53 protein-coding genes, 10 tRNA genes, 3 rRNA genes, 2 pseudogenes and 1 other annotated feature (1 of these 69 only partly in view) are annotated in these 57,291 nt (G+C 51.9%); of the genes and pseudogenes, 67 read left to right on the top strand and 1 reads right to left on the bottom strand.

From position 1 onward, the window contains the following. The 49 genes and pseudogenes from B9L21_RS15730 to rsmI form a co-directional block, all read left to right on the top strand. A 23S ribosomal RNA gene (locus B9L21_RS15730) occupies positions 1 to 2,240 on the top strand; it begins 815 nt to the left of the window's first position. Positions 2,241 to 2,374: 134 nt separating this feature from the next. Continuing rightward, positions 2,375 to 4,078: pseudogene (gene mfd / locus B9L21_RS15725) on the top strand (transcription-repair coupling factor); the annotation flags it as partial. A gap of 227 nt (positions 4,079 to 4,305) precedes the next feature. Next, on the top strand, positions 4,306 to 4,842 hold the full coding sequence (gene spoVT / locus B9L21_RS15720; protein WP_063167043.1) for a stage V sporulation protein T: 537 nt from the start codon (positions 4,306 to 4,308) through the stop codon (positions 4,840 to 4,842). Positions 4,843 to 5,092: 250 nt separating this feature from the next. Further along, entirely contained in the window at positions 5,093 to 6,649 is a 1,557-nt protein-coding gene (locus tag B9L21_RS15715; RefSeq protein WP_063167042.1) for a polysaccharide biosynthesis protein, read from the top strand. A gap of 6 nt (positions 6,650 to 6,655) precedes the next feature. Further along, entirely contained in the window at positions 6,656 to 8,116 is a 1,461-nt protein-coding gene (mazG, locus tag B9L21_RS15710; protein WP_063167041.1) for a nucleoside triphosphate pyrophosphohydrolase, read from the top strand. A gap of 11 nt (positions 8,117 to 8,127) precedes the next feature. Beyond that, positions 8,128 to 8,403, top strand: coding sequence for an RNA-binding S4 domain-containing protein (locus B9L21_RS15705; protein WP_063167040.1), 276 nt, complete (start codon positions 8,128 to 8,130; stop codon positions 8,401 to 8,403). Between the two features lie 120 nt (positions 8,404 to 8,523). Further along, positions 8,524 to 8,829 (top strand): sporulation protein YabP, encoded by a 306-nt coding sequence (gene yabP, locus B9L21_RS15700; protein WP_063167039.1) that lies wholly within the window; start codon positions 8,524 to 8,526, stop codon positions 8,827 to 8,829. Further along, positions 8,826 to 9,458, top strand: a complete 633-nt coding sequence (yabQ, locus tag B9L21_RS15695) for a spore cortex biosynthesis protein YabQ (protein ID WP_063167038.1) — start codon at positions 8,826 to 8,828, stop codon at positions 9,456 to 9,458. Before yabP ends, yabQ begins: the two co-directional genes overlap by 4 nt. 15 nt (positions 9,459 to 9,473) lie before the next feature. After that, positions 9,474 to 9,845 (top strand): FtsB family cell division protein, encoded by a 372-nt coding sequence (locus B9L21_RS15690; protein WP_063167037.1) that lies wholly within the window; start codon positions 9,474 to 9,476, stop codon positions 9,843 to 9,845. Positions 9,846 to 9,966: 121 nt separating this feature from the next. Then, positions 9,967 to 10,365 carry a S1 domain-containing RNA-binding protein gene (locus tag B9L21_RS15685; protein WP_008881703.1) on the top strand — a complete coding sequence of 133 codons (399 nt, stop codon included), beginning with the start codon at positions 9,967 to 9,969 and terminating at the stop codon, positions 10,363 to 10,365. A gap of 178 nt (positions 10,366 to 10,543) precedes the next feature. Next, positions 10,544 to 10,617 (top strand) — tRNA-Met (locus B9L21_RS15680). Positions 10,618 to 10,631: 14 nt separating this feature from the next. Then, a tRNA-Glu gene (locus tag B9L21_RS15675) sits at positions 10,632 to 10,703 on the top strand. A 196-nt stretch (positions 10,704 to 10,899) separates the two neighbouring features. Then, complete coding sequence (spoIIE, locus tag B9L21_RS15670) at positions 10,900 to 13,377, top strand: stage II sporulation protein E (protein WP_063167036.1); 2,478 nt, start codon at positions 10,900 to 10,902, stop codon at positions 13,375 to 13,377. Positions 13,378 to 13,443: 66 nt separating this feature from the next. After that, on the top strand, positions 13,444 to 14,184 hold the full coding sequence (locus B9L21_RS15665) for a vWA domain-containing protein (RefSeq protein ID WP_063167035.1): 741 nt from the start codon (positions 13,444 to 13,446) through the stop codon (positions 14,182 to 14,184). After that, complete coding sequence (locus tag B9L21_RS15660) at positions 14,147 to 15,124, top strand: protein kinase domain-containing protein (protein ID WP_063167034.1); 978 nt, start codon at positions 14,147 to 14,149, stop codon at positions 15,122 to 15,124. The genes B9L21_RS15665 and B9L21_RS15660 overlap by 38 nt, the downstream gene beginning before the upstream one ends. A 56-nt stretch (positions 15,125 to 15,180) precedes the next feature. Beyond that, positions 15,181 to 16,575, top strand: coding sequence for a tRNA lysidine(34) synthetase TilS (tilS, locus tag B9L21_RS15655; protein WP_063167033.1), 1,395 nt, complete (start codon positions 15,181 to 15,183; stop codon positions 16,573 to 16,575). A gap of 11 nt (positions 16,576 to 16,586) precedes the next feature. Continuing rightward, complete coding sequence (gene hpt / locus B9L21_RS15650) at positions 16,587 to 17,132, top strand: hypoxanthine phosphoribosyltransferase (protein ID WP_063167032.1); 546 nt, start codon at positions 16,587 to 16,589, stop codon at positions 17,130 to 17,132. 94 nt (positions 17,133 to 17,226) lie between these two features. Continuing rightward, on the top strand, positions 17,227 to 19,125 hold the full coding sequence (ftsH, locus tag B9L21_RS15645; RefSeq protein ID WP_063167031.1) for an ATP-dependent zinc metalloprotease FtsH: 1,899 nt from the start codon (positions 17,227 to 17,229) through the stop codon (positions 19,123 to 19,125). 230 nt (positions 19,126 to 19,355) lie between these two features. Next, positions 19,356 to 20,132 carry a type III pantothenate kinase gene (locus B9L21_RS15640; protein ID WP_063167030.1) on the top strand — a complete coding sequence of 259 codons (777 nt, stop codon included), beginning with the start codon at positions 19,356 to 19,358 and terminating at the stop codon, positions 20,130 to 20,132. Between the two features lie 14 nt (positions 20,133 to 20,146). Beyond that, positions 20,147 to 21,031, top strand: a complete 885-nt coding sequence (hslO, locus tag B9L21_RS15635) for an Hsp33 family molecular chaperone HslO (protein ID WP_063167434.1) — start codon at positions 20,147 to 20,149, stop codon at positions 21,029 to 21,031. An 86-nt stretch (positions 21,032 to 21,117) separates the two neighbouring features. After that, positions 21,118 to 22,044, top strand: a complete 927-nt coding sequence (gene cysK / locus B9L21_RS15630) for a cysteine synthase A (protein WP_063167029.1) — start codon at positions 21,118 to 21,120, stop codon at positions 22,042 to 22,044. Positions 22,045 to 22,160: 116 nt separating this feature from the next. Further along, positions 22,161 to 23,582, top strand: a complete 1,422-nt coding sequence (pabB, locus tag B9L21_RS15625) for an aminodeoxychorismate synthase, component I (protein ID WP_063167028.1) — start codon at positions 22,161 to 22,163, stop codon at positions 23,580 to 23,582. A gap of 5 nt (positions 23,583 to 23,587) precedes the next feature. Continuing rightward, positions 23,588 to 24,163 (top strand): aminodeoxychorismate/anthranilate synthase component II, encoded by a 576-nt coding sequence (gene pabA / locus B9L21_RS15620; RefSeq protein WP_063167433.1) that lies wholly within the window; start codon positions 23,588 to 23,590, stop codon positions 24,161 to 24,163. A 7-nt stretch (positions 24,164 to 24,170) separates the two neighbouring features. Next, positions 24,171 to 25,046, top strand: a complete 876-nt coding sequence (gene pabC, locus B9L21_RS15615) for an aminodeoxychorismate lyase (protein WP_063167027.1) — start codon at positions 24,171 to 24,173, stop codon at positions 25,044 to 25,046. Continuing rightward, a complete protein-coding gene (gene folP / locus B9L21_RS15610) occupies positions 25,043 to 25,897 on the top strand; it encodes a dihydropteroate synthase (RefSeq protein WP_063167026.1) in 855 nt (284 codons plus the stop codon). The genes pabC and folP overlap by 4 nt, the downstream gene beginning before the upstream one ends. Continuing rightward, a complete protein-coding gene (gene folB / locus B9L21_RS15605) occupies positions 25,860 to 26,249 on the top strand; it encodes a dihydroneopterin aldolase (protein WP_063167025.1) in 390 nt (129 codons plus the stop codon). Before folP ends, folB begins: the two co-directional genes overlap by 38 nt. Beyond that, positions 26,250 to 26,777, top strand: a complete 528-nt coding sequence (gene folK / locus B9L21_RS15600) for a 2-amino-4-hydroxy-6-hydroxymethyldihydropteridine diphosphokinase (RefSeq protein WP_063167024.1) — start codon at positions 26,250 to 26,252, stop codon at positions 26,775 to 26,777. It begins immediately after the preceding gene. Further along, positions 26,729 to 26,950, top strand: a complete 222-nt coding sequence (locus B9L21_RS15595) for a helix-turn-helix domain-containing protein (protein ID WP_063167023.1) — start codon at positions 26,729 to 26,731, stop codon at positions 26,948 to 26,950. The genes folK and B9L21_RS15595 overlap by 49 nt, the downstream gene beginning before the upstream one ends. A gap of 15 nt (positions 26,951 to 26,965) precedes the next feature. Then, positions 26,966 to 27,967, top strand: coding sequence for a tRNA dihydrouridine synthase DusB (dusB, locus tag B9L21_RS15590; RefSeq protein WP_063167022.1), 1,002 nt, complete (start codon positions 26,966 to 26,968; stop codon positions 27,965 to 27,967). Between the two features lie 89 nt (positions 27,968 to 28,056). Then, positions 28,057 to 29,541, top strand: coding sequence for a lysine--tRNA ligase (lysS, locus tag B9L21_RS15585; RefSeq protein ID WP_063167021.1), 1,485 nt, complete (start codon positions 28,057 to 28,059; stop codon positions 29,539 to 29,541). 435 nt (positions 29,542 to 29,976) lie between these two features. Next, positions 29,977 to 30,627: a hypothetical protein gene (locus B9L21_RS15580; protein ID WP_063167020.1), complete on the top strand. Its 651-nt coding sequence runs from the start codon at positions 29,977 to 29,979 to the stop codon at positions 30,625 to 30,627. A 429-nt stretch (positions 30,628 to 31,056) separates the two neighbouring features. Then, positions 31,057 to 31,173 (top strand): 5S ribosomal RNA (gene rrf, locus B9L21_RS15575). An 8-nt stretch (positions 31,174 to 31,181) separates the two neighbouring features. Beyond that, positions 31,182 to 31,257: transfer RNA gene (locus B9L21_RS15570), tRNA-Val, on the top strand. Between the two features lie 297 nt (positions 31,258 to 31,554). After that, positions 31,555 to 31,630: transfer RNA gene (locus B9L21_RS15565), tRNA-Lys, on the top strand. Between the two features lie 10 nt (positions 31,631 to 31,640). Next, positions 31,641 to 31,725: transfer RNA gene (locus B9L21_RS15560), tRNA-Leu, on the top strand. Between the two features lie 11 nt (positions 31,726 to 31,736). Then, positions 31,737 to 31,811, top strand: a tRNA-Gly gene (locus B9L21_RS15555). A 15-nt stretch (positions 31,812 to 31,826) separates the two neighbouring features. After that, positions 31,827 to 31,912, top strand: a tRNA-Leu gene (locus tag B9L21_RS15550). Positions 31,913 to 31,915: 3 nt separating this feature from the next. After that, a tRNA-Arg gene (locus B9L21_RS15545) sits at positions 31,916 to 31,989 on the top strand. Positions 31,990 to 31,993: 4 nt separating this feature from the next. Continuing rightward, positions 31,994 to 32,067, top strand: a tRNA-Pro gene (locus tag B9L21_RS15540). Between the two features lie 12 nt (positions 32,068 to 32,079). Then, a tRNA-Ala gene (locus B9L21_RS15535) sits at positions 32,080 to 32,152 on the top strand. Between the two features lie 253 nt (positions 32,153 to 32,405). After that, positions 32,406 to 32,774 (top strand) — a sequence feature (most likely nonfunctional fraction of RNA operon). A 121-nt stretch (positions 32,775 to 32,895) separates the two neighbouring features. Further along, positions 32,896 to 33,012 (top strand): 5S ribosomal RNA (gene rrf / locus B9L21_RS15530). A gap of 166 nt (positions 33,013 to 33,178) precedes the next feature. Then, the gene (locus B9L21_RS15525; protein WP_063167067.1) at positions 33,179 to 33,385 is read left to right on the top strand and encodes a sigma factor G inhibitor Gin; all 207 of its coding nucleotides are present in this window, start codon (positions 33,179 to 33,181) and stop codon (positions 33,383 to 33,385) included. Positions 33,386 to 33,535: 150 nt separating this feature from the next. Next, positions 33,536 to 34,975, top strand: coding sequence for an aminotransferase class I/II-fold pyridoxal phosphate-dependent enzyme (locus B9L21_RS15520; RefSeq protein WP_063167066.1), 1,440 nt, complete (start codon positions 33,536 to 33,538; stop codon positions 34,973 to 34,975). A gap of 20 nt (positions 34,976 to 34,995) precedes the next feature. Then, the gene (gene tmk, locus B9L21_RS15515; protein ID WP_063167436.1) at positions 34,996 to 35,676 is read left to right on the top strand and encodes a dTMP kinase; all 681 of its coding nucleotides are present in this window, start codon (positions 34,996 to 34,998) and stop codon (positions 35,674 to 35,676) included. A gap of 31 nt (positions 35,677 to 35,707) precedes the next feature. Next, on the top strand, positions 35,708 to 36,700 hold the full coding sequence (gene holB / locus B9L21_RS15510; RefSeq protein ID WP_063167065.1) for a DNA polymerase III subunit delta': 993 nt from the start codon (positions 35,708 to 35,710) through the stop codon (positions 36,698 to 36,700). Between the two features lie 14 nt (positions 36,701 to 36,714). Next, a complete protein-coding gene (locus B9L21_RS15505; protein WP_063167064.1) occupies positions 36,715 to 37,542 on the top strand; it encodes a stage 0 sporulation family protein in 828 nt (275 codons plus the stop codon). Between the two features lie 16 nt (positions 37,543 to 37,558). After that, the gene (yabA, locus tag B9L21_RS15500) at positions 37,559 to 37,921 is read left to right on the top strand and encodes a DNA replication initiation control protein YabA (protein WP_081210896.1); all 363 of its coding nucleotides are present in this window, start codon (positions 37,559 to 37,561) and stop codon (positions 37,919 to 37,921) included. Positions 37,922 to 37,981: 60 nt separating this feature from the next. Next, on the top strand, positions 37,982 to 38,731 hold the full coding sequence (locus B9L21_RS15495) for a tRNA1(Val) (adenine(37)-N6)-methyltransferase (protein ID WP_063167063.1): 750 nt from the start codon (positions 37,982 to 37,984) through the stop codon (positions 38,729 to 38,731). 16 nt (positions 38,732 to 38,747) lie between these two features. Then, positions 38,748 to 39,653 (top strand): 16S rRNA (cytidine(1402)-2'-O)-methyltransferase, encoded by a 906-nt coding sequence (gene rsmI / locus B9L21_RS15490; protein ID WP_063167062.1) that lies wholly within the window; start codon positions 38,748 to 38,750, stop codon positions 39,651 to 39,653. A 21-nt stretch (positions 39,654 to 39,674) separates the two neighbouring features. Here rsmI and B9L21_RS15485 read toward each other — a convergent pair whose 3' ends face one another. Then, a complete protein-coding gene (locus B9L21_RS15485; RefSeq protein ID WP_063167061.1) occupies positions 39,675 to 39,968 on the bottom strand; it encodes an AbrB/MazE/SpoVT family DNA-binding domain-containing protein in 294 nt (97 codons plus the stop codon). A 392-nt stretch (positions 39,969 to 40,360) separates the two neighbouring features. Between B9L21_RS15485 and metG the strand changes: the two genes are divergently transcribed. The 18 genes and pseudogenes from metG to B9L21_RS15390 form a co-directional block, all read left to right on the top strand. Next, entirely contained in the window at positions 40,361 to 42,313 is a 1,953-nt protein-coding gene (gene metG / locus B9L21_RS15480; RefSeq protein ID WP_063167060.1) for a methionine--tRNA ligase, read from the top strand. A 143-nt stretch (positions 42,314 to 42,456) separates the two neighbouring features. Then, positions 42,457 to 43,227 (top strand): TatD family hydrolase, encoded by a 771-nt coding sequence (locus tag B9L21_RS15475; RefSeq protein WP_063167059.1) that lies wholly within the window; start codon positions 42,457 to 42,459, stop codon positions 43,225 to 43,227. Between the two features lie 201 nt (positions 43,228 to 43,428). Further along, positions 43,429 to 44,634, top strand: coding sequence for a G5 and 3D domain-containing protein (locus tag B9L21_RS15470; protein ID WP_063167058.1), 1,206 nt, complete (start codon positions 43,429 to 43,431; stop codon positions 44,632 to 44,634). A 261-nt stretch (positions 44,635 to 44,895) separates the two neighbouring features. After that, positions 44,896 to 45,459 carry a ribonuclease M5 gene (gene rnmV / locus B9L21_RS15465; protein WP_063167057.1) on the top strand — a complete coding sequence of 188 codons (564 nt, stop codon included), beginning with the start codon at positions 44,896 to 44,898 and terminating at the stop codon, positions 45,457 to 45,459. Beyond that, on the top strand, positions 45,452 to 46,333 hold the full coding sequence (gene rsmA, locus B9L21_RS15460; RefSeq protein WP_063167056.1) for a 16S rRNA (adenine(1518)-N(6)/adenine(1519)-N(6))-dimethyltransferase RsmA: 882 nt from the start codon (positions 45,452 to 45,454) through the stop codon (positions 46,331 to 46,333). Before rnmV ends, rsmA begins: the two co-directional genes overlap by 8 nt. A 91-nt stretch (positions 46,334 to 46,424) precedes the next feature. Then, positions 46,425 to 47,324, top strand: a complete 900-nt coding sequence (gene yabG, locus B9L21_RS15455) for a sporulation peptidase YabG (RefSeq protein WP_063167055.1) — start codon at positions 46,425 to 46,427, stop codon at positions 47,322 to 47,324. A 182-nt stretch (positions 47,325 to 47,506) separates the two neighbouring features. Continuing rightward, positions 47,507 to 47,764, top strand: coding sequence for a biofilm formation stimulator Veg (veg, locus tag B9L21_RS15450; RefSeq protein WP_063167054.1), 258 nt, complete (start codon positions 47,507 to 47,509; stop codon positions 47,762 to 47,764). Positions 47,765 to 48,109: 345 nt separating this feature from the next. Then, a complete protein-coding gene (locus tag B9L21_RS15440; RefSeq protein WP_011886605.1) occupies positions 48,110 to 48,289 on the top strand; it encodes a small, acid-soluble spore protein, alpha/beta type in 180 nt (59 codons plus the stop codon). Positions 48,290 to 48,525: 236 nt separating this feature from the next. After that, positions 48,526 to 49,398: a 4-(cytidine 5'-diphospho)-2-C-methyl-D-erythritol kinase gene (ispE, locus tag B9L21_RS15435; RefSeq protein ID WP_063167052.1), complete on the top strand. Its 873-nt coding sequence runs from the start codon at positions 48,526 to 48,528 to the stop codon at positions 49,396 to 49,398. Positions 49,399 to 49,453: 55 nt separating this feature from the next. Next, positions 49,454 to 50,275: a pur operon repressor gene (purR, locus tag B9L21_RS15430; protein WP_063167051.1), complete on the top strand. Its 822-nt coding sequence runs from the start codon at positions 49,454 to 49,456 to the stop codon at positions 50,273 to 50,275. Positions 50,276 to 50,329: 54 nt separating this feature from the next. Then, positions 50,330 to 50,704 (top strand): RidA family protein, encoded by a 375-nt coding sequence (locus B9L21_RS15425; protein WP_063167050.1) that lies wholly within the window; start codon positions 50,330 to 50,332, stop codon positions 50,702 to 50,704. A gap of 121 nt (positions 50,705 to 50,825) precedes the next feature. Further along, entirely contained in the window at positions 50,826 to 51,116 is a 291-nt protein-coding gene (spoVG, locus tag B9L21_RS15420; protein WP_003247437.1) for a septation regulator SpoVG, read from the top strand. Positions 51,117 to 51,248: 132 nt separating this feature from the next. Next, the gene (glmU, locus tag B9L21_RS15415) at positions 51,249 to 52,628 is read left to right on the top strand and encodes a bifunctional UDP-N-acetylglucosamine diphosphorylase/glucosamine-1-phosphate N-acetyltransferase GlmU (protein ID WP_063167049.1); all 1,380 of its coding nucleotides are present in this window, start codon (positions 51,249 to 51,251) and stop codon (positions 52,626 to 52,628) included. 12 nt (positions 52,629 to 52,640) lie between these two features. Further along, positions 52,641 to 53,588 (top strand): ribose-phosphate diphosphokinase, encoded by a 948-nt coding sequence (locus B9L21_RS15410; RefSeq protein ID WP_063167048.1) that lies wholly within the window; start codon positions 52,641 to 52,643, stop codon positions 53,586 to 53,588. Positions 53,589 to 53,663: 75 nt separating this feature from the next. After that, positions 53,664 to 54,296: a 50S ribosomal protein L25/general stress protein Ctc gene (locus B9L21_RS15405; protein ID WP_063167047.1), complete on the top strand. Its 633-nt coding sequence runs from the start codon at positions 53,664 to 53,666 to the stop codon at positions 54,294 to 54,296. Between the two features lie 61 nt (positions 54,297 to 54,357). Next, a complete protein-coding gene (gene pth / locus B9L21_RS15400; protein ID WP_063167046.1) occupies positions 54,358 to 54,918 on the top strand; it encodes an aminoacyl-tRNA hydrolase in 561 nt (186 codons plus the stop codon). A gap of 102 nt (positions 54,919 to 55,020) precedes the next feature. Further along, a complete protein-coding gene (locus tag B9L21_RS15395; protein ID WP_063167045.1) occupies positions 55,021 to 55,251 on the top strand; it encodes an anti-sigma-F factor Fin family protein in 231 nt (76 codons plus the stop codon). Positions 55,252 to 55,326: 75 nt separating this feature from the next. Further along, positions 55,327 to 57,165, top strand: a pseudogene (locus tag B9L21_RS15390) (CarD family transcriptional regulator); the annotation flags it as partial. Positions 57,166 to 57,291: the final 126 nt, after the last annotated feature.

Here is a 57,291-nt window from a genome sequence, read left to right as displayed (position 1 = left end):
AACAGGGCGCATGAGTACGTCGTCGTCGACCCGAAACCAGGTGATCTACCCATGTCCAGGGTGAAGGCCGGGTAACACCGGCTGGAGGCCCGAACCCACGCACGTTGAAAAGTGCGGGGATGAGGTGTGGGTAGGGGTGAAATGCCAATCGAACTTGGAGATAGCTGGTTCTCCCCGAAATAGCTTTAGGGCTAGCCTCAAGGTAAGAGTGTTGGAGGTAGAGCACTGATTGGGCTAGGGGCCCTCATCGGGTTACCGAACCCAGTCAAACTCCGAATGCCAATGACTTATCCTTGGGAGTCAGACTGCGAGTGATAAGATCCGTGGTCAAGAGGGAAACAGCCCAGATCGCCAGCTAAGGCCCCTAAGTGCACGTTCAGTGGAAAAGGATGTGGAGTTGCGAAGACAACCAGGATGTTGGCTTAGAAGCAGCCACCATTTAAAGAGTGCGTAATAGCTCACTGGTCGAGTGACTCTGCGCCGAAAATGTACCGGGGCTAAACGTGCCGCCGAAGCTGCGGGATGACCGTTGGTCATCGGTAGGGGAGCGTTCTAAGGGCAGAGAAGCCAGACCGGAAGGACTGGTGGAGCGCTTAGAAGTGAGAATGCCGGTATGAGTAGCGAAAACAGAGGTGAGAATCCTCTGCGCCGAAAGCCTAAGGGTTCCTGAGGAAGGTTCGTCCGCTCAGGGTTAGTCGGGACCTAAGCCGAGGCCGAAAGGCGTAGGTGATGGACAACAGGTTGAGATTCCTGTACCACCTCCTTCCCGTTTGAGCGATGGGGGGACGCAGGAGGATAGGGTGAGCAGGCGGCTGGAAGAGCCTGTCCAAGCAGTGAGGCTGGCCAGTAGGCAAATCCGCTGGCCGTAAGGCTAAGCTGTGATGGCGACGGATTCGATCCGGAAGTCCCTGATTCCACACTGCCAAGAAAAGCCTCTAGCGAGGGAAGAGGTGCCCGTACCGCAAACCGACACAGGTAGGCGAGGAGAGAATCCTAAGGCGCGCGGGAGAACTCTCGTTAAGGAACTCGGCAAAATGACCCCGTAACTTCGGGAGAAGGGGTGCTCTTTCGGGTGAAGAGCCTGGAAGAGCCGCAGTGAAAAGGCCCAAGCGACTGTTTATCAAAAACACAGGTCTCTGCGAAGCCGAAAGGCGAAGTATAGGGGCTGACACCTGCCCGGTGCTGGAAGGTTAAGGGGAGCGCTTAGCGCAAGCGAAGGTGCGAACCGAAGCCCCAGTAAACGGCGGCCGTAACTATAACGGTCCTAAGGTAGCGAAATTCCTTGTCGGGTAAGTTCCGACCCGCACGAAAGGTGTAACGACTTGGGCACTGTCTCAACGAGAGACCCGGTGAAATTATACTACCTGTGAAGATGCAGGTTACCCGCGACAGGACGGAAAGACCCCGTGGAGCTTTACTGCAGCCTGATATGGAATTTTGGTATCGCTTGTACAGGATAGGTGGGAGCCTGGGAAGCCGGAGCGCCAGCTTCGGTGGAGGCGTCGGTGGGATACCACCCTGGCGGTATTGAAATTCTAACCCGCACCCCTTAGCGGGGTGGGAGACAGTGTCAGGTGGGCAGTTTGACTGGGGCGGTCGCCTCCCAAAAGGTAACGGAGGCGCCCAAAGGTTCCCTCAGAATGGTTGGAAATCATTCGGAGAGTGCAAAGGCACAAGGGAGCTTGACTGCGAGACGGACAGGTCGAGCAGGGACGAAAGTCGGGCTTAGTGATCCGGTGGTTCCGCATGGAAGGGCCATCGCTCAACGGATAAAAGCTACCCCGGGGATAACAGGCTGATCTCCCCCAAGAGTCCACATCGACGGGGAGGTTTGGCACCTCGATGTCGGCTCATCGCATCCTGGGGCTGTAGTCGGTCCCAAGGGTTGGGCTGTTCGCCCATTAAAGCGGTACGCGAGCTGGGTTCAGAACGTCGTGAGACAGTTCGGTCCCTATCCGTCGCGGGCGCAGGAAATTTGAGAGGAGCTGTCCTTAGTACGAGAGGACCGGGATGGACGCACCGCTGGTGTACCAGTTGTCCCGCCAGGGGCACCGCTGGGTAGCTATGTGCGGACGGGATAAGCGCTGAAAGCATCTAAGCGTGAAGCCCCCCTCAAGATGAGATTTCCCATCGCGTTAGGCGAGTAAGATCCCTCGAAGATGACGAGGTCGATAGGTCCGAGGTGGAAGCGTGGCGACACGTGGAGCTGACGGATACTAATCGATCGAGGGCTTAACCTAGAAAAGCTTATGTCTTCTGTTGGCAGGCGAAACGATCGATCGAGTTCTTTCCGCTACCTAGGGCATTTTCTATGACCGAAATGCCCTATTTGTGCTGGGCTTTTTTATACACTAGCACTGGGGTGAATAGTTACGAAATGCAGCGCGAATTTGAGGCGGCGTTTCCATATCAAGAGACGGAAGACCAGCTCCGTTCAATTGAGGAAATTAAGCGCGATATGGAAAGCGAGAAACCGATGGACCGCCTCCTTTGTGGCGACGTTGGCTATGGGAAAACAGAAGTGGCGCTGCGGGCGGCGTTTAAAGCGATTATGGACGGCAAACAAGTCGCCTTCCTCGTGCCGACGACGATTTTGGCCCAGCAACATTACGAAACTGTCCGCGAACGGTTTCAAGGGTTTCCGATTAACGTCGGGCTGTTAAATCGGTTTCGGACGAAAAAACAGCAGGCGGAGACAATTAAAGGGTTAAAAGACGGCACGATCGACATGGTGATCGGCACGCACCGGCTGTTGTCCAAAGACGTGAAGTTTAAAGATTTAGGCTTGCTCATTATCGACGAGGAACAGCGGTTTGGTGTGGCGCATAAAGAAAAAATTAAGCAGCTGAAGGCGAATATCGACGTGCTCACACTCACGGCGACGCCGATCCCACGCACGCTCCATATGTCGATGATCGGGGTGCGCGATTTGTCGATCATCGAGACACCGCCGGAAAACCGCTTCCCGGTCCAGACGTACGTTATGGAATACACGCCTGAACTTGTGAAAGAAGCCATTGAGCGGGAGCTCGCCCGCGATGGGCAAGTCTTTTTCCTTTATAACCATATTGAAGATATCGACTTGAAAGCGGAAGAAATCGCCCAGCTTGTCCCAGAAGCGCGCGTGACGTTTGCGCACGGGCGGATGTCGGAAGCTGAGCTCGAATCGACGATTTTAGCCTTTCTGGAAGGGCAATATGACGTGCTTGTTACAACGACGATTATTGAGACGGGCGTCGATATTCCGAACGTCAATACGCTCATCGTATACGACGCCGACCGGATGGGGCTTTCGCAGCTGTACCAGCTGCGCGGGCGCGTCGGCCGTTCAAACCGTGTCGCTTATGCGTACTTCACGTACCGGAAAGACAAGGTGCTGAACGAGACAGCGGAAAAACGGCTGCAAGCTATTAAAGAGTTCACCGAGCTTGGCTCCGGGTTTAAAATTGCCATGCGCGATTTGTCGATCCGCGGCGCCGGCAATATTCTCGGCGCTGAACAGCACGGCTTTATCGATTCGGTCGGATTTGATTTATACTCGCAAATGCTGAAAGAGGCGATTGAAAAACGGCGCGGCCTCAAACGGGAAGAGGAGCGCCCGGATGTTGTCATCGATGTGGAAGTCGATGCCTATATTCCAGATGCGTACATTTCCGATGGATTGCAAAAGATCGAGATGTACAAGCGGTTTAAGGCGGTTGAGACGCTCGAGGATGTCGAGGCGCTGCGCGAGGAGATGGCCGACCGCTTCGGTGATTATCCGGATGAGGTGGCTTATTTGTTCCAAATTGCGGAAATTAAAGCGTTGGCGAAGCAGCTCGGTGTCGAATCGATTAAGCAGCACAAGCAGCAAATCGATCTTTTATTTACCGAACAGGCGTCGAAAACGGTGGAAATCCAGCGCCTATCCGGCATCGGCCGCCAGCATGGCCGCCTGTTCGGATTTGGCATGGATGGGGCGAAGCTGAAAATCGTCCTTTATATTAAGCAAATGAAACCGCACGAATGGCTGATGATCTTGTATGAAACATTAAAGCAGCTGTCCGGGGTGGAAAACGAAAAATCGATTATCGCGTAACCGGGATGAAAAATCGCGTTTTGTTTCCGTTTTGCATGTTTATGTTTCCGCTAATGCGGCGATAATGAATGATGGGCAATTTTATCTAAAATGGCCAAAATCACTTTCATCGCGTATAGAACGTGGATTGTGAAGGATACTAATGACAACAATGGTGAATTCCCCATCACAAAAGGGTTCATCGGAGTATCCTTCAAATCCTAGATGAAAGTGAGGGTATACAAAACATGAAAGCAACCGGTATTGTTCGTCGGATTGATGACTTAGGAAGGGTTGTCATTCCGAAGGAAATTCGGAGAACGTTACGCATTCGCGAGGGAGATCCGCTCGAAATATTTGTTGACCGCGATGGAGAGGTCATTTTGAAAAAATACTCGCCGATCAGCGAGCTAGGCGACTTTGCCAAAGAGTACGCCGAGGCGCTGTTTGACAGCCTCGGGCAGCCGGTGCTCATTTGTGACCGCGACGTGTTTATCGCTGTCGCCGGCGTTTCGAAAAAAGAGTATATGAACAAAAGCGTCAGCCCGTTAGTGGAAAAGGCGATGGAAGATCGCACTTCCGTCCTCCATACGGAGGAGGGAGAGGTAGAGTTAGTAGACGGGATGACGGAGACGTTGAAGTCATATACGATCGGTCCGATTGTCGCCAACGGCGATCCGATCGGAGCGGTCATCATTTTATCGCGCGAGAAGACGCTCGGCGAAGTGGAACATAAAGCGGTCGAAACCGCGGCCAGCTTTTTAGCCCGGCAAATGGAACAATAGGCGAAACAAGAAGGCAGCTTCGCAAGCTGCCTTTTTTCCGTCCGTTTAGCCAGAGGGGAAAAATCTATGACCAGCGGACTGGCAGGCCATCATCTTTCCTTTGTCGCGCAGCCCGATGTTGCGCTATAATATCGAGCGTAGCCATGGCGATGGAACCGTCGGGCGGCGTCAACCGTCTCCGCTGCTGGCGAATGTCCCCAGGCCTGGCCATCCGTCGGCGAACGCCATAAAAGGCGGGAGGAAAAACGATATGGGGAACGTATGGAAAGGCGCGGCTGTATTGACCGTTGCTGCTTTGCTGACGAAGCTGTTAAGCGCATTGTACCGCGTCCCGTATCAAAATATGGTCGGGGATGTCGGTTTTTATATTTACCAACAGGTGTATCCGATTTACGGCATTGTCGTGGCCCTGTCGCTAGCTGGCTATCCGGTCGCCATCTCGAAGCTCATCGCCGAGCGGTTGGCGGAAGGGGATGAAGCGGGGGCGGCCGCGGTCAGGCGCGTCGCGCTCCTGTTGTTAAGCGCGCTCGGTGTGATGCTGTTTGCCGTTTTGTACGCGGGGGCCGAAGCGGTGGCGTCATGGATGGGTGACAGACGGCTTGAATCACTGTTGCGGTTGCTTTCCTTTTCATTTTTATTTTTTCCGTTGATCGCTGTGCTGCGCGGTGATTTCCAAGGCCAGCATGACATGGTGCCGACCGCGGTGTCCCAAGTTGGTGAGCAGCTCGTGCGGGTGACAGCGATTTTAGGGCTGTCATATTGGGCGCTGCGGCGCGGCGCTGATGTGTATTCGTGCGGCATGGCAGCGATCGCTGGAACGCTGGTCGGCATGGCAGCGGCACTCCTTATTTTGCTCTTTTACGCGGCGAAGCGCGGACGAAAAAAAACAACCGGCCGCACGCCGCCGGCTTCGGTTCTGTATATGGGCCGACGCTTGTTGACGGCTGGAACGATCGTTTGTTTGACCAATATGGCATTGACATTGATTCCGCTTGTTGACTCGTTTTTGTTTGTCCCGCTTCTTCGTGAAACCGGGGCAAAGCTGGATGAGGTGAAATGGCTGAAAGGCGTGTATGACCGCGGACAGCCGCTCATCCAGCTGGGTACGGTTGTCGGCACATCGCTCTCATTGGCGCTTGTCCCATTTATCTCCAGTACCCGACGCGGCCAAGGAGCCGCTTTCACGCCAGGCCTGTTGCCGCTTCGGCTCGCTGCTGTCATCGGGGTCGGTGCTTCCTTAGGGCTCATTTGCCTGATCCGGCCGATCAATACGATGTTGTTTGAAAATGACCGCGGATCACTCGTTCTTGCTGTCTTATCCGCTTCCATCTTTTTTACAACGATGGCGCTGACTGCGTCCGCCATGCTGCAAGGAATGGGGAAAGAGTGGGCGGCCGCTGCCGGTGTGGCGGTGGCGGTAGCGGGAAAAATGGCGCTTATGCATTGGTTGGTGCCGCCGTTTGGCGTCCTTGGTGCGGCTTTCGCGACAACCGGGGCCTACGCGTTCATGGCTTGCTTTTTATACGTACGCCTGCGGCGCGAGTGCCAGTTGGCTCACGCCCAAAAGTATGTCTATCCAATTGTTAAGGCCGGCATTGCGATGGTTGTCGTGCTGCAGTTATATAGGTGGCTCATGGATGCTTCCGCCGGCGGACGCTTATGGGCAGCCGCCGAGGCGCTTGGCGGCGTCGCCGTCGGTGCGATCGTCTACATCGTTTTCATTGTCAAAGGGAACGTTTTCTCCGAGCAGGAACTGTCTGCTCTCCCGTTGGCCAATAAAATTCGTTTACTATTAGGAAGCAGGTGATCGGCGATGAATACGATTTATATTTTCGGCCTTGGCGCCGGGGATTTCGAACAGCTGCCGGTCGGCGTGTATCGAAAGCTAAAGCGGGCGCATCCGCTCTTTTTGCGGACGAAAGAACACCCGGCTGTGAAGGGGCTTGAGGAGGAAGGAATCGCGTTTACGTCGTTTGATGATGCTTATGAAAAACACGAGCAGTTTGCCGATGTGTATGCAGAAATTGTAGCTATCCTTGTTGAACAGGTGAAGCGCGGCGACGTGTTTTATGCCGTACCTGGCCATCCGCTCGTCGCCGAACGGACGGTGCAGCTCCTTTTCGAAGAGGAGCGGCGCGGCGTTTGCCGAGTCGTGATCGAAGGCGGCCAAAGTTTTTTCGATGCACTGTTTGCTGCGGTACGCATCGATCCGATCGAAGGATTTCAGCTGTTGGATGCGACCGCCTTTCAAGGAGAGGAGTGGTCGCCTTCGTTGCACACCGTTTTTTGCCAAGTGTATGATTCGTTTATCGCCTCGAACGTAAAGCTTTCCCTCATGGAACAGCTTCCTGACGACTACCCGGTCTATATCGTCACCGCGGCAGGAACGAAAGCTGAACAAGTAAAGCAAGTGCCGCTCTACGAACTGGATCGTCAGACGGTGCTCGACAATTTGACGAGCGTCTATGTGCCGCCAGTCAAGGATGAGCCGCTGCTTTACCATCGGTTTGAGACGCTGCGCCGGGTCATCGCGACACTGAGAGGGCCGAACGGCTGTCCGTGGGATCGAAAACAGACGCATGCATCGCTGAAGCGGTATTTGCTTGAAGAGACGTATGAACTGCTTGAAGCGATCGATGAGAACGACGATGACCATATGGTCGAAGAGCTGGGCGATGTGTTGTTGCAGGTGATGCTGCACGCCCAAATCGGCGCCGACCGCGGACTGTTTTCGATCGATGATGTCATCCGCACGTTGACGGCGAAAATGATTCGTCGCCATCCGCACGTGTTTGGCGATGTAACAGCTGAGACAGCCGAACAAGTGGTCGTGAACTGGGAAAAAATGAAGGAAGAGGAAAAAGGGGACAGACAGCCGGAATCCATCCTTGCGGACATCCCGAAGAGCCTGCCAGGGACGATGCGGGCGTACGAGCTGCAGAAAAAGGCGGCCAAAGTCGGATTTGACTGGGACGATGTGACGCCCATATGGCAAAAAGTTGAGGAAGAAATGGCCGAATTTCGAGCGGAAACGTCCGGCGGCCGCCGTGCGGAGCTCGTCGGTGAGTTTGGCGACGTATTGTTTGCGCTCATCAACCTCGCCCGGTATTATGACATTCAACCGGAAGAAGCGCTGCAAATGGCAAACGACAAATTTGCCCGCCGCTTTGCCTACATTGAGGAACAAGTGCGAAAAAGCGGCCGGCCGATCACCTCGTTTTCGCTCGCCGAACTTGACCGCTTTTGGGAAGAAGCAAAAGAAAACGGACGGTAAGGGGGAGAATTATGCGTCTTGACAAGTTTTTAAAAGTATCCCGGCTCATTAAACGCCGCACGTTGGCGAAAGAAGTGGCTGACCAAGGCCGGGTATGGATCAACGGCCATGTCGCCAAAGCGAGTTCGGACGTGAAAATCGGTGATGAACTGACGATTCAGTTCGGGCAAAAACGGGTAACGGTAAAAGTGACGGATTTAAAAGAAACAACAAAAAAAGAAGAGGCCGCCGGGCTGTACGAGCTGATCCGCGAAGAGCGGACCGCGCCCGAGCAAGACGGCATCTAATTTGCCTGCAGGCTTGTTCTAAACGATCCCCCGCTGACATACATATGGTACAAACAGCGGATAAGAAAAAGCAGTTGGCTTTGCCGCCTTTCATTCTAAATCGAAATGCGGGGGATGAACATGAATCGCCACGATGAATTTAGCGGGAGTACGAACAAAGGTCCGGTCCAGGAACACGACGTGATCATGCGCGGCCGGCGTCTCCTTGACATTACCGGGGTAAAACAAGTCGAGAGTTTTGACAATGAGGAGTTTTTGCTTGAGACGGTCATGGGTTTTTTAGCGATCCGCGGGCAAAACTTGCAGATGAAAAACTTAGATGTGGATAAAGGTGTTGTTTCGATCAAGGGACGCATTTTCGATCTCGTTTATTTAGATGACCACCAGGAGAAAGCTAAAGGATTCTTTAGCAAGTTGTTCAAATGAGCATCACGACGCAGCTTCTCACTATGCTGACGATGATCGGCATGGGGGGCTGGCTTGGCATGGCGCTTGATACGTACAACCGATTTTTAAAACGGGAAGAACGGGCGCACTGGCTCGTCTTTGTGAACGATGTGTTATTTTGGGCAGTGCAGGCGCTCCTTGTGTTTTATGTCTTGTTGCTCGTCAATGATGGCGAGCTTCGCTTTTATCTTTTTTTGGCGCTTTTATGCGGATATGCCGCTTACCAAAGTCTGCTCCGTTCGTTGTACGTCCGGGTGCTTGAGTGGCTCATTTGGCTGGCGGTGCGGCTCGGACAGGCGCTCGCCCAGCTGTTCCGCTATACGGTGATCCGCCCCCTCGTCCTCCTTGGACAAATGGCGTTAGCGCTTCTTTTGTTTGCCTGGAGGCTTGTCGTATGGGCGGCTCGGTTTTTGTTGCTCGTCGTCTGGAAAACCGTCCTTCTCTTGTTCGCCCCGCTGCGCTGGATAGGTATAGCCGTTTGGCGGCGGGTGCCGCCGCATCGTCGAGTCCGGGTGGAAAAATTTTTTCGCCGCTTAAAAGGATTTGCTGGACAAATCAAGAATACAAAAGAGAAAATAGGCATGTGGCTTGCGAAATGGCGGAAATAAAAGAGGTGCAAATGCATGAACGTGCCCCGGAAACCGAACGTGACGAAAATTCAGTCTACCTACGTATCAGAGCAGGAAGAAAAAAAGCGGAAGGCATCGAAGAGGCGGCGGGTTGTGGCCGTCCGTTTAGCCTTTTGGGCTTCGCTGTTTACGGTGTTCGCTTCAGTCCTCCTCTACGCGTTGCACCTGCAGGCGAAGACGATCGACGGAAAAACAGCGGAAAAACAAAGGCTAAAAGAGGAGCTTGCGAAGCTCGAACGGCAAGAAAAGCAGCTCAAAGAGGAAATGAAAAAACTGCACGACGATGATTACATCGCTGAGCTGGCACGAAAAAAATATTATTTATCGAGAGACGGGGAAATTATTTTTGTCCTTCCAGAAAAGTGATATTTTACCTGACGGATGCCCGTTCAATACGGGCATCCGTCATATTGACACTTATTTTTTTCATTCGCTATAATGAAAGCAACACCATCTTTAAAGCGTTTTAAGGAGGAGCACTTTTTTTATGTCGATTGAAGTAGGCAGCAAGTTACAAGGCAAAGTCACAGGCATTACGAAATTCGGGGCGTTTGTAGAGCTGCCGGAGGGTGTGACAGGGCTCGTTCACATTAGCGAAGTAGCCGATAACTATGTCAAGGACATCAACGATCATTTGAAAGTCGGCGACATGGTGTATGTGAAAGTGATCAACGTCGGTCAAGATGGAAAAATCGGCCTGTCCATTCGCAAAGCAAAAGACACGCCTTCTTCGCAGCGGCCGCGCCACCGAGCGCACGACCGCTCTGCGGCTGACAGTTTAGAACAAAAAATCAGCCGCTTCCTCAAAGAGAGTGAGGACCGGTTGGCGTCGTTGCGCCGCCATACGGAATCCAAGCGGGGAGGTCGTGGAGCGAGACGCGGGTAACTTGCTGCTGAACACATGTCGGAAAGATGATGAATACGGGGACAATGAGCATCCATCGTCATGGATGCTTCTTTGTTTCGACGGCAAAAAAGGAAGGATACATTTTCCTTCTATCTTTTTTCATTGTGCATATTGACAATCATCATTTCCTCTATTATGATAATAACTGTTGTCACACGGCGGTGTAGCTCAGCTGGCTAGAGCGTACGGTTCATACCCGTGAGGTCGGGGGTTCGATCCCCTCCACCGCCATGAAAATCAACTATGGCCCGTTGGTCAAGTGGTTAAGACACCGCCCTTTCACGGCGGTAACACGGGTTCGAATCCCGTACGGGTCATCGCGAACGAGCATTCGCTATCAAGCGACATGCTCGTTTTTCTTTTTGTCTGCTTCTGTCGGAACGGGCATCCTGTCGGCGCATCATCGGGGAAAACGTCGAACGATTTTTCATTTTACTCCGTTGTTTTGACAAATTTCTGATAATTCGAGCGATATAATAGGGGGTAATAGAAAAGCAAAGGAGAGGATCGGGAATGGAAAGAGTAGAAAGAGGGACGGTGCGCCGCATTTCGGAAGTGCCGATTAATGAAACGCAAGCGACTTTGTCGCGCTGGGTGCGCCATGTGAAGCTGCGCCTTGGTCACCTGTTCGTTCATCAAGGGTTTTTGCTTCTCCTTGTCGGCTTTTTGCTGGGACGGGCGTTAATTTTAGCGAAATTGACCCCGTTTGCGCTGCCGTTTTTCGTCTCTGTCTATATGTTGCGCCGTGACAAGGCAGCCTTCGCTTTCATTTCGCTGCTGGCCGGCGCATTGACGCTGTCGTTTGATGCTGTGCTGTTTGTCGGCGTTTCCATTTTTGGCTTCCTCTTTATTTACGGATGGGTGCGGAAAGTGATTAGCGAATCATTAAAACTTGTACCGTTCGTCGTTTTTGCCGTATCGCTGGCAACAAAATGGGCCATCTCCTATTACTGGATTGGGGAGCGGACGGCGTACGGGGCGGCCATGGCGGTTGTGGAAGCCGGGCTTTCGCTCGTGCTGACATTGATTTTTATGCAAAGCATTCCGCTATTGACGGTACGGAAACATAAACATGCGCTGCGGGCGGAAGAAATGATTTCACTAATTATTTTGCTGGCTTCGATGCTGACCGGGATGATCGGCTGGTCGGCGTACGGCTTATCGCTCGAACATGTCATGTCGCGCTACCTCGTTTTATTGTTTGCTTTTGTAGCGGGGGCGGCGACCGGTTCAACCGTCGGGGTCGTCACCGGGCTCGTCTTGAGCTTGGCGAACGTCGGCAACTTGTCTGAAATGAGTTTGCTTGCTTTTGCTGGACTGCTCGGCGGCCTGCTGAAAGAAGGGCGAAAGCCAGGAGTCGCCTTTGGGCTCATTGTCGCGACGCTGCTGATGGGCTTGTACGGGAACGGAAAAACGGAGCTCGTGCCAACGCTGCTTGAATCAAGCATCGCTATTGTGCTGTTTTTGTTCACGAGCCGTTCGCTGACAGAGAAAATTGCCAAACATATTCCCGGCACGGCGGAATATATCAACGAGCAGCAGCAATACGTCCGCAAAATCCGCGATGTGACGGCACAGCGCGTTTCACAGTTTTCGAACGTCTTTCAGGCGCTGGCAGAAAGCTTTTCGCCTGAGCCGCTGTCGGATGCCGACGAATACCATGAACGGGAGGTCGATTATTTTCTCGGCGATATTACGGAAAAGACGTGTCAAACGTGCTTTAAGAAAGCGCAATGCTGGGCGGCCAACTTCAGTACAACATATGCGTATATGAAGCAAATGATGCATGAGGCGGATGAAAAAACGCTGTCACAAAACCATCAGCTGTTGCGTGAATGGGAACGGTATTGCGTCAAAGCGGGCAAAGTGGTTGACGCGATTGAAAAAGAGATGGTGACGTATCAGGCGAACCGCAAGCTGAAACGGCAAGTTTACGAAAGCCGGAAACTCGTGGCTGAGCAGTTGTTAGGCGTTTCGCAAGTCATGGACGATTTTGCGAAAGAGATTCAGAAGGAGCGGGAAAACCATTATTTGCAAGAAGAACAAATTTATCATGCCCTGCAAGAGTTTGGCATCGAAATCGGGCACGTGGATATTTATAGTTTAGAAAAAGGAAATATCGATATTGAAATGAGTATTCCTTACTGCGAAGGGCGCGGTGAGTGCGAAAAACTGATTGCGCCGATGCTGTCGGACATTTTAGGAGAGACGATTGTCGTCAAGCGCGAGGAATGTGCTGCCTATCCGAATGGCTATTGCCGCGTTGCCTTCGGTTCGACGAAAGCGTTTGTCGTCGAGACAGGCGTGGCATTCGCCGCCAAAGGGGGCGAGCTCATCTCCGGCGACAGCTATGCAACGATTGAGCTTGGCACCGGCAAATACGCCGTTGCCATTAGCGACGGCATGGGCAACGGGGAACGGGCGCATTACGAAAGCCGCGAAACGCTGCATTTGCTGCAAAAAATCTTGCAGACAGGAATGGATGAATCGATCGCCATTAAATCGATCAATTCCATTTTGGCGCTGCGGACGACAGAAGATATGTATGCGACCCTTGATTTGGCGATCATCGATTTGCAAAACGCGGCGACGAAGTTTTTGAAAATCGGGTCGACGCCAAGCTTCATTAAGCGCGGCAACAAGGTGATGAAAGTAGAGGCGAGCAATTTGCCGATGGGCATTATTAAAGAAGTCGAATTCGATGTGGTCAGCGAACAGCTGAAATCGGGCGACTTGCTCATCATGATGAGCGACGGTGTATTTGAAGGGCCGATGAATGTAGAGAACCATGACGCTTGGATGAAACGGAAAATCCAAGAGTTGAAAACGACCGACCCGCAAGAAGTCGCTGATGTGATTATGGAGGAAGTGATCCGGCAGTGCGGCGGCGAGATTGAAGACGATATGACCGTCGTTGTCGCCAAAGTGCGGCACAACACGCCAAAATGGGCGACGATTCCGGCATATATGTATATGAAAAAGGCGCAGTAGCGCGCGTATAAAAACGTTCCCCTGCGGCGATGATGGTAATACATTTCGCTGAGGAGGGGAACGAACATGCGAAAGGGAACGTTGCGGCAGATTTTGCTCATTACCGACGGCTGCTCCAATCATGGGGAGGATCCGGCCGCCATGGCGGCATTGGCGCGGGAACAGGGCATTACCGTGAACGTGATCGGCGTGTTAGACCAAGACACGATCGATGAAAATGGTCAGCGGGAAATTGAAGCGATTGCGGCCGCCGGCGGCGGGATGAGCCAGGTTGTATATGCCAAGCAGCTGTCGCAAACGGTGCAGATGGTGACGCGCCAGGCGATGACACAGACGCTGCAAGGGCTCGTTAACCGTGAATTAAAACAAATATTTGGTTCGGACGTTTCGCTGGAAGATTTGCCGCCGGACAAGCGCGGCCAAGTGATGGAAGTCGTCGATGAACTTGGGGAAACGGCTGCGCTCGACGTGCTTATTTTAATCGACACGAGCGGGAGCATGAAAACGAAATTACCGACGGTCAAAGAGGCGCTCATCGATTTATCGCTCAGTTTAAATGCGCGCATGGGTGAAAACCGTTTTTCCGTCTTCATCTTTCCGGGAAAACGGGAACATGCCGAAAAAATGATCGATTGGACACCGAAGATGGAGGAGCTGTCCACCATCTTTCCGAAATTGGCGTCAGGCGGGCTGACGCCGACAGGGCCGGCGCTGCGCGAAGCGATCGCCCATTTCGGCCGCAAACGGTCGCTAAGGAGCTGGATTGGCGATGGCGATGAGCCATACATCGAAGAATCGTCTTTGTAATCTTCCGCCCGGCACGGTCGTCACCGGCAAATGGCACGGCCGTTCGTATCGGCTGCTGCGGCGGCTCGGCAGCGGGGCGAACGGCGTCGTCTACTTGGCGGAAAGCAACGGCCATCGCGTCGCTGTGAAACTGAGCGACGATTATGCGTCGTTGGCCTCGGAAATGAATATTTTACGCCGTTTTTCCAAGGTCCAGGGGGTTACCCTCGGGCCTTCTTTGCTGGAAGCTGATGACTGGCGAAGCCCGCTCGTGCGGGAAACGGTCCCATTTTATGTGATGGAGTATATTGAAGGGGAAAACTTCACCGCCTTTGTCCGCCGCCGCGGAAAAGAATGGGCGCCGGTGCTGCTTGTGCAGCTGTTGTCTGTGCTTGAGCGGCTGCACGAGGAGGGGTGGGTGTTTGGCGACTTAAAACCAGACAATTTAATCGTTACCGGATCGCCGCCATCCGTCCGGCTGTTGGACGTAGGAGGGACGACGCTGCAAGGAAGGGCGGTCAAAGAGTTTACCGAGCTGTACGACCGCGGTTATTGGGGGCTTGGGTCGCGCAAAGCTGAGCCGTCGTACGATTTGTTTTCAGCGGCGATGGTGATGATTGCAGCCTGTTATCCGGGGCATCTCGAGAAAACAGGCGACGGGCGATCACAGCTTTTCAAAATCATCGAAGCGGACCGCTTTTTAGTCCAATATAAGCACGTTTTGCAAAAAGCGCTCGACGGCCGGTATGCAAACGCTGCCGCCATGCGCCATGACTTATTGGCTGCCTTTTCCCGCCGGTCAGCCGTGAAAAACGAAACAAAGACAGCAGCGCTGAACCGCCGGTCGGGGCGGCGGGCGAAAAAGCGCCGCAAAGTGGGTGCGATTGCTGAAACGGTATTGATCGCCGCCCTGTTGCTTAGCGCGTACGGTTTTTATATATACTGGCAACTAACGATGTAATTTATGGTACAATAGCTGTCGGGGGAAGCTAAAAGGGAGCGAAGAGGTTTTCTTGAATGATGGATAAAGTGTGCGCCTTTATTGATAGGCATAAGCTGCTTACGGAAGGGGCGACGGTCATTGTCGGTGTTTCCGGAGGACCAGATTCGCTTGCGCTTTTGCACTTCTTCTGTTCGCTTCGGGAGGAGTGGAAGCTTCAGCTCGTGGCGGCCCATGTTGACCATATGTTCCGCGGGCGGGAATCGGAAGAAGAGATGGAATTTGTGAAACGTTTTTGCGCCGAGCACCGTATTTTATGTGAAGCGGTGCAAATCGACGTTCCGGCCTTTCAGCGGCGCACGGGCCTCGGCGCCCAAGAGGCGGCGCGGAATTGCCGATATGGCTTTTTCGCTGAATTGGTGAAAAAATATCAAGCGCAATATGTCGCTTTAGGCCATCATGGCGATGATCAAGTCGAGACGATTTTAATGCGGCTTGTGCGCGGCAGCACAAGCAAAGGGTATGCGGGCATTCCCGTCAAGCGGCCGTTTCATGGCAGCTATCTCATCCGCCCGTTTTTGGCCGTCAGCCGGGCGGAAATTGAAGACTACTGTGAAAAAGAAGGGCTGACCCCGCGCCGGGACCCAAGCAATGAGAAAGACGATTATACGCGCAACCGGTTCCGCCATCATATTGTGCCGCTGTTAAAACAGGAGAATCCGCGCTTGCATGAACGATTTCAGCAATATAGCGAAATCATGGCGGAAGATGAACAATTTTTGGAGGAATTAGCAACGGACGCGCTGAATAAAGTAATGGAAAAACAAAATAGCGATGCTGTGTTGCACATTGCTCCGTTCTTAGCGTTGCCGCGGCCGCTGCAGCGCCGGGCGTTGCAGCGGCTGCTTCTCCGCCTTTACGGGGACATTCCGCCGATGTTGACTTCCGTGCATATCGACCATATACTGATGCTTTGTGAGCGCGGCCGTCCTTCCGGAATGCTCGATTTACCAAAAGGGTTGAAAGTGATTCGTTCGTACGACCATTGTTTGTTTACGTTTGGCCTGCAACGCTGCGCTCAAGGCTACTGGCTGGAGCTGCCGGTTCCGGCGCTATTGCCTCTCCCAAACGGTTACGCAATCGTGAGTGAATTTAGGGAACACTATCCGAGAAAGCAGCTAGGAAATGATGTGTTTGTGGTTGACCCTGCTGCGGTTTCTCTTCCGCTTCACGTACGGACACGCCGCACCGGTGACCGGATGGTGCTCAAGGGGACGGGAGGGACGAAAAAAATTAAAGAGGTTTTCATTGAGGCGAAAATTCCACGGATGGAAAGGGATTGTTGGCCGATTGTGGAAGATGCTGACGGCCGCATCCTTTGGGTGCCCGGATTGAAAAAATCGGCGTTTGAAGCCGGGGAGCGCGGGCAAGCCCGCTATATTTTACTGCGCTATCAGGCGATGAACAGCTAGGAGGCAAAAAGATGGGGATGAAAGACGATATCCAGAAAGTGCTAATCACCGAGGAAGAAATTCAGGAAAAAGTAAAAGAGCTAGGCGGCATATTAACAAAGGAGTATGACGGCCGTTTTCCGCTCGCCGTTGGCGTTCTCAAAGGGGCGATGCCATTTATGGCCGATTTGTTGAAACATATTGATACATATTTGGAAATGGATTTTATGGATGTTTCGAGCTACGGGAATGCGACCGTTTCATCTGGGGAAGTAAAAATTGTGAAAGACTTAAATACATCTGTCGAAGGTCGCGACATTTTGATCATTGAAGATATTATTGACAGCGGGTTGACGCTCAGCTATCTAGTCGATTTATTCCGTTACCGGAAGGCGAATTCGATCAAAATCGTCACCCTCCTTGACAAGCCGTCTGGACGTAAGGCTGATATCCAAGCGGACTACACCGGATTTATTGTCCCGGATGAGTTCGTCGTCGGCTACGGTCTCGATTATGCGGAAAAATATCGCAACCTCCCGTTTATCGGTGTCTTAAAACCAGAAGTGTACCAAAAATAAGCCGGTCATTGTGTGGCGGCCGAATTGTTTGTATTTAGGCAAATTTCTATGATAGTATTGAGTATAGTGTGTTTCATATGGGAGGAGGCAAGAAATGAACCGGATTTTCCGTAACACCATCTTTTATTTGCTGATTTTCCTCGTCGTGATCGGCGTCGTCAGCTTTTTTAACGGAACGAATCAGAGGACCGAGCCGATGACGTACGATGCGTTTATCACTCATCTGGAAAACGGGGACGTCGAGTCGTTTTCCATTAAGCCGGAGCGCGGCGTATATGAAATCCGAGGCCAGTTGAAAACATATAATGAAGGGCAATATTTTTCCACCTACGTGATGAACAGCGACAAAGTGCTTGATCGCATCGATGCAGCGGCGGCACGGACGCGGGTGGAAGTAATGCCAGCGGATGAAACGAGCGGCTGGGTGACGTTTTTCACGTCCATTATTCCGTTTGTCATTATTTTTATTTTGTTTTTCTTCTTGCTGAATCAAGCGCAAGGCGGCGGCAGCCGAGTGATGAATTTCGGCAAAAGCCGGGCGCGGCTATATACGGATGACAAGCGGAAAGTCCGTTTTCGTGACGTGGCTGGGGCGGACGAGGAAAAAGAAGAGCTCGTGGAAATTGTCGAGTTTTTAAAAGACCCGCGCAAATTCGCGGAACTCGGCGCCCGCATTCCAAAAGGGGTGCTGCTTGTCGGGCCGCCGGGTACAGGGAAAACGCTGTTGGCGCGCGCGGTCGCCGGGGAAGCAGGCGTGCCGTTTTTCTCGATCAGCGGGTCGGATTTTGTGGAAATGTTCGTTGGGGTCGGTGCGTCGCGCGTGCGCGACTTGTTTGAAACGGCGAAAAAAAATGCCCCGTGCATCATTTTTATCGATGAAATTGACGCTGTCGGGCGCCAACGCGGCGCCGGTCTCGGCGGCGGCCACGATGAGCGCGAGCAGACGCTCAACCAGCTGCTTGTCGAAATGGACGGCTTTAACGGGAATGAAGGGATCATTATTATTGCAGCGACGAACCGTCCGGATATTTTAGACCCAGCGTTGTTGCGCCCGGGCCGTTTCGACCGGCAAATCACTGTCGACCGGCCGGATGTAAAAGGGCGCGAGGCAGTATTGCGCGTGCATGCCCGCAACAAACCGCTTGATGAATCCGTTGACTTAAAGGCGATCGCCATGCGGACACCGGGATTTTCCGGCGCCGATTTGGAGAACTTGCTGAACGAAGCGGCGCTTGTAGCAGCGCGCCGCAACAAAAAGAAAATCGATATGAGCGATATCGACGAAGCGACGGATCGGGTGATTGCCGGGCCGGCGAAAAAAAGCCGCGTCATCTCGGAAAAAGAGCGGCGCATTGTTGCCTTTCATGAGGCGGGACATACGGTCATCGGCATGGTGCTTGCCGACGCCGAAATGGTGCATAAAGTGACGATCGTCCCGCGCGGCCAGGCCGGCGGCTATGCGGTGATGCTGCCGAAAGAGGACCGTTACTTTATGACTAAAGCGGAACTGATGGATAAAATCACGGGGCTGCTCGGCGGGCGCGTCGCCGAGGAAATTGTGTTCAATGAAGTGAGCACAGGGGCTCATAACGACTTTCAGCGGGCGACGAACATTGCGCGCCGGATGGTGACGGAATTCGGGATGAGCGAAAAACTTGGTCCGCTTCAATTTGGCCAGCCGGGCGGGCAAGTGTTTTTAGGCCGCGACTTGCATAACGAGCAAAACTATAGCGATAAAATCGCCTATGAAATTGACTTGGAGATTCAACGCATCATTAAAGAGTGTTACGATAAGGCGAAACAGATTTTAACGCAGCATCGGGACAAATTGGATTTAATCGCCACGACGCTGTTAGAAGTCGAGACGCTTGATGCCGAACAAATCAAGCATTTGTTCGAGCACGGCACGCTGCCGCCGGATCGCAAAGGGCGCAGCGAAATCGGCAGAGGCGACAGCGATGTAAAAGTGAACATCCAAAAGAAAGAGGAGTAATTAAGGGCTGAACGAAAAGGTCGCCTTTCTCCAAGAAAGATACAAGATATGGCTTTGCAAAAGTGTTCAGTGCGTATAGATCGTGATCAAAAAGGGTGTCCTGTTATCTTCGGGATGCCCTCTTTTTTTGCCATGGCCTGGGGACGGGCCGCCGGTTTTTCCCCCGCAACAAAATAAGGTATGATATGATAAAGAAAGGAATTTATTGAGGAAAAGTGGGGAATGAGGCCATGATTTTTGTGTTGGACGTGGGCAATACAAATACTGTATTAGGGGTTTATGATGGCGATGAGTTAAAGTACCATTGGCGCATTGAGACAAGCCGGGCGAAAACGGAAGACGAGTACGGCATGACGATCAAAGCGCTTTTGAATCATGTCGGCCTGCAGTTTTCCGACATCCATGGCATGATCATCTCTTCCGTAGTGCCGCCGATCATGTTTGCCCTTGAACGCATGTGTTTAAAATATTTCCATATTAAACCGCTTATTGTCGGGCCAGGCATTAAAACCGGGCTTGACATTAAATATGAAAATCCGCGTGAAGTCGGCGCCGACCGAATTGTCAATGCGGTTGCCGGCATTCACTTATACGGCAGCCCGCTCATCATTGTCGACTTCGGGACAGCGACGACGTATTGTTATATTAATGAACATAAACAATATATGGGGGGAGCCATTGCCCCGGGAATTATGATTTCGACAGAGGCGTTGTTTGCGCGGGCGGCGAAATTGCCGCGCATTGAAATTGCCCGCCCGGACGATATTGTTGGCAAAAATACGGTCAGCGCCATGCAAGCGGGCATTTTATACGGCTATGTCGGACAGGTGGAAGGCATCGTTTCGCGAATGAAGGCGAAAAGCAAAGTTCCGCCGAAAGTGATCGCGACCGGTGGCCTAGCGCCGCTCATTGCCGGCGAGTCGGACGTTATTGATGTCGTTGATCCGTTTTTAACGTTGACCGGCCTGAAGCTGTTGTACGAGAAGAATACGGAGAAAAAAGGATGAAAGGCTTGATGAACATGGGAGATTACTTAGTGAAAGCGCTCGCTTATGATGGACAAGTGAGGGCGTATGCAACAAGAACGACAGAGACGGTCGCGGAAGCGCAGCGGCGACACGAGACGTGGCCGACTGCATCGGCTGCGCTTGGCCGGGCGCTGACGGCGGGCGTCATGATGGGGGCGATGCTAAAAGGCGAGGAAACGTTGACGATTAAAATTGATGGCGGCGGGCCAATCGGTGTCATTTTAGTCGACAGCAACGCTAAAGGGGAAGTGCGTGGGTATGTGACCAACCCGCATGTCCATTTTGAGCTGAACGAGCATGGGAAGCTCGATGTCGCGCGGGCGGTCGGCAAAAACGGGATGCTCACCGTCGTGAAAGACCTCGGGCTGCGCGACTTTTTCACCGGACAAGTGCCGCTGATCTCCGGAGAGCTTGGCGATGACTTTACGTATTATTTTGTCTCGTCTGAACAAATTCCATCATCCGTCGGCGTCGGCGTGCTCGTTAATCGGGACTATACGATCCGGGCCGCCGGAGGATTCATCATTCAGCTCATGCCAGGGACGGAAGAAACAACGATCACCCGCATTGAAGAGCGGTTAAAACAAATTCCTCCTGTGTCGCGCATGATTGAAAACGGACTGAGTCCGGAACAAATTGTAGAACAAATTTTAGGAGATGGAGGCGTCCGCGTCCTTGAGACGATGCCGGTTGCATTCGTCTGCCGCTGTTCGCGCGAGCGGATCGCCGATGCCCTCGTCAGCCTAGGGCCGGCGGAAATTCAGGACATTATCGATCAAGAAGGGCAGGCGGAAGCTTCGTGCCATTTTTGCAACGAGACGTACCATTTCGCGAAAGAAGAGCTGGAACAGCTCAAGCAACTCGCCGAAAAAGGATGAAAACATTAAAATGATTGACAATTACGCCAATAACTGATACATTGGAAACAAATTCGATAAAATTAATCGGGATTAGGGGTGGAACCATGGCACGCACAGTCAACTCTATAACGGAACTGATCGGCGATACACCGGCCGTGAAGCTGAACCGCATCGTCGATGAAGACAGCGCCGATGTCTACGTGAAGCTCGAGTTTATGAACCCGGGAAGCAGTGTCAAAGACCGGATCGCGCTGGCCATGATTGAAGCAGCGGAAAAGGAAGGAAAACTGAAACCGGGCGATACGATCGTTGAGCCGACGAGCGGCAACACGGGAATCGGTCTGGCAATGGTCGCAGCAGCGAAGGGATATAAAGCGGTATTGGTCATGCCGGATACGATGAGTTTGGAGCGCCGCAACTTACTGCGGGCGTACGGCGCAGAGCTGGTGCTCACGCCGGGCGCGCAAGGAATGCGCGGGGCAATCGAGAAAGCGGAAGAACTCGTCCGTGAGCACGGCTACTTTATGCCGCAGCAGTTCAAAAACGAAGCGAACCCGGAAATCCACCGCCTGACGACCGGGAAAGAAATCGTCGAGCAAATGGGCGGCCAGCTCGATGCGTTTGTTGCCGGCATCGGTACAGGTGGAACGATTACGGGAGCTGGCCAAGTGTTGCGCGAAACATACCCGAACATTAAAATTTACGCCGTTGAGCCGGCCGACTCGCCAGTCTTGTCCGGCGGCAAACCGGGTCCGCATAAAATCCAAGGAATCGGAGCCGGATTTGTTCCAGATATTTTAGATACAAGCATTTACGACGGCGTCATTACGGTAACAACGGAAGAAGCGTTTGCGGCGGCCCGCCGTGCGGCTCGCGAGGAAGGCATTCTTGGCGGCATTTCGTCCGGTGCTGCCATTCACGCGGCATTGAAAGTGGCGAAAGAGCTCGGCAAAGGGAAAAAAGTGCTGGCCATCATCCCGAGCAACGGAGAACGTTACTTGAGCACGCCGCTTTACCAATTCGAAGACTAAGCAACGTTTTTCGGCAGGGGCAACCCTGTCGAACTTTTTTATGTAGCGATAGTGATATGAGCGGCCACTCATTGTACAATAAGAATAACCATGAACATCATAAGGAGCTGACCAAGATGGAACAACGGCGAAGGCAGCTGAGGCGGACAATCGGTTATCGTGGACGGGATTGGTTTCGCCAGTATGAACAGCTGGCGTACGGCCGACCGCATCACGTGCTGCTGGAGAGCGGCCAAGGGGGGAGATATAGCATTATCGGCCTCAACCCGAGCGGGATCATCCGTGCGACTAAGCAGCGGCTATCCATCACTGATTGCGGAAAAGAAACCATGTTGGACGGGCCGCCACTTGAGTTGCTGCAACAATGGTTTTCACGTTTTTCCGTGCCGGATGAGGGCGAGCCGTTGCCCTGCCAGGGCGGATTGATCGGCTATATCAGTTATGACGCCGTCCGTTACATGGAACGGCTTCCGGAGCTTGCCCGCGACGATTTGCAGCTGCCGTCTATGTATTTTTGGCTGTTTGATGATGTGGTGATTTACGACCATCAAAAACAGCAGCTTCACTTGATCGTCCATGCCGGAGACGGCGAGGAAAGCGATGCCATCCGCCGGCTTGATGCGTATGAGCGGATGTGGCTTGAGGAGCAGAATGAATCGCCAAGCTGGCCGCCCGCAGCTTCGGCAGCCGTTCCGTCCGTTTCGATGACGAGGCGGCAGTTTATTGAGGCGGTCCGGCGCGTACAGCAGTACATTGCCCAAGGCGATGTGTTCCAAGTCAACTTGTCGGTGCGCCAATCTCAGCCGCTCTTCACTCACCCGTTTGCCATCTATAAGCAGTTGCGTGCCATTAACCCGTCACCGTATATGGCATATTTGCAAGCTCCGGAATGCCAAGTTGTGAGCGGTTCGCCGGAGCTGCTTGTCCGCAAGCAAGGAGACCGTTTGGAAACGCGGCCGATCGCTGGCACACGGTCGCGCGGTCGGACGGAGGCGGAGGATGAGCAAATTGCCCGCAAGCTGCTCGCCAGTGAAAAGGAGCGGGCCGAACATGCCATGCTCGTCGATCTTGAACGAAACGATCTCGGGCGCGTCTGTGCATATGGGACAGTCCGTGTCGACGAGTGGATGACGGTCGAACGATATTCGCACGTGATGCATATCGTGTCACACATTTCCGGCACACTCGCCCCAGAACACGATGCGTTTGCCGTGATTCGCGCCATGTTTCCGGGCGGGACGATTACTGGTGCCCCGAAAGTGCGGACGATGGAAATTATCGAAGAACTGGAGCCAGTTCGGCGCGGCTTGTACACCGGCTCCATCGGCTGGATCGATTTTCAAGGCAACATGGAGCTGAACATCGCCATCCGGACGATGGTCGTCAAAGACGGGCTGGCGCATGTACAAGCAGGGGCAGGCATTGTCATCGATTCCAACCCGGAGCATGAATACAAGGAATGTTTGAAAAAGGCGGCGGCCCTTTGGAGGGCAAAAGAGCTGAGCGAAGCGGAGATATTATTTTCGAGCATGAGGTGAGAATGATGATCGTGATGATTGATAATTATGATTCCTTTACGTACAATTTAGTGCAATATTTAGGTGTTCTAGGTGAGGAATTGTTTGTCAAACGCAATGATGAAATCACCGTCGCCGAGATTGAGCGGCTCCGTCCCGATTTTCTGATGATTTCTCCAGGCCCTTGCACGCCGAATGAAGCGGGCGTCAGCCTAGAAGCCATCGCCCACTTTGCTGGAAAAATACCAATTTTCGGCGTCTGTCTTGGCCATCAGGCGATCGCCCAAGCGTTTGGCGGCCGCGTTATCCGCGCTCCAAGGCTCATGCATGGAAAAACGTCGTCCGTTTACCATGACGGGGAAACGATTTTCCGCGGCGTGCCGAACCCGTTTACGGCGACCCGCTACCATTCTCTCATCGTGGAGAAAGAAACACTCCCTCATTGCTTTGTTGTTTCCGCTTGGACGGACGAAGGCGAAGTGATGGCCATTCGTCATAAAACATTGCCAATTGAAGGAGTGCAGTTCCACCCGGAATCGATTATGACCAGCCACGGCATGCAGCTGTTGAAAAACTTTATTGACACGTACAAAAAGGCGTGACGGGCATATGTACGTATATGTCAACGGCAACATTGTCCCGCGTGAGGAAGCGCTTCTCTCGGCGTTTGATCATGGCTTTTTGTATGGGCTCGGTTTGTTTGAAACGTTTCGCACGTACGGTGGCCATCCGTTTTTGCTTGACGACCATTTAGAACGGCTGAACCGCGGTCTATCTGAACTCCGCATCGACAGGCAGTTCAGCCGCGCTGAGGCAGTGAAGATCATCGAGCGGTTGCTCGAGGCAAATGGATTGCGCGACGCTTATGTGCGTTTTGATGTGTCCGCCGGTGTGGGTGATCTCGGCTTGTCGGCCGAACGGTATTTGTGCCCGACCGTCATCGTCTACATGAAGCCGCTGCCGCCGCCCGCTCCTCGGGAAGGGAAAGAAGGGGTCGTGTTAGCCGCGAGGCGGAATAGCCCTGAGGGCCATGAACGGTTAAAATCGCACCATTATTTAAACAATATGATTGGGAAGTGGGAGCTTGGCCATCGTCCCCATGCAGAAGGCATCTTTTTAAACCATGAAGGGGCGGTGGCGGAAGGCATCGTCTCCAATATTTTTTGGGTAAAAGGCGGCGTCGTTTACACTCCAGCGCCCTCTGTCGGCATATTAAACGGTGTCACGAGGCAATTCGTGATCGCTTTGCTCCACGAGTTGAACATCCCGGTTGAAGAGGGGATTTATCCGCTTTCCGATTTGTACGAAGCCGACGAGGTGTTGATCACCAACTCGCTGCAGGAAATTGTGCCGCTTCACCGCGTCGGCCATCGCGTTTACCTTGGGAAAAACGGTTCGGTAACCTGTACGCTGCAACGCCATTACCGCCGCTTTACCGACACATTATGGACGAGGAATGAATTGGCAGAAAGGATGAACCGATGATGATCACAATGACGCGTTCACATGTGCTCAAATGCCGCGGGCACGAGTTCGATTTAGACAAAAAAACATTGATCATGGGCATTGTCAACGTCACGCCTGATTCATTTTCCGACGGCGGCCGATTTTGCGAGGTAGAGAAAGCGGTCGAGCATGCGAAACGGCTTGTGGCGGAGGGAGCGGACATCATTGACATCGGCGGCGAGTCAACCCGTCCAGGAGCGGATCCCGTGCCGCTTGACGAAGAGTTGCGGCGCGTCATCCCAGCGGTAAGAGCGATTGCCAATGAGGTGAATGTGCCGATCTCTGTTGACACATATAAAGCTGAGGTGGCGCGGCAGGCCATCGAAGCTGGGGCGCACATCATCAACGACGTTTGGGGGGCTAAAGCTGATCCGGATATGGCTCATGTTGCTGCCTCGTACGGGGTGCCGATCATTTTAATGCACAATCGCCACGACATGGCATACCGCGATTTGATTCCCGATATGATCGCCGATCTGGAGGAAAGCATTCGCATTGCCAAACAGGCGGGGGTGAAAGAGGAAAACATCATTTTAGACCCAGGCGTCGGGTTTGCGAAAACGTTCGAACACAATCTGGAAGTGATGCGGCGTCTCGATGAGTTTGCCGCCCTCGGCTACCCGCTTTTGCTCGGAACGTCGCGCAAACGGTTTATCGGTCATGTGCTTGACGTGCCCGTTGAAGAGCGGGTTGAAGGTACGGGAGCCACCGTTTGCCTTGGCATCGTGAAGGGAGCGCATATCGTCCGCGTTCATGACGTATTGCCGATCGCCCGCATGGCGAAAATGATGGATGCGATGCTCGGGAAGGGGGAGAGCAGCCATCGATAAAATCTATGTGCGAGAGATGGAGTTTTATGGCTATCATGGAGTGCTTCCCGAAGAACACGTCCTCGGTCAGCGGTTTGTGGTTGACGTGACGCTGGAGCTTGATTTGCGGCCAGCCGGACGGAGCGACTGTCTTGAGCATACGGTCAATTACGCGGATGTGTACGAGCGCTGCCGGGCGATTGTTGAGGAGCGGACATTTGCTTTAATTGAGGCGGTGGCTGAGGCGATCGCGGACGAGCTGCTCACCGCTTTCCTTGTCGTTCAGCGCTGTGCCGTGAGGGTGACGAAGCCGAATCCACCGATCCGCGGACATTACGGGCACGTGGCCGTTGAAATCGTTAGGGGGCGTTAAATGGAAAACATTGCGTATATTGCCCTAGGTTCTAACTTAGGGGATCGTGTCTATTATTTACGTTCGGCCATTGAAGCACTCCATTATTATGAGGGAATTTCTGTAAAATCAAGCTCATCCATCTATGAAACGGATCCGGTCGGCTACGTCCACCAGGATAAGTTTTTAAACATGGTAGTCGAGGTGGCGACGACGTTGTCGCCGTTTGCTTTGTTTGACGTAACACAACAAATCGAACGAGAATTTGGAAGGAAAAGGGAAATTCGCTGGGGGCCGCGCACGTTAGACCTTGACATTTTGCTGTATAATCATGAAAATATTGAAACAGAGCAACTTGTCATTCCGCATCCGCGCATGGCGGAGCGGGCGTTTGTTCTTATCCCGTTGCTCGAAATCAATTCCCATTTAGCAATACCGAACATTTCCGAGCCGTTGACAGACATCATTGATCGACTACCCGACAAAGAAGGAGTTCGCGTATGGAAGCAGAAAGATGGGGAAGACGTATTCGCGCTTTTCGAAAGCTGAAAGGATATACACAAGAAAAGCTGGCTAAGGAACTCGGCATTTCTGTCTCAATCCTTGGTGAAATTGAACGGGGAAACCGGATGCCGTCCGATTCGCTCGTCGGGCAAATCGCTGAACGGTTAAATATATCGGTTGAGGAACTGACACCGCCGAAAATGGAATCGAACAAGTAGAAAGGAGGCGTTTCTATGTTTCGCATTGGCGATGTTGAGATTAAAAATCGCGTCGTGCTTGCCCCGATGGCAGGCGTATGCAATTCGGCGTTCCGCTTGACTGTCAAAGAGTTCGGCGCTGGACTCGTGTGCGCAGAGATGGTGAGCGACAAAGGAATCGTATACAACAATGAAAAGACGTTAAATATGTTATATATCGATGAGCGGGAAAAGCCGCTCAGCCTGCAAATTTTTGGGGGCGAAAAAGAAACGCTTGTCAAAGCGGCGAAATTTGTCGATAAAAATACGAATGCCGATATTATCGACATTAACATGGGTTGCCCAGTCCCGAAAATTACAAATTGTGACGCCGGGGCAAAATGGCTTCTTGACCCGAATAAAATTTATGACGTCGTCGCCGCCATTGTCGAGGCCGTCGAAAAACCAGTCACGGTCAAAATGCGCATCGGTTGGGACGAGCACCATATTTACGCCGTCGAAAACGCCCAAGCGGTCGAGCGCGCTGGCGGCAAAGCCGTCGCTGTCCACGGGCGGACAAGGGTGCAAATGTATGAAGGAAAAGCAGATTGGAACATCATCAAACAAGTGAAAGAAGCGGTCAACATCCCGGTCATCGGCAACGGCGATGTCAAAACGCCGCAAGACGCCAAGCGGATGCTCGAAGAAACCGGGGTGGACGGTGTGATGATCGGACGGGCGGCGCTCGGCAACCCGTGGATGATTTACCGCACCGTTCGTTATTTAGAAACGGGAGAACTCATCCCCGAACCGACGCCGAGAGAAAAAATTGATGTCTGCCTGCTGCATTTGGATCGTTTAATTGCTCTCAAGGGCGAGTATATCGCTGTCAAAGAAATGCGCAAGCACGCCGCTTGGTATTTAAAAGGCATTCGCGGTGCAGCGAAAATCCGCAATGCCATCAACGAGTGCGAGACGCGGGACGAACTAGCCGCCTTGCTGCTTCAAGTCGCAGAGGAAGCGGAACATCAGGCAGCAGCGAACGCCCAAGCCGTATAACAACGGAATGACGTTCATGCAGCGGATGACTGCCAGCACGTGCTGGCAGTATTTTTCGTAAAAAAATCGCTAAATGGAGTGAATGAAGGATGAGCCATGAAGAATTGAACGACCAACTGCGTGTTCGCAGGGAAAAGCTAAAAAAAATCGAAGAGCTGGGTGTCGATCCGTTTGGCAAACGGTTCGAGCGCACGCATAAAGCGGAAGAACTGTTCGAACTGTACGGCGATTTGTCCAAAGAAGAACTCGAAGAGCAGCAAATTGAAGTTGCCGTTGCTGGCCGCATCATGACGAAACGCGGCAAAGGCAAAGCGGGATTCGCCCACATCCAAGACGTTACAGGGCAAATTCAAATTTACGTTCGCCAAGACGATGTCGGCGAACAGCAATACGAGCTGTTTAAAATCTCTGACCTTGGCGATATCGTCGGCGTGCGCGGCACGATGTTCAAAACAAAAGTCGGCGAGCTTTCCATTAAAGTGTCGTCGTATGAATTTTTAACAAAAGCATTGCGCCCGCTGCCCGAGAAGTACCACGGCTTAAAGGACGTCGAACAGCGTTACCGCCAGCGCTATCTCGACCTAATTATGAACCCGCAAAGCAAGCAGACGTTCATCACCCGCAGTCTCATTATTCAATCGATGCGGCGTTATCTCGACAGCCATGGCTACTTAGAAGTCGAAACACCGATGATGCACGCCGTAGCAGGCGGTGCGGCTGCACGTCCGTTCATTACGCACCATAATGCGCTTGATATGACACTCTATATGCGAATCGCCATCGAACTCCATTTGAAACGACTCATCGTCGGCGGTTTGGAGAAAGTGTATGAAATCGGGCGCGTCTTCCGGAATGAGGGCATTTCCACCCGCCATAACCCGGAGTTTACGATGCTTGAACTGTACGAAGCATACGCCGACTTCCGCGATATCATGAAACTGACGGAAAACTTGATCGCCCACATCGCCACAGAGGTGCTTGGCACGACGAAAATTCAATACGGCGACCATATCGTCGACCTAACGCCTGAATGGCGGCGGCTTCATATGGTCGATGCGATCAAAGAGTACGTCGGCGTCGACTTCTGGCGGCAAATGGACGATGAGGAAGCGCGGGCGCTGGCGAAAGAACACGGGGTTGAAGTCGCCCCGCACATGACGTTCGGTCATATTGTCAACGAGTTTTTTGAACAAAAAGTCGAAGCGCAACTCATCCAGCCAACGTTCATTTACGGCCATCCGGTCGAAATTTCGCCATTGGCCAAGAAAAACCCGGACGACCCGCGCTTTACCGACCGATTTGAGCTGTTTATCGTCGGGCGTGAACATGCGAACGCGTTTACAGAACTAAACGACCCGATTGACCAGCGCCAACGTTTCGAAGCGCAGCTGAAAGAGCGTGAACAAGGGAACGATGAAGCGCACGAAATGGACGAAGATTTCCTCGAAGCGCTCGAGTACGGCATGCCGCCAACAGGCGGACTCGGCATCGGCGTCGACCGTCTCGTCATGCTCTTGACCAATTCGCCATCCATTCGCGACGTGCTGCTCTTCCCGCAAATGCGCCATAAATAACAATGATCGTCCCCTGCTACGAACAACGGCAGGGGACGATTTGTTAGGGGAGATCGATTAAAGTAAAGAAGTCGGTTGCTTACCAGTCCCCTAGAAGGCTGGTGATTAAGGGAGCAGGTTGCTTCACCACCTTGTTTCTCAACTTGAAAAGCCTTGTGGTATCAGATTCTCGTTTCACGTCATCCAACGTCAGCTAGGGGAGATCGCTGTTTTTCACCGGCCTTCTAGAAGGCTGGTGATTTAAGGGAGCAAGCCGCTTATCAAGCCCGTTTCTCAAATAGATAAGCCTTGTCGCGTCAGGAGCGCCTTTCAAACGTTCCCCCATTGCTCAAGAGAAACGACCGTTTTTCACCAGCCATCTAGAAAGAAGATCAATACTATGGGGCGGTTGACCTGCATACATTAATAGAGGATTCGAAAGGGAAAAACATAAATGTGAAAGGAGCGGTTTTATTGCTTTCTTATCCGATTCTCTATTACAATCCTCCTGTGGCTGAGGCCGCACAGGTCAGCGCCCCGAAAATCAGCCCAAAGGCGGTCATCGGCGTCGATTCGATGATTATCGGCGACATAACGATTGCTGACGATGTGTTCATCGGCTTTAAAAATTTGTTGCGTGCAGATTCGGGGTATCCGTATTATGTAGGTCCTTATACGAATATCCAAGATTATGTACTCATGCACGTACATCCCGGACGCGAACATGTGAACGTGAACGGCCGAAAATGGGGCGTTTACCTTGAAGGGGAAAACAGCGTCCTGCATCACGCAGCCGTACATGGCCCCCTATTTGTCGGGCGGAATACGTTTATAGGGCAACACGCCAATATTTATGATTCCATAATTGGAAGAAACTGCGTGATCATGCATGGGGCAACCGTAACCAACGGCGTGAAAATCCCTGACAACCGGTTCATCGCTCCAGGAGAAACAGTATGGCAACAGGAACAGGCAGATCGATTGCCGCCTGTCCCAGACCAATGGAAAGACTTAAACCGAAGGATCGTCGATCATTACTACCGCCTTGGTAAATCATATTTGCACCATACACCGCTAGCACTTTCCTATGGCGCACATCGACACTGATTTTTATTTAACCTCTGTCCGAAATTCATCTCCCACTTCTAAACGGAGTGAAAATGGGAGACGAATTTCGGTTCAATCTCAAAAAGGAAGGCCTGGAACAGTTAGGTATGGCCTAACTGGATGTCGAACCGTGGGGCACACGGGGATCGCTCGGTCAACTTCCTGTCGTTAGACGGGATTACCCGAGAAGCTCCCACCTCTAAGTGTTAGCGTAGGTGGTGGAAGTATATCACATATTGACTTTTAGCTATAGAATATATAAAATAAACGACGTTGCTTTTAGTAATAAAACAAAAAACGAAATAAGTTGACAAACCTCATTTAACATGCTATATTATGATAGCATACGGAAACGTCAACAATGATATTCAAAGAGTGTTGACAAACAAACAAATTTAATTATAATATAACTTGTCTGTTAGATAATTGCCTAGTGATGATAGCGGAGAGGAAACACCCGTTCCCATCCCGAACACGGAAGTTAAGCTCTCCAGCGCCGATGGTAGTTGGGGCCAGCGCCCCTGCAAGAGTAGGTCGTCGCTAGGCAATACTGTGGAGGATTAGCTCAGCTGGGAGAGCACTTGCCTTACAAGCAAGGGGTCGGCGGTTCGATCCCGTCATCCTCCACCACTTTGATCTACTCTTCTATTATGAGCCATTAGCTCAGTAACGAGCGCTGCATCTTTGAGTTCGCTGCGAGTTGCCTCGACGCACTGAGCTTCCTTGAAACAGCTAGTAGAGGAAGAGGCAGGTAGAGCTCATCAGTACGTAGAGTGTTATGATCAACTATGAGCCATTAGCTCAGTAACGAGCAATACATCTTCGAGTTAACTGCGAGTTGCCTTGACGCATCGAGCTTCCTTGAAACAGCTAGTAGAGGAAGAGGCAGGTAGAGCTCGTGAGTACGTAGAGTGTTATGATCACTATGAGCCATTAGCTCAGTAGGTAGAGCATCTGACTTTTAATCAGAGGGTCGGAGGTTCGAGTCCTCCATGGCTCACCAAAATTGATTTGCGGGTGTGGCGGAATTGGCAGACGCGCTAGATTCAGGGTCTAGTGCCCTTTACGGGCGTGGGGGTTCGAGTCCCTTCACCCGCATGATTATCCGAGCGGAAGTAGTTCAGTGGTAGAACACCACCTTGCCAAGGTGGGGGTCGCGGGTTCGAGTCCCGTCTTCCGCTCCATTTATTTGCCTATTAGCCGGGGTGGCGGAATTGGCAGACGCACAGGACTTAAAATCCTGGGGTAGGTAACTACCGTGCCGGTTCGAGTCCGGCCCTCGGCACTTGCGCTCGTAGCTCAATTGGATAGAGCATCTGACTACGGATCAGAAGGTTAGGGGTTCGAATCCTCTCGAGCGCGTTAGCGGGAAGTAGCTCAGCTTGGTAGAGCACATGGTTTGGGACCATGGGGTCGCAGGTTCAAATCCTGTCTTCCCGATAGTGGATATACGGGGCCTTAGCTCAGCTGGGAGAGCGCCTGCTTTGCACGCAGGAGGTCATCGGTTCGATCCCGATAGGCTCCATCCTCGTTCCTTGAAAACTGAACGAAACGAAGCGCAACGAAAAGCTGAGGCCGCCCGCCTATCGGCGAAACGCGCTAGAGGGCCTGCGAGGAGGCTATCGCCGCCGCAGCAGGACCGAAGCGTCGCGAGCCGATGGCGGCCGAAGCTAGACAATACGAAAAGCTGAGGCCGCGGCGCCTTTGGTGCTGAGGCCGAAGCCAAAGCCAATCAACTTTCTATTGGAGAGTTTGATCCTGGCTCAGGACGAACGCTGGCGGCGTGCCTAATACATGCAAGTCGAGCGGACCGAATGAGAGCTTGCTCTTATTTGGTCAGCGGCGGACGGGTGAGTAACACGTGGGCAACCTGCCCGCAAGACCGGGATAACTCCGGGAAACCGGAGCTAATACCGGATAACACCGAAGACCGCATGGTCTTCGGTTGAAAGGCGGCCAGATTTCCCATCGCGTTAGGCGAGTAAGATCCCTCGAAGATGACGAGGTCGATAGGTCCGAGGTGGAAGCGTGGCGACACGTGGAGCTGACGGATACTAATCGATCGAGGGCTTAACCTAGAAAAGCGGAGGCCGCCTGCCTATCGGCGAAACGCGCTGGAGGGCCTGCGAGGAGGCTGTCGCCGCCGCAGCAGGACCGAAGCGTCGGGAGCCGATGGCGGCCGGAGCTAGACAAAAAGCGGAAGCGCCGCGGCTTCTTCCCCCACACGGTTATCTAGTTTTGAGGGAATGATCCCACAACATTATATCGCCTAGTGGTGATAGCGGAGAGGAAACACCCGTTCCCATCCCGAACACGGAAGTTAAGCTCTCCAGCGCCGATGGTAGTTGGGGCCAGCGCCCCTGCAAGAGTAGGTCGCTGCTAGGCAATGGAAAGCAGCCAATCGTGCCTGAGGCACAATTGGCTGCTTTCGTTTTTTATTCGGAACACTTAAAATAAATCCCCGGTGCGCGCGGTGGAGCGTTCAATCTTTCCATCTACTAGTATAGAATGTTATCAATGTGGGAAACATAGAGGATGGGAGGTGGAGAGCGTGAGGACATCGGCGATTGGCCAAAACAAACGTGGAAACGTGTGCATTGTTTGTGAACAAGAAAAAGAGGAAGGTATTTTTCTTTTTGGCCATTTTCTTTGTTTGGATTGCCACCGGGCAATGGTGCAAACGAATACGGACGATCCGAATTACGCATTTTATGTGCGGCAGCTGCGGAAAATGATGACCTCTAAAATTTATTCGTAAAGGCCTGTATCGGGCCTGTTTTTATTTGTTTTGCTTTGTGCAAAAAACAGCTGGGTGCTGTGTGCGCGTTTCTTTTCGAGACGGTTCGTGTTAATATTATTTTGTTATTCAGATGGGTAGGTAGGAGAGCAGCAAGGAAAGAGGGTTAACATGAATCAAGCAAAAACCCCTTTATATGACGCGTTAATGCGCCATTGGGCGCGCCGTCCGATTTCGTTCCACGTGCCGGGTCATAAATATGGCGCCGTGTTTTCGAAACGGGCGGGGGATGTGTTTTCTTCGGTATTGACGTTGGATGCGACGGAGATTTCCGGACTTGATGACTTGCACCATCCGGAAGCGGCCATTGCTGAGGCGCAGGCATTGGCAGCCGAACTGTATGGCGCCGAGGAAACATTTTTCCTTGTGAACGGATCGACGGCAGGAAATTTAGCGATGATCGCCGCCGTATGTGATGAAAAGAAGCGGAAAGTCATTGTGCAACGCAACTGCCATAAATCAGTAATGCATGCACTGCAGCTCATGGGGGCGACCCCTGTTCTTCTCTCTCCTGAGTTTGACAGCGATATGCACGTTGCTTCGCACGTTTGCGTGGAAGCTATCAAAGAGGCGCTTGCCCTTCATCGCGACGCCGCTGCCGTTGTATTGACGAACCCGAATTATTATGGGATGTCGATTGATTTAACAGAAATCGTCCGTCTAGCTCATGACTATGGGGTTCCCGTGCTTGTCGATGAGGCGCATGGCGCCCATTTCGTCCTCGGCCCTCCGTTTCCGAAGCCGGCGCTTGCTTGCGGTGCCGATGTAGTTGTGCAGTCGGCGCATAAAACATTGCCGGCGATGACGATGGGGGCGTTTTTGCATGTGAACAGCGGGCGCATCGATGTAGAGCGGTTGAAATATTTTTTGCAGCTGTTTCAATCGAGCAGCCCGTCTTACCCGATTATGGCGTCGCTTGACTTGGCGCGAAGCTATGTCGCCGAGCTTGCGGAAGATGACGTGGCGGCGATGGCAGCAGAAATTGAAGAATTCAAGGCGGCATTGGCCCATATAGATGGGGTGGCGGTCGTTTCTTCCCGACAGCCCGATGTGCAGACGGACCTGCTGAAAGTGACGGTACAAACGCGCAGTTCGCTGACGGGGTATGAATTGCAGCAACGGCTCGAGCGCGAAGGGGTGTTTACGGAACTGGCCGATCCGTTGAACGTTCTGCTCGTTTGTCCGCTCGCTGCAACTGGCAGGCTTATGGAGGCGGTGCGAAAAATGAAGCGGGCTTGGCGCGGGTTGCCGGCTGACGAGACGCCGTTGCTTGGCTCCTTTCCATTTTTACGCCCGCCGCTCTCGGTGTTAGTCCCGTATGATGAACTGCGCGATGTACGGAAAAAAGCGGTCGCTTTAGAGGAGGCGGAAGGGTATGTGGCGGCGGAAACGGTCATTCCATACCCGCCTGGAGTGCCGCTTATGTGGATCGGCGAACGAATCGACCGCGGTCATATTGAACAAATTCGCCAGCTTCTCCGCCATCGGGCGCATGTGCAAGGCGGAAGCCGGCTCGGGGATGGATTGCTTGTCGTATATGAACTTCGATGACGGAAAGGGTGCTGCGGGTGATGAACGGGTATTTTTTTTCGTTTGAGGGGCCGGAAGGGGCCGGAAAAACGACGATGATCGGCAAGCTCGAGTCGTTTTTGCGCGGGCGAGGTTTTGACGTAATGGTAACGAGGGAGCCCGGCGGAGTGCGCATCGCTGAGGCGATTCGCGCGCTCATTTTAAATCGCGAGTATACAGAAATGGACGGGCGGACGGAAGCGCTTTTGTATGCGGCGGCGAGGCGGCAGCATTTGCTTGAGAAAATTGTTCCGGCGCTCGAGGCGGGCCGCGTTGTGCTGTGCGATCGATTTGTCGACAGCTCGCTCGCCTACCAAGGATTTGCCCGCGGGCTTGGTGTCGAAGAAGTATGGAAAATTAACGAGTTTGCCATTGATGGGTATATGCCGTCATTGACGGTTTATTTTGATATTGATCCGCACATCGGGCTCGAACGGATTCGGCAAAACCGGGAGAGGGAAGTAAACCGGCTCGATCTTGAATCGTTGTCTTTTCATGATAAGGTAAGGGAAGGATATCGGGAGTTGGCGAAGCGGTTTACCGATCGGATCGTTGTCATTGATGCAAGCCGACCGCTCGATGATGTGTTTTCCGAGACGGCGGCGGCGGTGCTCTCCCGCCTTGAAGGAAGATCAAAGCGTGATTTCCATGAATCCGGCCGTGATGATTCGCACTGGACATGATAGAATAGAAGGTAAGAAACGAGAAAGAGTGATGGCGATGCGATGGGAACAGCTAGCAAAACGCCAGCCAGTCGTGGCGAAAATGCTGCAAAGCGGCCTTGAAAAAGGGCGGATTTCCCATGCGTACTTGTTTGAAGGGCAGCGGGGGACGGGAAAAAAAGCGGCCGGTTTGTTGTTGGCAAAAAGCTTATTTTGTCTATCCCCGTCAGGAATTGCGCCTTGTTTGGAATGCCGTAACTGCCGGCGCATCGATTCCGGAAACCATCCGGACGTTCGGGTAGTCAGCCCGGATGGCGGATCGATTAAGAAAGAACAAATCGAATGGCTGCAACAGGAGTTCATGAAAACGGCTGTGGAATCTGACAAAAAGATGTATATTGTCGAACATGCTGATCAAATGACGACAAGCGCTGCCAACAGCTTGCTGAAATTTTTGGAGGAGCCGCATCCAGGAACGGTGGCGGTGTTGTTAACCGAACAATACCATCGCCTGTTAGGAACGGTCATTTCCCGCTGTCAAGTGCTTTCCTTCCGGCCGCTGCCGCCGGAAGAACTCGCCGATCAGCTCGTTGAAGAGCGCGTGCCGCTGACGTTGGCGTTGCTCGCCGCCCACTTGACGAACAGCTACGATGAAGCGTTGGCGCTCAGCCAAGAGCGTTGGTTTGCCGAGGCGCGAACGTTAGTGCTACAATTATACGAGATGCTTGGCAAGCCGGAGTTGCAGCTGCTGTTTTTTATCCACGACCGTTTGTTTCCTCATTTTCCAGAAAAACATCAGCTCGATCTCGGGCTCGACTTGCTTTTGTATATATATCGCGATTTGTTGCACATTCAAGCTGGAAGGACGGATAGCGCATTATACCGGGATGAGCTTGACCGCCTGCAGCGCTGGGCGCTTTCTTGCCCACAACGGCGGATCCTAGACAGCATGGAAGCAATTTTGCAGGCGAAAGCGCGTTTAACTACGACGAATATGAGCACGGCGCTGCTTGTAGAGCAGCTGGCTCTTCAACTAAAGAGGTAAAGGAGGGAGAACCGTTGTATACTGTCGTCGGCGTCCGTTTTAAAAAGGCGGGAAAAATTTATTATTTTGATCCAGGCGATTTTGTCATTCCCGCCGGTGAGTTTGTCATTGTCGAGACGGCGCGCGGCATTGAATACGGAAAAGTCGTCATCGCCAATAAACAAGTCGATGAAAACGATATCGTGCTGCCGCTCAAAAAAGTGATTCGCGTGGCGAATGAAAAAGATAAATGGATCGTTGAAGAAAATAAAAAAGCGGCGCGTGAGGCGTATGACATTTGCCTGCGCAAGGTCGAAGAGCATGGCCTTGAGATGAAGCTCGTGGATGTAGAATATACGTTTGACCGCAATAAAGTCATCTTTTACTTCACCGCCGACGGGCGTGTCGATTTCCGTGAGCTCGTCAAAGACTTGGCATCGATTTTCCGCACCCGCATCGAGCTGCGACAAATCGGGGTGCGCGATGAGGCGAAAATGCTCGGCGGCATCGGCCCGTGCGGCCGGATGCTTTGCTGCTCGACATTTCTTGGCGATTTTGAACCGGTATCGATCAAAATGGCGAAGGATCAGAATTTGTCGCTTAACCCGACGAAAATTTCCGGATTGTGTGGACGGTTGATGTGCTGCTTGAAATATGAGAGTGAGGAGTATGAGACGGCAAAAGAGCAGCTTCCAGATTTAGGAGAGTATGTCGAGACACCGTATGGCTTTGGCAAAGTGGTCGGTTTGAACATTTTAGAGCGGGTGCTGCAAATCGAATTGCCGGAGCACGGCCGGGTCGTCGAATATACGCTTGATGAGTTGATGAAGAACGGAACGTTATCGATTCGTGTCGCAGATTAATTTGGGGTGGGGCCATGTGGAAAAGGTAGATAAAAAAGAAGTGTTTCAATCGGTGGCAAACATGGAAGAGCATCTGAGCCATTTTTACCGTGAGCTTGTGCAGCTGAAACAGCGCGTAGCCGAGCTGTTGGAGGAAAACCATCAGCTGCAAATCGAAAACGCCCATCTGCGCCGGCGGCTTGAGCAGCTGCTTGAGGCATGGGAAGAGGAAAAACGAAAAGAGACGAAGCATGGCAAAAAGCTGATCGACATTGGCGAAGGGTATGACAATTTAGCCCGCCTTTACCAAGAAGGGTTCCATATTTGCCACGTCCACTACGGAAGCGTACGCACAGAGGGCGATTGCTTGTTTTGTTTATCGTTTTTAAACAAAAAATAAAGGTAATGCAACCCTTTCCGCTCCGGAAAGGTTATTTTTTTCAATGGAGGATCGTGTGTGATGGTGGAGTTGTACGGGGATGAACGGCTTGATTATTTGTTCAATGAGGAGCTTCGCATCATTCAGAGCCCGTCCGTATTTTCTTTTTCCCTTGATGCAGTGCTGCTCGCCCATTTTGCCTATTTGCCGATTCAAAAAGGGCATATCGTCGATTTATGCACGGGCAACGGGGTGATCCCACTGTTGCTGAGCCAGCGGACAAAAGGAGCGATTATCGGCATTGAAATTCAGGAGCGGCTTTGCGACATGGCGAGGCGAAGCGTGCAGTACAACGGGCTTGAAGAACGAATCGAGATTATACACGGCGATATTAAAGACGCGCCGCAGCGAATCGGCTACAGCCGGTACGATGTCGTTACGTGCAACCCCCCGTATTTTCCAGCTGCCGGCAAAGAGGAGCTGAGCAAAAACGAACACTTGGCCATCGCCCGCCACGAAATTTATTGTACATTGGAAGATGTCGTTCGCGTCAGCAGCCAATTGTTGAAGCAAGGCGGAAAGGCGGCGTTCGTTCATCGGCCTGGGCGGCTGCTTGACATCGTAACGCTTATGCGCCAATACCGGCTTGAACCGAAGCGGCTCCGGTTTGTCTATCCAAAAGCGGGAAAAGAGGCGAACATGATTTTAATTGAAGGAATGAAAGATGCCAGCCCAGATTTAAAAGTATTGCCCCCGCTTATCGTTTATGGCGAGGACAACGAATATACGGAGGAAACGAAGCGCATCTTATATGGGATTATTTCACCGTAAAAGGGGCGGAACGCGAATGCTTTGGCAACAAAAAAGCTTTGCTGAGCAAATGGAACAAGGAACGCTGTACATCGTGCCGACACCGATCGGCAATTTGGAAGATATGACGTTTCGTGCGGTGCGAACGCTGCGGGAGGCGGATGTGGTCGCCGCCGAAGATACAAGGCAGACGAAAAAGCTGTTGTCTCATTTCGACATTCATACACCGCTTGTGAGCTATCATGAGCATAATAAGTACGCCAGCGGCCGGCAGCTTGTCGAATGGCTGAAAGAAGGGAAAACGGTAGCGTTAGTGAGCGATGCCGGCATGCCGGGCATTTCCGACCCCGGATATGAACTGATTGTCGCGGCGCTGGCGGAACGATGCCGCGTTGTTCCTCTCCCCGGAGCGAACGCGGCGTTAACGGCGCTTGTCGCCTCCGGGCTGCCGACCGGCCGCTTTTTGTTCATCGGTTTTTTAGAACGGGCGAAAAAAGAGAAGCGGGAGCAGTTGCTGTCGTTAAAAACGGCGGCGGAGACGTTGATCTTTTATGAAGCCCCTCACCGTCTGAAAGAAACGCTTGCGGCCATGTATGACGTATTTGGTGAGCGGCGCGTCGCTCTTTGCCGGGAGTTGACGAAACGGTTCGAGGAGTTCATCCGCGGCGATTTGAGCGAAGTGGTCACTTGGGCGAAGACAGCTGACATCCGCGGTGAGTTTTGTATTGTTGTTGAAGGGGCACAGGACGGGAGTGAACGTAAGCGGGAGGAAGAAACGTGGTGGCAGCCGCTTTCGCTTGTCGAACATGTCGATTATTATGTTCGCGAGCACGGTCTTTCCGTCAAGGAAGCGGTGAAACAGGCGGCTGGCGATCGAAACATGTCGAAACGCGACGTCTATCAACAGTACCATCAGCGGCAAGAAAAAAAAGAGTTTCTCTGAGAAGCCAGAGAAACTCTTTTTTTATTCGTTGTCCGTTGCCTCTTGCAAGTGCTGGTGGATCTCCTGAAGCAAAATTTCCGCTCCTTCGCGGCTTAAAATGATTTTTCCGCCGGCTAATTTAAAGTTGTCGTCTGACACTTCCCCTGTGACGACGCACGTCATGTTCGGTTTATATTTTTTCAAAATGATGCGATCGTCGTCGACGTAAATTTCTAATGCATCTTTTTCGTTAATATCTAACGTGCGGCGCAACTCAATCGGGATGACGACGCGGCCTAACTCATCGACTTTACGTACGATCCCTGTCGATTTCATCGTCTTTTCTCCTCTCCGAAATGATTTTTTGCCTTTATTCGTCAATATTCGACAAATTTCCTACACCCTAATCATATCAGTGTTTCCATTATGCGTCAATCCTTTAATATGTAAAATTTTAAAAAAATGTATATTGTTATTTCAAAAAAAGTTTGTCGATGAGCAAAGGGAAAAATGAATCTTTTTGGCTGTTTAAACCCTATCCTTATATAATAAATTCGTGGCTCATTTCGAAAATAAGGACGTATTTTTGTCCGTTTGGGTATATTTTTTCCACCGAGGAGAAATAGATGTTTTTGTAGAATGAAAAAATTATGTAAAATAGAAGTAACGCTGCTCCCGTCGCCAGACGGGGGTTTTTGTGCTCAACAGTACGAGGGAGGGCCTAACTGATGGAGAAAAAGACGTTTTATTTGACGACGCCGATTTATTATCCGAGCGACAAATTGCATATCGGCCATGCCTATACAACCGTGGCGGGGGATGCGCTGGCGCGCTATAAACGGCTGCGCGGCTACGATGTCATGTATTTGACGGGAACCGATGAGCACGGGCAAAAAATTCAACGCAAGGCAGAGGAAAAAGGGGTGACGCCGCAGCAATATGTCGATGAGATCGTCGCTGGCATTCAGGAGTTATGGAAAAAGCTTGACATTTCCTATGACGATTTCATCCGTACAACGCAGGAGCGGCATAAAAAAGTAGTGGAAGCCATTTTTGCCCGTCTTGTCGAACAAGGCGATATTTATTTGGGGGAATATGAAGGCTGGTACTGTACGCCGTGCGAATCGTTTTACACCGAGCGGCAGCTTGTCGACGGCAACTGCCCGGACTGCGGCCGTCCGGTTGAAAAAGTGAAAGAGCAGTCGTACTTTTTCCGGATGAGCAAATACGTCGACCGCTTGCTTCAATATTACGAGGAAAATCCGGATTTCATCCAGCCGGAATCGCGGAAAAATGAAATGATCAACAATTTTATTAAGCCAGGGCTTGAAGATTTGGCTGTGTCGCGGACGACGTTTGACTGGGGCATTAAAGTGCCCGGCGATCCGAAACATGTGATTTACGTCTGGATCGATGCGCTGGCGAACTATATTACGGCGCTCGGTTACGGCACGGACAATGATGAGAAGTTCCGCAAATATTGGCCGGCCGATGTCCATTTAGTCGGCAAAGAGATCGTCCGCTTCCATACGATTTATTGGCCGATTATGCTTATGGCACTCGGCTTGCCGCTGCCGAAAAAAGTGTTCGGCCATGGCTGGCTGCTCATGAAAGATGGGAAAATGTCGAAATCGAAAGGCAATGTCGTTGACCCAGTGACGCTCATTGACCGGTACGGGCTCGATGCGCTCCGCTATTATTTGCTGAGGGAAGTGCCCTTCGGTTCCGACGGGGTATTCACACCGGAAGGATTCGTTGAGCGCATCAACTACGATTTGGCCAATGACCTAGGCAATTTATTGCACCGTACTGTAGCGATGATCGAAAAATACTTTGCCGGGACCATTCCGCCGTACCGCGGCCCGAAGACGCCGTTTGACGAAGAGCTGACGCAAACGGCGCGTGCAGCGGTCCGCCAGTATGAAGAAGCGATGGAACGGATGGAGTTTTCCGTTGCCCTTGCCTCGGTTTGGCAGCTGATCGGCCGGACGAACAAATACATTGATGAAACGCAACCATGGGCATTGGCTAAAGACGAAAACAAACGGGAAGAGCTTGCCTCCGTCATGATTCACCTTGCTGAGTCGCTCCGCCATACGGCAGTGTTGCTGCAGCCGTTTTTGACGCGCACGCCGGAGCGCGTGTTTGCCCAGCTCGGCATCCATGACCGTTCATTGAAAGAGTGGGACAGCTTGTACGATTTCGGCCTCATTCCGGAAGGAACAAACGTGCAAAAAGGGGAACCGCTGTTCCCGCGTCTTGATATTGAAGCGGAAGTCGAGTACATTAAGGCGCATATGCAGGGCGGCAAGCCGGCGGCGGAACCGGCCAAAGCGGAGAACCAAACGGCTGAGACCGCCGAAATTTCCATTGATGAGTTTGCCAAAGTTGACTTGCGCGTTGCCGAAGTCGTGCGTGCCGAACGGATGAAAAACGCCGATAAGCTGCTGAAGCTCGAGCTTGATCTTGGCGGCGAGAAACGGCAAGTGATCTCCGGCATCGCTGAATTTTACAAACCGGAGGAACTCATCGGCAAAAAGGTCATTTGCGTCGCTAATTTAAAACCGGCCAAACTGCGCGGCGAGTGGTCGGAAGGGATGATTTTGGCCGGCGGCAGCGGCGGGGAGTTTTCGCTGGCGACCGTCGATCAACCTGTGCCGAATGGGACAAAAATTAAATAGTAGATCACCGTTTGATCGACGAGGGGGTGTCGGCCTTGACACCTCCTTGTTTCCATTTTGTAATGGAAATGTTAACGATCTGTGACATACGTAACCAATTTCTATGCTACACTTATCATCAAGGTGGAAAAGAGGGTAGTTGTATGCTTTTCGATACGCATGCGCATTTGAATGCGGTCCAATATGATGAAGACGTAGAGCAAGTCATTGAACGCGCCCGCGCTGAAGGGGTTTCGCACATCGTTGTTGTCGGGTTTGACCGCCCGACGATTGACCGAGCGATGGAGCTGGCCGAGCGGTATTCGTTTATTTACGCGGCGGTTGGCTGGCATCCGGTCGATGCGGTTGATATGACTGATGACGACTTACAGATGATTGAACAGCTCGCCGCTCATCCGAAAGTGGTGGCGCTCGGCGAGATGGGGCTTGATTATTATTGGGATAAATCACCAAAGGACGTCCAACAAGACGTATTTCGCCGGCAAATCGCGCTGGCAAAAAAGGTGAAGCTGCCGATCATCATTCATAACCGCGAGGCAACGGCGGATATTTTAAAAATTTTACAGGAAGAAAACGCCGCCGAAGTCGGCGGCATTATGCATTGTTTCAGCGGCAGCGTTGAAGTAGCGAGGCAGTGCATCGAAATGAACTTTCTTATTTCCCTTGGCGGACCGGTCACGTTTAAAAATGCGAAAAAGCCGAAGGAAGTGGCAAAGGAAATCCCGCTCAGCCATTTATTGATTGAGACCGATTGTCCGTATTTAACGCCTCACCCTTTCCGCGGAAAACGAAACGAGCCGAGTTATGTAAAATATGTTGCTGAAGCGATCGCGGAGATCAAAAACGTTTCTTTTGCCGAAGTGGCGGAAACAACGACGGAAAATGCCAAAAAATTGTTCGCCATCGACCGCTAAAATTAGGCGTCGAATGACCGGGAGGCTTGTCGAAAGAGCGGAGAAGACGAAAAAGTTCTACAAATTCAGCCGAGATGAGCCAACCGTATGTCGACAAGTCTTCCTTCCCTTTTCACTGAATTTTCTGCATAATAGAGTATGCTCGTGCGTACATGTTAGAGGGAGAGGGGAATTTCGGAGGAGAAGGAGGCGTTTCATTTCATGTTGCCGAACAGGAGGAAATGGTTGGACTTATGGAGGAAAAACGTGACCGCTACGGCGAGCGGGTTTCTCGCCATCTCCGCGACAACCGGGGTCGCTGGATATGAGATGGCGAAAGATGATGTCACGTTAACCGTCAACGGGGAAGAACAAGAAATTCGCACACATGCAGAAAATGTAAAGGAGTTGCTTGAGGAGCAAGGCATTCAGCCGCGCAAAGAAGATTACGTCTATCCGTCCTTAAGCACACCGATTACGGACGATCTCCATATCATTTGGGAAGCAAGCAAAGAAGTGACATTGACGATAAACGGGAAAACGAAAAAAGTTTGGACGACAGCCGATACAGTTAAGGAGTTGCTTCGGTTGCAACACGTGGCGGTCGGACCGCATGACAAAGTGACGCCAACGCTTTCGGCGAAAGTCAAAAAAGGGATGGACATCGGCGTCGAAAAGGCGTTCCCCGTCCGCATCGATGTTGGCGGCAAACAGCAGCAGGCGTGGACAACTTCGACTACGGTCGCTGACTTTTTGAAACAGCAAGGGATTCAGCTAGGTAAACTGGATCGAATTGAGCCTTCCTTGCAAGAAAAGGTCAAAGAGCAAATGACCATTTACATCACTCGGGTAAAAAAAGTCACCGATGTAGTGGAAGAGCCTGTTGACTTTGCTGTGGTGACGAAACGGGACGGTTCGCTGCCGAAAGGAGAACGGCGCGTGATTGAGCCCGGAGAAAAAGGGAAAATTGAAAAAACGTATGAAGTGACGTTTGAAAACGGCAAAGAAGTGGCGCGCAAATTGATTGCGACAAAAACGGTGAAAGAAAGTAAAGCGCGCATTGTCGCCATCGGCACAAAAACGGTGCATCCGCATGAGGAATCCGACCGGCCATCCTCACGCGGCTCCGATCACGCCGCGAAGGAATTTTACGTCACCGCCACCGCCTATACGGCCTATTGCGCAGGCTGTTCAGGCGTAACGAGCACAGGCATTAACTTGCGCCAAAATCCTTCCGCCAAAGTGATCGCCGTCGACCCGTCCGTCATCCCCCTCGGGTCGAAGGTATACGTGGAAGGATACGGATATGCCATCGCCGCTGACACCGGCTCAAGCATCCGTGGATACAAAATTGATGTATTTTTCCCGGAACGGTCGGATGCGTTTCGTTGGGGCAGAAAGCGCGTAAAGATACGGGTGCTTCCATAGAAATGCGATCGAAGGACAGAGCGGAGGGGTTTTTTCCCTCTGCTTTTTTTCGTTATAATGGCATTGTGCCGGGACAATGCGCACTTTACCACTTCTGTCTAATTAGACGAATGACAAGGAAAAAAGTTTCAACGGACTTGAAAAAATAAAAGGGAAATGGAGCAATAGCGGCGAAGGTTCATCCTACCATTTAGTTTACCGGAAAGGAGGCATTGCAGAAATAGGAAAAATCTCTTATTTCGCTGTTTCTGCAATGATGTGATGAAAATTAAAGAAGTGATTGTCGTGGAAGGAAAAGATGACACGGCGGCGATCCGACGCGCCGTTGATGCCGATACAATCGAAACAAATGGGGCCGCGGTGGGGACGGATGTCATTGAACGGATTAAGCTGGCAAAGGAGCGGCGCGGCGTGATTATTTTTACCGACCCGGACTTTCCCGGTGAGAAAATCCGCCGGACGATTGCTGAACAGGTGCCAGGATGCAAACATGCGTTTTTGTCGCGCGAGGCAGCAAAGGCGAAAAACGGCAAAGGTGTTGGGGTCGAGCATGCCTCTCCCGATGATATTCGCCAGGCGCTTGCCAACGTGTATGAAGAGGCGGCGGATTGGGAAGAAGAAATTACGTTTGCCGAGTTGATCGAAGCCGGATTAGTCGGCGGGGAGATGGCCCGTCGTCGGCGGCTGCGCCTCGGGGAGGAGCTGAAAATCGGCTATGCCAACGGCCGACAGTTTCATAAGCGGCTAAAAGTGTTCCGCATTTCCCGAGCCGCCTTTTATGCCGCGTTGGCACAAGTGATGCAGGAGGAGAAGGGCGATGCATAAAGATATTGCCACACCGGGACGCACGAAGGAAATTTTGGAACGGTACGGCTTTTCGTTTAAAAAGAGCCTCGGACAAAATTTTTTGGTCGATACGAATATTTTGCGAAAAATTGTCGATGCTGCCGGCGTTTCCGGCAATACTGGGGCGATTGAAATCGGACCCGGCATCGGGGCGCTTACCGAGCAGCTGGCGAGGCGGGCCAAAAAAGTGGTCGCCTTTGAAATCGACAGCCGGCTGTTGCCGATTTTGGCTGATACGTTATCGGCTTATGACAATGTGCGCATTATCCATCAAGATGTGTTAAAAGCCGATTTGCATGCGGTGATTGCCGAAGAGCTTGCCGAAGTGGACGATCGGATGGTCGTGGCGAACTTGCCGTATTATGTGACGACGCCGATCATTATGAAGCTGCTTACCGAGCGGCTGCCGATTCGCGGCATGGTCGTCATGATGCAAAAAGAAGTCGCTGACCGTCTGGCGGCCAAGCCTGGAACGAAAGATTACGGATCGCTGACGATCGCTGTGCAATATTATACCGAGGCGGAAGTCGTCATGACGGTGCCGCGCACCGTATTTATGCCACAGCCGAACGTCGATTCTGCTGTCATCCGCCTGACGAAGCGGCCCCATCCGCCCGTTGCTGTTGAGGATGAGGACGTGTTTTTCCAAGTGGTGCGGGCAAGTTTTGCCCAGCGCCGCAAAACGATGTTGAACAACTTGTTGAACAATTTGCCAAATGGGAAGGAGAAAAAAGAACACATTGAACAGGCGCTTGCTGCTGCGGGTATTGACCCGCGCCGTCGCGGGGAGACGCTCACTATGGCTGAATTCGCCTCGTTAAGCAACGCGCTGGCGCCGCTTTTCCACGCTTAGGACGCAGTGAAAGGAAACCGGCGTCTATCACCTATTGTCCGCGCATGCATATCGTATGGGTGACAACGATTATATAATGGAGTGAGCGGTGATGGACGTCAAAATCGGTGATATTGTCGCCCGCAAATCTTACCAATGTGACTTATTGTTCCGCGTCATTGACATTAAAGAAAGAGACGGCGAGCGGGAGGCCATTTTATACGGCGAAGATGTGCGGCTTGTCGCAGACGCTCCGTGCAGCGATTTAGTCGTCATCGATGAGCGGGAGCGGCAAGAACGGAAAAAGCGGGAAATCGAGCTGATCGAACAATCGTACCGGCTATTCCGCCAGGATTACCAGACGATCAAACAAAAAGTGGAATATCGAGCGACCGGCGGATATCGGGTGGAAAAGGATTTTTTTCAAATTCCGGGACGCGTCCTCCACTTGGACGGCGACCCGTTATATTTGCGCAAATGCTTGGATTTATATGAACGGATTGGGGTGCCGGTGCACGGCATTTACTGTGAGGAAAGCGAGATGCCGGAAAAAGTCGGCCATTTGATCGAGCAGTTTCGCCCAGATATTTTGGTCATTACCGGCCACGATTCGTATTCCAAATCGAAAGGAAAAGTGCATGATTTAAAAGCGTACCGCCACTCGCGCCACTTCGTCCAAACGGTGAAAGAAGCGCGCAAAAAAGTGCCGCATCTAGACCAGCTCATCGTTTTCGCCGGGGCTTGCCAATCGCATTTCGAGTCGCTGATCCGCGCTGGAGCCAATTTCGCTAGTTCACCGGCGCGGGTTAACATCCATGCCCTTGATCCGGTCTATATCGTGTCGCGCCTCAGCTTTACTCCGTTCACGGAAACGGTCGATGTGTGGGGTGTGCTTCGCAACACGTTGACTGGGGAAAAGGGGTTAGGCGGGGTGGAAACGAAAGGCGTGCTCCGCACCGGAATGCCGTTTCGCCTCATTGAGGAGGAACGAGGGGAAAACCGCCGCAGTTGACGGGCGGTTTTTTTATGCCTTCCGCCGCATTTTTTTACAAAAAAGTGCCATGAAGTACATAAAAAGAAGGATATTGTAGAAAAATATTCATTGACAGAAACAAAAACACGCTGATATAATCATTATTTTTTGACTTTGAATGCCGTTTTTGTTATAATTGCAAACAGTGAGGTGGATGACGAATGCCAAAAACTTTATCCGATATTAAAAAAACGCTGGACTCTAATATCGGGAGACGTTTAACGCTGCGGGCCAACGGCGGACGCAGAAAAATGATTGAGCGTTGCGGCATTTTGGCGGAGACTTACCCATCGGTATTTGTCATTGAACTGGATCAAAAACAGAACTCGTTTGAACGCGTATCGTTCAGTTATGCCGACGTATTGACGGAAACCGTGAAGCTGACGTTTTGGGACGATGAGCAAGCAGGGGGGCAGTAGACATCAGTTGTTTGCTGCTTTTTGTTTTGTCGAAAAACGGAGGTTGTTTGCTGGCCAGTGAGATGCGCCAAAAGGCTTATGAGGAGGCGCGGGCTAAGCATCCCTTAGTTTCGCGCGGGAGTGTCAGCGTGGGATGTCATCGCGGCAAGATTGAAGCGTTACAAGCCAATAACGGTGAAGCGAGACAATAATAGGCAGACATAAAGCCGCCTCCGTTATTTCATACTAAAACTGCCGCAGCCGCCTTTCATCCTTACCAAGGGAAGCTGGCCGGTTGATCGCGCCGGCGGGTTGCACAACGTTTCGTCCCATGACGCCAATGAACATCGAAAGGGGTTGCTGACATTGGGTCGACGCCGCGGAGTTATGTCGCAGCGCTTAAAGGAAGAGCTGGCAAAAGAGCTAGGCTTTTACGATGTCGTGCAGCGTGAAGGATGGGGAGCCATCCGCGCGAAAGACGCAGGAAACATGGTAAGATTGGCGATTGAACGGGCAGAACGGCAGCTGGCCGGGAAAACGGAATAGCGCCGGCGGCGATGGCGCGTTGCGGCGAGGGTGTCCCAAGCAGGGGACGCCCTTTTTACATATATCGTTTGGCGGCGGCATCGAGACATGGTAATATGGTAAAATGGGTTGACAGAAGAAAGTCGGATATGGAAAAATCATCAAAACCAAAAAAACGAGTAATATGCCGAATCATTTACCCGTCGGCAGGTTAAAACAGTTTGTTGATGAATGTGCGTGGAAGTGGGTGAAGACTCGTGAGGTTGTCAGTAAAAGCGCCAGCAAAAATTAACTTGTCACTCGACGTTCTTTATAAGCGTCCTGACGGTTACCATGAAGTGAAAATGGTGATGACGACGATCGATTTGGCTGACCGCATTGAGCTTATTCCGTTGCCTGGGGAGGATGCGATCCGCATTGTATCGCAAAACCGTTTCGTGCCGGACGATTGCCGCAATTTGGCGTACCAGGCGGCGAAACTTCTTAAAGAGACGTTTTCGATTCGCGAAGGGGTGGCGATTTCGATTACAAAGCATATCCCAGTGGCTGCTGGCCTAGCGGGGGGAAGCAGCGATGCGGCAGCGACGTTGCGAGGACTCAATAAGCTTTGGCGGCTCGGATTGAGCGTCCATGAACTCGCTACGCTCGGCGCGCAAATCGGCTCGGACGTTGCCTTTTGTGTGTATGGCGGAACAGCCGTGGCGACTGGACGCGGGGAGATCATCACCCCGATCTCGTCGCCGCCGCCGTGTTGGGTCGTGTTGGCCAAGCCCCCGATCGGCGTATCGACGGCGGAAGTGTACCGCAACTTGCAGCTTGAGCACGTCAGCCATCCGGATGTCGATGTGATGGTGGAGGCGATTGAGCGGCAAGATTATGCGGCCATTTGCCGGTCGGTCGGCAATGTGCTTGAAGAAGTGACGCTAAAAAAATATCCGGAAGTGGCACATATTAAAGAACAAATGAGGCGGTTTGGCGCTGACGCGGTATTGATGAGCGGCAGCGGACCGACAGTGTTTGGGCTGATCGAGCACGATTCAAGAATGCAGCGCGTATACAACGGACTGCGCGGCTTTTGCGACCAAGTGTTTGCCGTAAGACTATTAGGGGAGCGGCACTCCCTTGATTAAACACGTACATTTTTGATAAAATAAATTTACAATATTCGGTTTCAGGAGGTCGGCTATGAAGCTAAGGCGAAGCGGCCGTTTGGTTGATATGACGCACTATCTTCTTGAACGGCCACACCAGCTTATTCCGCTTACTTTTTTTGCGGAGCGGTATGAATCGGCCAAATCGTCGATCAGCGAAGATTTAACGATTATTAAGCAGACGTTTGAGCAACAAGGGATCGGAACGGTTCGGACGCTGCCCGGCGCAGCCGGGGGCGTGCAATACATTCCGAAAATGGCCGCCGAGGAAGCGGAGGAGGTTATCGCCTATTTGTGTGAGCAGTTGTCGCGCCCAGACCGGCTTCTTCCCGGCGGATATTTATATATGACGGACATTCTTGGCGACCCTCGTATTATGAATAAAATCGGCCGCCTTTATGCGTCCATTTTCGCCGACCGTCCGGTGGATGTGGTGATGACGATTGCCACCAACGGGATTCCGCTCGCGTATGCCATCGCCAACTTTTTATACGTACCGGTTGTGATCGTCCGCCACGACAATAAAGTGACGGAAGGGCCGATGGTGAGCATCAATTACGTGTCCGGTTCGTCCAAGCGCATCCAAACGATGGTCCTGTCCAAACGCAGTTTGGCCGAAGGAGCGAACGTGCTGATCGTCGACGATTTCATGAAAGCAGGCGGAACCGTCAACGGCATGGTCAGCCTGCTGCAGGAGTTTAACGGCAATGTCTCCGGCATCGGCGTGCTCGTCGAGTCTGAGGAGGCAAAAGAGCGGTTAGTTGACGAGTACATTTCACTCGTCAAGCTGTCGGCTGTTGACGTGAAAGAAAAGCGAATCGCGGTCAAGGAAGGCAATTATAAAACGTTTTTTTAGGCAGCTTGCTGCTTGCCATAAATAAAAGAAAATGAAAGAAAGGGGATTTTACGAATGAGAAAAGTGGAAACGAAAAACGCGCCGCAGGCGATTGGCCCGTATTCACAAGGGATCATCGTCAACAACATGTTTTACAGCTCAGGGCAAATTCCGCTCACTCCGGAAGGAGAAATGGTAAAAGGCGATATTCAAGCGCAGACGCATCAAGTGTTCCAAAACTTAAAAGCGGTGCTGGAGGCAGCTGGCGCTTCGCTCGAAACGGTCGTCAAAACAACGGTATTTATCAAAAATATGGATGATTTTGCCGCCATGAATGAAGTGTACAGCCAATACTTCCCGAACCATAAACCGGCACGCTCATGTGTGGAAGTGGCTCGGCTGCCGAAAGACGCCCTTGTTGAAATTGAAGTCGTTGCCCTTATACAATAAGCAGCGAACCCCTTTTCCCTGCCTGAATTTTATAAAAAATTTTTTGAAAAAAGAAGGAAATGGCTCGAGGGCGTGGAATTAATTACATCGAGTCTCATATAGGGAAAAGGTGGTGAGCATAATGGAAGTGACAGACGTAAGATTACGCCGCGTCAATACCGAAGGACGGATGAAAGCGATCGCCTCCATTACGTTGGACAACGAATTCGTTGTCCATGACATCCGCGTCATTGACGGGAACAACGGGCTGTTTGTTGCGATGCCGAGCAAGCGTACACCAGACGGGGAGTTCCGCGATATCGCGCATCCGATCAATTCCGCTACGCGCGGAAAAATCCAAGAGGCGATCTTAGCTGAGTACCACCGCCTCGGGAAGTTGGAAGAAGAACTTGAAGAAGCTGGCGCTTCGTAAACATATTGAAGAGAGCTTAGGCAAAATTGGCCAAGCTCTCTATTTTTTTGGCAAACGTATTGTTTCCTTGAAAAGAGCAGCCAATTCATATATATTCAATTATGGATAAAAGGGTAATTGGAGGCCTTTCACATGGTGAAGCGATATGCAGTCATTTTGGCGGCCGGACAAGGAACGAGGATGAAATCCAAACTGTATAAGGTGCTCCATCCTGTTTGCGGCAAGCCAATGGTTCAACACGTAGTAGACCAAGTGTCCAAGCTTGGGATAGAAAAAATGATTGCGGTAGTGGGGTTTGGGGCGGAGCAAGTGAAAGAACAGCTCGGCACCCGGTGTGAATACGCGCTGCAAGAAGAGCAACTTGGGACGGCGCATGCGGTGATGCAGGCCGCTCCGTATTTGCAACACCTTGAAGGGATCACCGTCGTTGTCTGCGGTGATACGCCGCTCATCACTGCCGAGACGATGGAAGCGCTGCTTGAGCATCATAGGGCCGCCAAGGCGAAGGCGACCGTATTGACGGCCATCGCTGACGACCCGACTGGATATGGCCGCATTGTCCGCAACAGTGCCGGCCACGTCGAGAAAATCGTTGAACATAAAGATGCAAATGAACGGGAGCGGGAAATCCGCGAGATTAACACAGGAACATATTGCTTCGATAACCAGACATTGTTTCAAGCGCTTACAAAAGTAACAAATCATAATGCCCAAGGCGAATATTATTTAACCGATGTGATTGAAATTATAAAAGCAGATGGCGGCATTGTATCTGCTTATCAGACGCCGTCGTTTGATGAAACGATCGGCGTCAATGACCGCATCGCCCTCGCTGAGGCAGAACGGGTGATGCGCGATCGCATTTGCCGTCAGCATATGAAAAACGGGGTCACGATCATTGACCCGGCTTGTACTTATATTTCCGCTGAGGTGACGATCGGGCGCGATACGATCATTTACCCCGGCACGGTCATCGAGGGCGAGACGATCATCGGCGAAGATTGCTCGATCGGCCCTCATTCAGAAATTAAAAACTGCCGCATCGGCCACCGCACGTCCATCCGTCACTCGGTCGCCCATGACAGCGAGATCGGCAACGATGTGACGATCGGTCCGTTCGCCCATATTCGCCCGCTGTCAAAAATTGATGACGAGGTGCGAATCGGCAACTTTGTCGAAGTGAAAAAATCGACGTTCGGCAAAGGAAGCAAAGCCTCGCATTTAAGCTACATCGGTGATGCGGAAGTTGGCGCCGATGTCAACCTCGGGTGTGGGTCGATTACCGTCAACTACGATGGCGTGCATAAATATATGACGAAAATTGAAGACGGTGCGTTTGTCGGCTGCAACGTCAATTTGATCGCGCCGGTTACGATCGGCCAAGGCGCTTACGTCGCTGCCGGATCGACGGTCACCGACGACGTCCCAGGGCGCGCGCTCGCCATCGCCCGCGCTCGGCAAGTGAATAAGGAAAACTATGTGGATCGCCTGCCAGGCAAGAAAAAATCTTAATGGAGGTTTATCATGTCTGAATGCCAGCACCGATTAAAGTTGTTCGCCCTTAACTCGAACATGAGGTTAGCGAAAGAAATTGCCGAAGTCATGGGGATCGAGCTTGGCAAATGTTCTGTGTCCCGCTTCAGCGATGGGGAAATTCAAATCAACATCGAAGAAAGCATCCGCGGCGACGATGTGTTTGTCATCCAATCGACGAGCGTGCCGGTCAACGAGCATTTAATGGAACTGCTGATTATGATCGATGCGTTAAAGCGTGCTTCGGCGCGCACGATCAATATCGTGATGCCATACTACGGCTATGCACGCCAAGACCGAAAAGCGCGCTCGCGTGAGCCGATTACCGCGAAGCTCGTAGCCAACCTGCTGGAAACGGCCGGGGCGTCGCGCGTCATTACGCTCGATTTGCATGCCCCACAAATCCAAGGATTTTTCGATATCCCGATCGACCATTTGATGGGTGTCCCGATTTTGGCGGATTACTTTAAAAGCAAACAGTTGGATGACGTCGTCATTGTATCCCCGGACCATGGCGGCGTAACGCGGGCGCGCAAGCTGGCTGACCGCCTGAAAGCGCCGCTCGCTATTATCGACAAGCGGCGGCCGCGGCCGAACGCTGTTGAAGTGATGAACATCATCGGGCAAGTGACCGGAAAGACGGCCATTTTGATCGATGACATTATCGACACAGCTGGCACGATTACGCTCGGGGCGAACGCCCTTGTCGAGCACGGGGCAAAAGAAGTGTACGCATGCTGTACCCATCCGGTGCTGTCCGGACCGGCGATTGAACGCATTCAAAATTCCAAAATCAAGGAACTTGTCGTCACCAATTCGATTGCCTTGCCAGAAGAGAAGAAAATTGATAAAATTGTAGAGCTGTCGGTGGCGCCGCTCATTGCCGAAGCGATTACGCGCGTGTATGAAATGAAATCTGTCAGCGTCCTGTTCGACTAAGCACAAAGCATGTTTAGCCCTTCTTGTTTTAGGATAAAGTAGACAATAGATTCTAATTCAGGAAGGTGAGGAAACATGGCGATTGTGTTGGAAGCGAAAGAACGCAAAGACAAAAAACGTTCAACATTGCGGCGTATTCGTTCGCAAGGAGGCATTCCGGCGGTATTGTACGGCAAAAAGGTCGATAATCAAATGATTTTTGTCAGCGCCGCGGATCTTGAAAAAGCGCTCCGTGAGGGTGGACGCCACAGCTTAATAACGCTGAAAGTCGACGGCGGCGATTACTCGGTGCTATTGCGTGAAATGCAGCGTGACCCGTTGCGGGGCGAGCTTCTTCACGCCGATTTTCAAGCGGTTGATATGTCGACAGAGGTTGACGTTGACGTGGAAGTCCGCTTAGTAGGTGAAGCGCCTGGGGTCAAGGATGGCGGCGTGTTGCAGCAAAACTTGCACGAGTTATCGATCCGCGTGTTGCCGGCGAACATTCCGCCTGCGATTGAAGTCGATATCTCCGGTTTGCAAGTCGGCGATACTGTCACGGTCGGCGATGTGCAAACAGGCGGAACATTTGAAATCAACCATGAGCCTTCTGAAGTGATCGCGACGATCTTGCCGCCGCAGCAGGAAGAAGAAATCCATAGCGGCGAACAGCAAGAGCCGGGACAGCCTGACGCTGAGGAAGGAAGGGAAACGACGCCAGAAGAGTGACAGACGTAACCGTTTCGGTTACGTCTTTTGTAGTATCATGTTATAGAGAGGGGCACGGCCATTGAAGCTGTTTGTCGGGCTCGGGAATCCGGGCAAGGAGTATGAGCAAACGCGCCATAACATCGGCTTTTTCGTCATTGATGAGCTGGCCAAACGTTGGAACGTTTCGTTGAAAACCGCTAAATTCCGCGGCTTGTTCGGAACGGCGTCCGTTTTCGGCGAAAAAGTGGCATTATGCAAACCGTTGACATATATGAATTTATCAGGGGAATGTGTTCGCCCGCTCATCGACTTCTATGGCATTGCTGTCGAGGATGTTGTCATTATTTACGACGACCTCGATCTCCCGCCGGGAAAAATCCGCCTTCGCCTGAAAGGAAGCTCCGGCGGCCATAATGGTGTTAAGTCGCTCATCCATCATCTTGGCACCGAGCAGTTTAAGCGCATTCGCATCGGCATCGGCCGGCCAACGAACGGGCAACCGGTTGCGGATTACGTGCTCAGCCGCTTTACGGAAGAGGAGAGGCGAGCGGTGGCTGAAGCGGTGGCGCGGGCTGCCGATGCGTGCGAACAGGCGGTGACGACGCCGTTTGTCCAAGTGATGAATGACTTTAACGAGTGAATATTTTCCTCTGAACTGGTGCACAATGTGAGTACGGAAGGCGCGAGGCATCGGCTTCGCCTGCCTTGCGGACGGAACAGTCCAGTGAGGAGGTTTGCTTGGATGGCGTTGCACTACTATTGCCGTCATTGTGGCGCAAAGGTTGGCACGATTGACCGCGTATCGATCTATAGCGAAAAACTAGGATTCCACCATTTGACGGAAGAGGAACGTCTTGACATGATTTCGTACGAACCGAACGGCGACATTCATGTGAAAACGATTTGCGAAGACTGCCAAGAGGCATTGGTGCGAAATCCGGAATGGCATCAATATGAAAAATTTATTCACTAGGCGCAGCTTTGGGCGACCAAAGCATTTTTGCGTTTTCGCCAGATGACGCTGGTGTTGAGAGGAGGGAGGATAGGGGTGCTTTCGCTGCATCGCTATTTAGCTGAAAACCAAGATGTTCGCACGATCATTGAAGGAATCCATGCCCGCCTGAAAGAACAGCTTGTCGCCGGGCTGTCCGGGTCGGCTCGGTCTGTTTTTATCTCCACCCTTTATAAGGAGACGGGCCGGCCGATGTTAGTTGTGGCCCATAACTTGTTTCAGGCGCAAAAAATACATGACGATCTCGTTTCACTGCTTGGACCGGACGACGTGTTTCTTTATTCGGTCAACGAAGTGATCGCCGCCGAAATGGCGATCGCCAGTCCGGAGATGAAGGCGCAACGTCTCGAAATTATGAACCATTGGGCGCAGGGCGGAAAAGGGATCGTCGTCTGTCCGGCGGCTGGCTTGCGGCGCTTGCTGCCACCGCTGTCGCTTTGGAAACGTTACTTGTTCACGTTCTCGGTTGGACAAGAGCTCAATTTGGAACGCGATAAACAGCTGTTTGTCGAAATGGGATACAAGCGGGTCGCCACTGTTTCCGCTCCTGGGGAGTTCAGCATCCGCGGGGGGATCGTTGATATTTATCCGCTAACGGCGGAGCTGCCGTATCGGATTGAGCTGTTTGATACAGAAATTGAATCGATTCGAACGTTCACCCCTGATGATCAGCGTTCGCATGAGCAGGTGGAACGTGTAATGATTGGGCCAGCTGACGAAATCATTCTTGATGAGGAGGCGCGGCGACGGGGAATCGAGCGGATCGAGGCTGGGCTTGCGGCCAGCTTAGAAAAAATGAAAGATGACGCCGCCAAGCAGCGGATGTACGAGCATATCCACGCTGAGCTAGAACAGCTGCGCGAGGGGCAGGAAATCGAGCAACAGTATAAATATATGTCTCTTTTTTATGAAAAAGCTGCGAGTTTACTAGATTACATGCCGGAAGACGGCGTGCTGCTGATGGATGAAATGAGCCGGTTGCAGGAGACGGCTGAGCGGCTGGATCGCGAAGAGGCGGAATGGTATACAAGCTTGCTTGACAGCGAAAAAATGATTCATGATGTACCGATTTCGCATTCATTTTCTGAATTGTTGCAAAAGCATCGATTCCAACGGGTGTACTTATCCTTATTTTTGCGTCATGCACCGCATACCCATCCGCAAAATGTCGTCAATATTACATGCAAGCAAATGCAAAACTTTCATGGCCAAATAGCGCTTCTTCAGTCTGAGATGGAGCGGTGGAAAAAGGCGAACTATGCGGTCGTCTTTTTGGCGCCGGATGACGAGCGGGTGAAAAAGCTGCAGTCGCTGCTTGAAGATTACGAGATCGATGCGCTGCCGCTGCCGCGCGAAGCGGCGCTGTTGCACGGCAAATGCCAGCTCCTTCAAGGCGATTTAAACACAGGGTTTGAACTGCCGCTGCAAAAACTGGCCGTCATCACTGAGGAAGAACTGTTCAAAAAGCGGGCCAAACGCCCAGCGCGTCGGCAAAAGCTATCTAACGCCGAGCGGATCAAAAGCTATGCCGAACTGCAAGTCGGCGACTATGTCGTCCATGTCAACCACGGCATCGGGAAATATTTAGGCATCGAGACGTTAGAAATCAACGGAGTGCATAAGGATTATATTCATATCCAATACCAAGGCGGCGATACGCTGTACGTCCCGGTCGATCAAATGGATCAAGTGCAGAAGTACGTCGGTTCGGAAGGAAAAGAGCCGAAAATTTATAAGCTCGGCGGTACGGAATGGAAAAAAGTCAAAAAGAAAGTGGAGTCGTCTGTCCAAGACATTGCAGAAGATTTAATCAAGCTGTACGCTGAGCGCGAGGCAAGCAAAGGATATGCGTTTTCCCCGGATACAGAAATGCAGTAACTATTCAGCCACATCATAAAGTGAGCTGAATATTTTCTTCTTTTCTTGTCTATGATGTGAATATTGATAGACAAGGAGGTGAATCGCATGTTGACGGTACAACAAGCTGTATTTACAGTTGAG

It is taken from the genome of Geobacillus uzenensis (genome assembly GCF_002217665.1).
Lineage (GTDB): Bacteria > Bacillota > Bacilli > Bacillales > Anoxybacillaceae > Geobacillus > Geobacillus subterraneus.
The sequence above is the reverse complement of the archived record's forward strand: the minus strand, read 5'-3'. Positions and strand labels throughout refer to the sequence as shown.

What these genes read in the sequence shown, in the direction of transcription:
- spoVT (WP_063167043.1), top strand. Translation starts at nt 4,306, where the DNA reads ATGAAAGCAACCGGTATTGTTCGTCGGATTGATGACTTAGGAAGGGTT.
- B9L21_RS15715 (WP_063167042.1), top strand. Translation starts at nt 5,093, where the DNA reads ATGGGGAACGTATGGAAAGGCGCGGCTGTATTGACCGTTGCTGCTTTG.
- mazG (WP_063167041.1), top strand. Translation starts at nt 6,656, where the DNA reads ATGAATACGATTTATATTTTCGGCCTTGGCGCCGGGGATTTCGAACAG.
- B9L21_RS15705 (WP_063167040.1), top strand. Translation starts at nt 8,128, where the DNA reads ATGCGTCTTGACAAGTTTTTAAAAGTATCCCGGCTCATTAAACGCCGC.
- yabP (WP_063167039.1), top strand. Translation starts at nt 8,524, where the DNA reads ATGAATCGCCACGATGAATTTAGCGGGAGTACGAACAAAGGTCCGGTC.
- yabQ (WP_063167038.1), top strand. Translation starts at nt 8,826, where the DNA reads ATGAGCATCACGACGCAGCTTCTCACTATGCTGACGATGATCGGCATG.
- B9L21_RS15690 (WP_063167037.1), top strand. Translation starts at nt 9,474, where the DNA reads ATGAACGTGCCCCGGAAACCGAACGTGACGAAAATTCAGTCTACCTAC.
- B9L21_RS15685 (WP_008881703.1), top strand. Translation starts at nt 9,967, where the DNA reads ATGTCGATTGAAGTAGGCAGCAAGTTACAAGGCAAAGTCACAGGCATT.
- spoIIE (WP_063167036.1), top strand. Translation starts at nt 10,900, where the DNA reads ATGGAAAGAGTAGAAAGAGGGACGGTGCGCCGCATTTCGGAAGTGCCG.
- B9L21_RS15665 (WP_063167035.1), top strand. Translation starts at nt 13,444, where the DNA reads ATGCGAAAGGGAACGTTGCGGCAGATTTTGCTCATTACCGACGGCTGC.
- B9L21_RS15660 (WP_063167034.1), top strand. Translation starts at nt 14,147, where the DNA reads ATGGCGATGAGCCATACATCGAAGAATCGTCTTTGTAATCTTCCGCCC.
- tilS (WP_063167033.1), top strand. Translation starts at nt 15,181, where the DNA reads ATGATGGATAAAGTGTGCGCCTTTATTGATAGGCATAAGCTGCTTACG.
- hpt (WP_063167032.1), top strand. Translation starts at nt 16,587, where the DNA reads ATGGGGATGAAAGACGATATCCAGAAAGTGCTAATCACCGAGGAAGAA.
- ftsH (WP_063167031.1), top strand. Translation starts at nt 17,227, where the DNA reads ATGAACCGGATTTTCCGTAACACCATCTTTTATTTGCTGATTTTCCTC.
- B9L21_RS15640 (WP_063167030.1), top strand. Translation starts at nt 19,356, where the DNA reads ATGATTTTTGTGTTGGACGTGGGCAATACAAATACTGTATTAGGGGTT.
- hslO (WP_063167434.1), top strand. Translation starts at nt 20,147, where the DNA reads ATGGGAGATTACTTAGTGAAAGCGCTCGCTTATGATGGACAAGTGAGG.
- cysK (WP_063167029.1), top strand. Translation starts at nt 21,118, where the DNA reads ATGGCACGCACAGTCAACTCTATAACGGAACTGATCGGCGATACACCG.
- pabB (WP_063167028.1), top strand. Translation starts at nt 22,161, where the DNA reads ATGGAACAACGGCGAAGGCAGCTGAGGCGGACAATCGGTTATCGTGGA.
- pabA (WP_063167433.1), top strand. Translation starts at nt 23,588, where the DNA reads ATGATCGTGATGATTGATAATTATGATTCCTTTACGTACAATTTAGTG.
- pabC (WP_063167027.1), top strand. Translation starts at nt 24,171, where the DNA reads ATGTACGTATATGTCAACGGCAACATTGTCCCGCGTGAGGAAGCGCTT.
- folP (WP_063167026.1), top strand. Translation starts at nt 25,043, where the DNA reads ATGATGATCACAATGACGCGTTCACATGTGCTCAAATGCCGCGGGCAC.
- folB (WP_063167025.1), top strand. Translation starts at nt 25,860, where the DNA reads ATGCGATGCTCGGGAAGGGGGAGAGCAGCCATCGATAAAATCTATGTG.
- folK (WP_063167024.1), top strand. Translation starts at nt 26,250, where the DNA reads ATGGAAAACATTGCGTATATTGCCCTAGGTTCTAACTTAGGGGATCGT.
- B9L21_RS15595 (WP_063167023.1), top strand. Translation starts at nt 26,729, where the DNA reads ATGGAAGCAGAAAGATGGGGAAGACGTATTCGCGCTTTTCGAAAGCTG.
- dusB (WP_063167022.1), top strand. Translation starts at nt 26,966, where the DNA reads ATGTTTCGCATTGGCGATGTTGAGATTAAAAATCGCGTCGTGCTTGCC.
- lysS (WP_063167021.1), top strand. Translation starts at nt 28,057, where the DNA reads ATGAGCCATGAAGAATTGAACGACCAACTGCGTGTTCGCAGGGAAAAG.
- B9L21_RS15520 (WP_063167066.1), top strand. Translation starts at nt 33,536, where the DNA reads ATGAATCAAGCAAAAACCCCTTTATATGACGCGTTAATGCGCCATTGG.
- tmk (WP_063167436.1), top strand. Translation starts at nt 34,996, where the DNA reads ATGAACGGGTATTTTTTTTCGTTTGAGGGGCCGGAAGGGGCCGGAAAA.
- holB (WP_063167065.1), top strand. Translation starts at nt 35,708, where the DNA reads ATGGCGATGCGATGGGAACAGCTAGCAAAACGCCAGCCAGTCGTGGCG.
- B9L21_RS15495 (WP_063167063.1), top strand. Translation starts at nt 37,982, where the DNA reads ATGGTGGAGTTGTACGGGGATGAACGGCTTGATTATTTGTTCAATGAG.
- rsmI (WP_063167062.1), top strand. Translation starts at nt 38,748, where the DNA reads ATGCTTTGGCAACAAAAAAGCTTTGCTGAGCAAATGGAACAAGGAACG.
- B9L21_RS15485 (WP_063167061.1), bottom strand. Translation starts at nt 39,968, where the DNA reads ATGAAATCGACAGGGATCGTACGTAAAGTCGATGAGTTAGGCCGCGTC.
- metG (WP_063167060.1), top strand. Translation starts at nt 40,361, where the DNA reads ATGGAGAAAAAGACGTTTTATTTGACGACGCCGATTTATTATCCGAGC.
- B9L21_RS15475 (WP_063167059.1), top strand. Translation starts at nt 42,457, where the DNA reads ATGCTTTTCGATACGCATGCGCATTTGAATGCGGTCCAATATGATGAA.
- B9L21_RS15470 (WP_063167058.1), top strand. Translation starts at nt 43,429, where the DNA reads ATGTTGCCGAACAGGAGGAAATGGTTGGACTTATGGAGGAAAAACGTG.
- rnmV (WP_063167057.1), top strand. Translation starts at nt 44,896, where the DNA reads ATGAAAATTAAAGAAGTGATTGTCGTGGAAGGAAAAGATGACACGGCG.
- rsmA (WP_063167056.1), top strand. Translation starts at nt 45,452, where the DNA reads ATGCATAAAGATATTGCCACACCGGGACGCACGAAGGAAATTTTGGAA.
- yabG (WP_063167055.1), top strand. Translation starts at nt 46,425, where the DNA reads ATGGACGTCAAAATCGGTGATATTGTCGCCCGCAAATCTTACCAATGT.
- veg (WP_063167054.1), top strand. Translation starts at nt 47,507, where the DNA reads ATGCCAAAAACTTTATCCGATATTAAAAAAACGCTGGACTCTAATATC.
- purR (WP_063167051.1), top strand. Translation starts at nt 49,454, where the DNA reads ATGAAGCTAAGGCGAAGCGGCCGTTTGGTTGATATGACGCACTATCTT.
- B9L21_RS15425 (WP_063167050.1), top strand. Translation starts at nt 50,330, where the DNA reads ATGAGAAAAGTGGAAACGAAAAACGCGCCGCAGGCGATTGGCCCGTAT.
- spoVG (WP_003247437.1), top strand. Translation starts at nt 50,826, where the DNA reads ATGGAAGTGACAGACGTAAGATTACGCCGCGTCAATACCGAAGGACGG.
- glmU (WP_063167049.1), top strand. Translation starts at nt 51,249, where the DNA reads ATGGTGAAGCGATATGCAGTCATTTTGGCGGCCGGACAAGGAACGAGG.
- B9L21_RS15410 (WP_063167048.1), top strand. Translation starts at nt 52,641, where the DNA reads ATGTCTGAATGCCAGCACCGATTAAAGTTGTTCGCCCTTAACTCGAAC.
- B9L21_RS15405 (WP_063167047.1), top strand. Translation starts at nt 53,664, where the DNA reads ATGGCGATTGTGTTGGAAGCGAAAGAACGCAAAGACAAAAAACGTTCA.
- B9L21_RS15395 (WP_063167045.1), top strand. Translation starts at nt 55,021, where the DNA reads ATGGCGTTGCACTACTATTGCCGTCATTGTGGCGCAAAGGTTGGCACG.